Source organism: Flavobacterium sp. I3-2, assembly GCF_013389595.1.
Lineage (GTDB): Bacteria > Bacteroidota > Bacteroidia > Flavobacteriales > Flavobacteriaceae > Flavobacterium.
This window is the reverse complement of record NZ_CP058306.1, coordinates 3,402,015-3,459,685: the sequence shown is the minus strand read 5'-3', so window position 1 is coordinate 3,459,685 and position 57,671 is coordinate 3,402,015. Positions and strand designations below refer to the sequence as shown.

General features: G+C 30.5%; 48 protein-coding genes, 1 tRNA gene and 3 pseudogenes (1 of these 52 only partly in view). 33 read left to right on the top strand and 19 right to left on the bottom strand.

Features of this window, described 5'->3' with window-relative positions:
• Window positions 1–623, top strand: a pseudogene (locus HW119_RS16200) (Nramp family divalent metal transporter) (its annotated part extends 481 nt beyond the left edge of the window); the annotation flags it as partial.
• Here the strand turns inward: HW119_RS16200 and HW119_RS16805 are convergent.
• Both HW119_RS16805 and HW119_RS16195 read right to left on the bottom strand, forming a co-directional pair.
• A pseudogene (locus HW119_RS16805) lies at window positions 578–763 on the bottom strand (MFS transporter); the annotation flags it as partial. The pseudogenes HW119_RS16200 and HW119_RS16805 overlap by 46 nt on opposite strands.
• Window positions 764–800: 37 nt before the next feature.
• Window positions 801–2,033: a hypothetical protein gene (locus tag HW119_RS16195; protein ID WP_177766385.1), complete on the bottom strand. Its 1,233-nt coding sequence runs from the start codon at window positions 2,031–2,033 to the stop codon at window positions 801–803.
• Window positions 2,034–2,088: 55 nt separating this feature from the next.
• Between HW119_RS16195 and HW119_RS16190 the strand changes: the two are divergent.
• Window positions 2,089–2,310 (top strand): annotated as a pseudogene (locus HW119_RS16190) (dihydrolipoyl dehydrogenase); the annotation flags it as partial.
• A 249-nt stretch (window positions 2,311–2,559) separates the two neighbouring features.
• On the opposite strand, the gene HW119_RS16185 reads toward HW119_RS16190, so the two are convergent.
• The 3 genes from HW119_RS16185 to hppD form a co-directional block, all read right to left on the bottom strand.
• Complete coding sequence (locus HW119_RS16185; protein WP_038330952.1) at window positions 2,560–2,970, bottom strand: OsmC family peroxiredoxin; 411 nt, start codon at window positions 2,968–2,970, stop codon at window positions 2,560–2,562.
• A 104-nt stretch (window positions 2,971–3,074) separates the two neighbouring features.
• The gene (locus HW119_RS16180) at window positions 3,075–3,902 is read right to left on the bottom strand and encodes an AraC family transcriptional regulator (protein WP_177766383.1); all 828 of its coding nucleotides are present in this window, start codon (window positions 3,900–3,902) and stop codon (window positions 3,075–3,077) included.
• Window positions 3,903–4,007: 105 nt separating this feature from the next.
• Window positions 4,008–5,168 (bottom strand): 4-hydroxyphenylpyruvate dioxygenase, encoded by a 1,161-nt coding sequence (hppD, locus tag HW119_RS16175; protein ID WP_065720929.1) that lies wholly within the window; start codon window positions 5,166–5,168, stop codon window positions 4,008–4,010.
• A gap of 356 nt (window positions 5,169–5,524) precedes the next feature.
• Here hppD and HW119_RS16170 point away from each other — a divergent pair, with 356 nt between their 5' ends.
• From HW119_RS16170 to HW119_RS16135, 8 genes are all read left to right on the top strand, one after another.
• Complete coding sequence (locus tag HW119_RS16170) at window positions 5,525–5,746, top strand: heavy-metal-associated domain-containing protein (protein ID WP_038330956.1); 222 nt, start codon at window positions 5,525–5,527, stop codon at window positions 5,744–5,746.
• Window positions 5,747–5,786: 40 nt separating this feature from the next.
• Window positions 5,787–6,230, top strand: coding sequence for a DUF3347 domain-containing protein (locus tag HW119_RS16165; RefSeq protein WP_038330958.1), 444 nt, complete (start codon window positions 5,787–5,789; stop codon window positions 6,228–6,230).
• Window positions 6,231–6,300: 70 nt separating this feature from the next.
• Window positions 6,301–8,661: a multicopper oxidase domain-containing protein gene (locus tag HW119_RS16160; RefSeq protein WP_038330961.1), complete on the top strand. Its 2,361-nt coding sequence runs from the start codon at window positions 6,301–6,303 to the stop codon at window positions 8,659–8,661.
• A 166-nt stretch (window positions 8,662–8,827) separates the two neighbouring features.
• Complete coding sequence (locus HW119_RS16155) at window positions 8,828–10,024, top strand: MFS transporter (RefSeq protein WP_038330962.1); 1,197 nt, start codon at window positions 8,828–8,830, stop codon at window positions 10,022–10,024.
• A 119-nt stretch (window positions 10,025–10,143) separates the two neighbouring features.
• The gene (locus tag HW119_RS16150; RefSeq protein ID WP_255497937.1) at window positions 10,144–11,001 is read left to right on the top strand and encodes a heavy metal-binding domain-containing protein; all 858 of its coding nucleotides are present in this window, start codon (window positions 10,144–10,146) and stop codon (window positions 10,999–11,001) included.
• Window positions 11,002–11,107: 106 nt separating this feature from the next.
• On the top strand, window positions 11,108–11,329 hold the full coding sequence (locus HW119_RS16145) for a heavy-metal-associated domain-containing protein (protein ID WP_177766381.1): 222 nt from the start codon (window positions 11,108–11,110) through the stop codon (window positions 11,327–11,329).
• Between the two features lie 161 nt (window positions 11,330–11,490).
• Window positions 11,491–12,321 carry an RteC domain-containing protein gene (locus HW119_RS16140; protein ID WP_038330969.1) on the top strand — a complete coding sequence of 277 codons (831 nt, stop codon included), beginning with the start codon at window positions 11,491–11,493 and terminating at the stop codon, window positions 12,319–12,321.
• 431 nt (window positions 12,322–12,752) lie between these two features.
• Window positions 12,753–12,826: transfer RNA gene (locus tag HW119_RS16135), tRNA-Arg, on the top strand.
• Between the two features lie 50 nt (window positions 12,827–12,876).
• Here HW119_RS16135 and HW119_RS16130 read toward each other — a convergent pair.
• Window positions 12,877–13,575, bottom strand: coding sequence for a DUF1826 domain-containing protein (locus HW119_RS16130; protein ID WP_177766378.1), 699 nt, complete (start codon window positions 13,573–13,575; stop codon window positions 12,877–12,879).
• Between the two features lie 151 nt (window positions 13,576–13,726).
• Here HW119_RS16130 and HW119_RS16125 point away from each other — a divergent pair, with 151 nt between their 5' ends.
• Window positions 13,727–15,115 (top strand): FAD-dependent monooxygenase, encoded by a 1,389-nt coding sequence (locus tag HW119_RS16125; RefSeq protein WP_177766376.1) that lies wholly within the window; start codon window positions 13,727–13,729, stop codon window positions 15,113–15,115.
• A 19-nt stretch (window positions 15,116–15,134) separates the two neighbouring features.
• On the opposite strand, the gene HW119_RS16120 is transcribed toward HW119_RS16125, so the two are convergent.
• A complete protein-coding gene (locus tag HW119_RS16120; RefSeq protein WP_177766374.1) occupies window positions 15,135–16,154 on the bottom strand; it encodes a helix-turn-helix transcriptional regulator in 1,020 nt (339 codons plus the stop codon).
• 695 nt (window positions 16,155–16,849) lie between these two features.
• Between HW119_RS16120 and HW119_RS16115 the strand changes: the two genes are divergently transcribed.
• The 4 genes from HW119_RS16115 to HW119_RS16100 are packed head-to-tail and all read left to right on the top strand — an operon-like array spanning window position 16,850 to window position 21,214.
• Window positions 16,850–17,929, top strand: a complete 1,080-nt coding sequence (locus tag HW119_RS16115; RefSeq protein WP_177766372.1) for a slipin family protein — start codon at window positions 16,850–16,852, stop codon at window positions 17,927–17,929.
• 55 nt (window positions 17,930–17,984) lie between these two features.
• Window positions 17,985–18,764, top strand: coding sequence for a DNA polymerase beta superfamily protein (locus tag HW119_RS16110; RefSeq protein ID WP_177766370.1), 780 nt, complete (start codon window positions 17,985–17,987; stop codon window positions 18,762–18,764).
• Window positions 18,733–19,791: a DNA polymerase beta superfamily protein gene (locus HW119_RS16105; protein WP_177766367.1), complete on the top strand. Its 1,059-nt coding sequence runs from the start codon at window positions 18,733–18,735 to the stop codon at window positions 19,789–19,791. Before HW119_RS16110 ends, HW119_RS16105 begins: the two co-directional genes overlap by 32 nt.
• Entirely contained in the window at window positions 19,784–21,214 is a 1,431-nt protein-coding gene (locus tag HW119_RS16100; protein ID WP_410503996.1) for an RtcB family protein, read from the top strand. The genes HW119_RS16105 and HW119_RS16100 overlap by 8 nt, the downstream gene beginning before the upstream one ends.
• A 34-nt stretch (window positions 21,215–21,248) precedes the next feature.
• Here the strand turns inward: HW119_RS16100 and HW119_RS16095 are convergent, their stop codons facing one another.
• On the bottom strand, window positions 21,249–21,860 hold the full coding sequence (locus HW119_RS16095) for a hypothetical protein (RefSeq protein WP_177766361.1): 612 nt from the start codon (window positions 21,858–21,860) through the stop codon (window positions 21,249–21,251).
• A 193-nt stretch (window positions 21,861–22,053) separates the two neighbouring features.
• Between HW119_RS16095 and HW119_RS16090 the strand changes: the two genes are divergently transcribed.
• The 4 genes from HW119_RS16090 to HW119_RS16075 all read left to right on the top strand — a co-directional run bounded on the left by HW119_RS16090 (window position 22,054) and on the right by HW119_RS16075 (window position 28,906).
• Window positions 22,054–23,841 carry a gliding motility-associated C-terminal domain-containing protein gene (locus tag HW119_RS16090; RefSeq protein WP_177766358.1) on the top strand — a complete coding sequence of 596 codons (1,788 nt, stop codon included), beginning with the start codon at window positions 22,054–22,056 and terminating at the stop codon, window positions 23,839–23,841.
• A gap of 5 nt (window positions 23,842–23,846) precedes the next feature.
• Window positions 23,847–25,622 (top strand): gliding motility-associated C-terminal domain-containing protein, encoded by a 1,776-nt coding sequence (locus HW119_RS16085; RefSeq protein WP_177766355.1) that lies wholly within the window; start codon window positions 23,847–23,849, stop codon window positions 25,620–25,622.
• A gap of 5 nt (window positions 25,623–25,627) precedes the next feature.
• Complete coding sequence (locus HW119_RS16080) at window positions 25,628–27,409, top strand: gliding motility-associated C-terminal domain-containing protein (RefSeq protein ID WP_177766352.1); 1,782 nt, start codon at window positions 25,628–25,630, stop codon at window positions 27,407–27,409.
• Window positions 27,410–27,517: 108 nt separating this feature from the next.
• Complete coding sequence (locus HW119_RS16075) at window positions 27,518–28,906, top strand: gliding motility-associated C-terminal domain-containing protein (protein ID WP_177766350.1); 1,389 nt, start codon at window positions 27,518–27,520, stop codon at window positions 28,904–28,906.
• Between the two features lie 93 nt (window positions 28,907–28,999).
• Here the strand turns inward: HW119_RS16075 and HW119_RS16070 are convergent, their stop codons facing one another.
• The 3 genes from HW119_RS16070 to HW119_RS16060 form a co-directional block, all read right to left on the bottom strand.
• Entirely contained in the window at window positions 29,000–29,488 is a 489-nt protein-coding gene (locus HW119_RS16070) for a hypothetical protein (RefSeq protein ID WP_177766347.1), read from the bottom strand.
• Window positions 29,489–29,751: 263 nt separating this feature from the next.
• Window positions 29,752–31,077 carry a sensor histidine kinase gene (locus HW119_RS16065; RefSeq protein WP_177766344.1) on the bottom strand — a complete coding sequence of 442 codons (1,326 nt, stop codon included), beginning with the start codon at window positions 31,075–31,077 and terminating at the stop codon, window positions 29,752–29,754.
• A gap of 1 nt (window position 31,078) precedes the next feature.
• Window positions 31,079–32,416, bottom strand: a complete 1,338-nt coding sequence (locus HW119_RS16060; protein WP_177766341.1) for a sigma-54-dependent transcriptional regulator — start codon at window positions 32,414–32,416, stop codon at window positions 31,079–31,081.
• Window positions 32,417–32,604: 188 nt separating this feature from the next.
• On the opposite strand from HW119_RS16060, the gene HW119_RS16055 reads away from it, so the two are divergent.
• The 5 genes from HW119_RS16055 to HW119_RS16035 are packed head-to-tail and all read left to right on the top strand — an operon-like array spanning window position 32,605 to window position 39,709.
• Complete coding sequence (locus HW119_RS16055) at window positions 32,605–33,846, top strand: efflux RND transporter periplasmic adaptor subunit (RefSeq protein ID WP_177766338.1); 1,242 nt, start codon at window positions 32,605–32,607, stop codon at window positions 33,844–33,846.
• 1 nt (window position 33,847) lies between these two features.
• Complete coding sequence (locus HW119_RS16050; RefSeq protein ID WP_177766335.1) at window positions 33,848–35,287, top strand: S41 family peptidase; 1,440 nt, start codon at window positions 33,848–33,850, stop codon at window positions 35,285–35,287.
• Window positions 35,288–35,298: 11 nt separating this feature from the next.
• Window positions 35,299–36,006 (top strand): ABC transporter ATP-binding protein, encoded by a 708-nt coding sequence (locus HW119_RS16045; RefSeq protein ID WP_177766332.1) that lies wholly within the window; start codon window positions 35,299–35,301, stop codon window positions 36,004–36,006.
• A gap of 6 nt (window positions 36,007–36,012) precedes the next feature.
• Window positions 36,013–38,421, top strand: coding sequence for an ABC transporter permease (locus HW119_RS16040; RefSeq protein ID WP_177766329.1), 2,409 nt, complete (start codon window positions 36,013–36,015; stop codon window positions 38,419–38,421).
• Complete coding sequence (locus HW119_RS16035; protein WP_177766326.1) at window positions 38,414–39,709, top strand: TolC family protein; 1,296 nt, start codon at window positions 38,414–38,416, stop codon at window positions 39,707–39,709. The genes HW119_RS16040 and HW119_RS16035 overlap by 8 nt, the downstream gene beginning before the upstream one ends.
• A gap of 111 nt (window positions 39,710–39,820) precedes the next feature.
• On the opposite strand, the gene HW119_RS16030 is transcribed toward HW119_RS16035, so the two are convergent.
• The gene (locus HW119_RS16030) at window positions 39,821–40,261 is read right to left on the bottom strand and encodes an SRPBCC domain-containing protein (protein ID WP_177766323.1); all 441 of its coding nucleotides are present in this window, start codon (window positions 40,259–40,261) and stop codon (window positions 39,821–39,823) included.
• A 462-nt stretch (window positions 40,262–40,723) separates the two neighbouring features.
• Here HW119_RS16030 and HW119_RS16025 point away from each other — a divergent pair, with 462 nt between their 5' ends.
• Together HW119_RS16025 and yfdV are read left to right on the top strand one after the other, a co-directional pair.
• Complete coding sequence (locus HW119_RS16025) at window positions 40,724–41,854, top strand: cupin domain-containing protein (protein ID WP_177766320.1); 1,131 nt, start codon at window positions 40,724–40,726, stop codon at window positions 41,852–41,854.
• Window positions 41,855–41,949: 95 nt separating this feature from the next.
• Window positions 41,950–42,915 (top strand): transporter YfdV, encoded by a 966-nt coding sequence (gene yfdV / locus HW119_RS16020; protein WP_177766316.1) that lies wholly within the window; start codon window positions 41,950–41,952, stop codon window positions 42,913–42,915.
• A gap of 221 nt (window positions 42,916–43,136) precedes the next feature.
• Here yfdV and clcA read toward each other — a convergent pair whose 3' ends face one another.
• Entirely contained in the window at window positions 43,137–44,465 is a 1,329-nt protein-coding gene (clcA, locus tag HW119_RS16015) for a H(+)/Cl(-) exchange transporter ClcA (protein ID WP_218620382.1), read from the bottom strand.
• A gap of 475 nt (window positions 44,466–44,940) precedes the next feature.
• On the opposite strand from clcA, the gene HW119_RS16010 reads away from it, so the two are divergent.
• From HW119_RS16010 to HW119_RS15995, 4 genes are all read left to right on the top strand, one after another.
• Window positions 44,941–45,363: a Fur family transcriptional regulator gene (locus HW119_RS16010; RefSeq protein ID WP_177766309.1), complete on the top strand. Its 423-nt coding sequence runs from the start codon at window positions 44,941–44,943 to the stop codon at window positions 45,361–45,363.
• 72 nt (window positions 45,364–45,435) lie between these two features.
• Window positions 45,436–47,484, top strand: coding sequence for a heavy metal translocating P-type ATPase (locus HW119_RS16005; protein ID WP_177766306.1), 2,049 nt, complete (start codon window positions 45,436–45,438; stop codon window positions 47,482–47,484).
• 165 nt (window positions 47,485–47,649) lie between these two features.
• Window positions 47,650–48,459 carry a helix-turn-helix domain-containing protein gene (locus tag HW119_RS16000; protein ID WP_177766303.1) on the top strand — a complete coding sequence of 270 codons (810 nt, stop codon included), beginning with the start codon at window positions 47,650–47,652 and terminating at the stop codon, window positions 48,457–48,459.
• A gap of 73 nt (window positions 48,460–48,532) precedes the next feature.
• A complete protein-coding gene (locus tag HW119_RS15995) occupies window positions 48,533–49,150 on the top strand; it encodes a DUF417 family protein (protein WP_177766732.1) in 618 nt (205 codons plus the stop codon).
• Window positions 49,151–49,280: 130 nt separating this feature from the next.
• Here HW119_RS15995 and HW119_RS15990 read toward each other — a convergent pair whose 3' ends face one another.
• From HW119_RS15990 to HW119_RS15970, 5 genes are all read right to left on the bottom strand, one after another.
• Window positions 49,281–49,562, bottom strand: coding sequence for a hypothetical protein (locus tag HW119_RS15990; protein ID WP_177766300.1), 282 nt, complete (start codon window positions 49,560–49,562; stop codon window positions 49,281–49,283).
• A gap of 135 nt (window positions 49,563–49,697) precedes the next feature.
• The gene (locus HW119_RS15985) at window positions 49,698–50,078 is read right to left on the bottom strand and encodes a hypothetical protein (RefSeq protein WP_177766297.1); all 381 of its coding nucleotides are present in this window, start codon (window positions 50,076–50,078) and stop codon (window positions 49,698–49,700) included.
• 457 nt (window positions 50,079–50,535) lie between these two features.
• Window positions 50,536–50,679, bottom strand: a complete 144-nt coding sequence (locus HW119_RS15980) for a hypothetical protein (protein WP_177766294.1) — start codon at window positions 50,677–50,679, stop codon at window positions 50,536–50,538.
• Window positions 50,680–50,855: 176 nt separating this feature from the next.
• Entirely contained in the window at window positions 50,856–51,485 is a 630-nt protein-coding gene (locus HW119_RS15975) for a hypothetical protein (protein WP_177766291.1), read from the bottom strand.
• A 179-nt stretch (window positions 51,486–51,664) separates the two neighbouring features.
• Entirely contained in the window at window positions 51,665–52,219 is a 555-nt protein-coding gene (locus tag HW119_RS15970; RefSeq protein ID WP_177766288.1) for a hypothetical protein, read from the bottom strand.
• A gap of 601 nt (window positions 52,220–52,820) precedes the next feature.
• Here HW119_RS15970 and HW119_RS16665 point away from each other — a divergent pair.
• Complete coding sequence (locus HW119_RS16665; RefSeq protein ID WP_218620380.1) at window positions 52,821–53,648, top strand: thiamine pyrophosphate-binding protein; 828 nt, start codon at window positions 52,821–52,823, stop codon at window positions 53,646–53,648.
• Window positions 53,649–53,912: 264 nt separating this feature from the next.
• A complete protein-coding gene (locus tag HW119_RS16660; protein WP_218620377.1) occupies window positions 53,913–54,425 on the top strand; it encodes a thiamine pyrophosphate-dependent enzyme in 513 nt (170 codons plus the stop codon).
• A 149-nt stretch (window positions 54,426–54,574) separates the two neighbouring features.
• Here the strand turns inward: HW119_RS16660 and HW119_RS15960 are convergent, their stop codons facing one another.
• Window positions 54,575–55,027 (bottom strand): DUF1493 family protein, encoded by a 453-nt coding sequence (locus HW119_RS15960; RefSeq protein WP_177766285.1) that lies wholly within the window; start codon window positions 55,025–55,027, stop codon window positions 54,575–54,577.
• Window positions 55,028–55,245: 218 nt separating this feature from the next.
• On the opposite strand from HW119_RS15960, the gene HW119_RS15955 reads away from it, so the two are divergent.
• Window positions 55,246–55,533, top strand: a complete 288-nt coding sequence (locus tag HW119_RS15955) for a hypothetical protein (protein WP_177766281.1) — start codon at window positions 55,246–55,248, stop codon at window positions 55,531–55,533.
• The last annotated feature ends 2,138 nt before the right edge of the window (window positions 55,534–57,671 follow it).

The following is a 57,671-nucleotide window of genomic DNA, read 5'->3' as shown; positions in this document are numbered from 1 at the left end:
GAATGCGCAAGCTCGAAGCCTTTATCATCGGTTTGATATTCGTTATAGGAATGTCGTTTCTTGTACAAATATGGGTAGCTGACCCTAATGTAGATGAAATTGCAACAGGACTGATACCACATATACAGAATGATACTGCATTGTACATTGCTATCGGTATTATCGGTGCAACGGTAATGCCACATAATTTATACCTACACTCTGCACTGGTGCAGACACGTAAATTTAATCGTGATGATGCCAGTATCAAAAAAGCAATTAAGCTCAATTTTTGGGATAGTGCCATTGCTCTAAATATGGCATTGCTTGTAAATGCAGCTATATTAATTCTTGCCGCTACAGTTTTTTATAAAACCGGACGTTCCGACGTGGCAGAGCTAAAGCAGGCTTATGAATTATTGCCACAGCACCTCGGAAGCGATTTTACAGCAAAACTATTTGCTGTAGCTTTGATTGCTGCCGGACAAAGCAGTACCATTACGGGTACGCTTGCCGGACAAATAGTAATGGAAGGTTATCTACGCTTTCGAATGAACCCTTTGTTGCGAAGACTTATCACAAGGTTACTTGCCATAGTTCCAGCAGCAAATGTTGCTAATGTTGATAAAAAGGCAGCTGTAGGATTGTCAGCAGGGAAAAATTTAGTAGAAATTACAACAGCTAAACTTCCAAAAATAAAGAAGTCATACCATTCAATTAGCGTTCCCATCGAGGAAGCACCAATCACTTTCCAGATTGTTTTTTTGTTAGCAGTTTCGCTCATAAATAATGTGTTTTTGTGTTAATTCTTGTGTGTTTTTTTATAATAATATCATTGCTTGTATTGTTATCATGTCGTCCATGTGTTTTGGTTGATCGAAAGATTTTTGATATTCTACAGAAATTTTAGCATTCTGACCATCAATGTACCAGTTTCCACCTAATTTTAATTCGTTTGCAGGCTTTACTAGACCTTTGAAATCTCTGTAAGAATATCCTACATACGGCTGAATTCTATTACGGAATTTTCCTTCTCCTTCTTTGATGTTTTTAGGCAATAAATACCCGACATGTCCAGAAAACTGATTTCCATCTCCTACAACATTTCCTTGTACATAATTTTCGCCCATGTCCGAATTTTGATATTTCGCATAAGCTGTTATCGAAGAAGATTTTCCGATTGGCGCATCATAAAAAGCATCAACAGCAAGATGAGTTACATTTTCTCCAACCAAATTATCATTTTCTTTTTTGACAATTGCATTACTTTGATTGAAAAATCCTGCTCCGATGTTAAATACTTTTTTAGTTCCTAAATAGGTTCCAACGCGATAAGGTAAAGCATTTGATTCTTGATCTAAAAATTGATAATCAAAATATCCTGAAACCGCATATTTTCCTTCTCCAAGTATCGCTTTTCCTAAATACTTTTCTTGTCCGTTTTCTAAAACTGTCGAAGAGTTTCCATCTAAAGTATTAGTAATAGCATCACTTAATGCTAAACGATAATTCAGTTTTCCAATTCGCCCTTTTGCAAACATTCCCAAATGATTTGAAAATTGATCAGACAAACCAAGTGTTGACCAGTCAGCTCTGTTATTATCTAAGGTCAACATATTGATAGAACCTTGACCATTTCCACGAGAAATTCCACCAAAATTGTGAACTCCAGCACCAATTGCTAAATTGTTTGTTACCTTATATTGTAAAAACATTTCATGCAAGAAAAACGATACATCTGTACTTTTTCCCATCGGAGAAAGATTATTATCATAGATTCCATTTGCACCAAAATGTGTTAAAATCATAAATCGATCATTGATTTGTGAATAAGCAAGAACGTGCGCTCGTTTGATAGAAAATCCATCATTGGCGTGTTTTCCTTCGTAATCCTGAAACCAAGTTTGTCCCAAAAGAATAAATCGGACATATTTACTTCCTTCTGGATTTAATTTAACGACCAAACCGCCGTCATATTCAGAAGCATATTGAGCCTTCAATTCCGTGGCTCCAAAAATGGATAGTAGAGCAATTGCGACAAAAATTTTTTTCATTTTTTAATAAATGGTGTTAGTTGTACATTATTTGTGATTTTGTATTGACTTAATTAATAGTTTTGTAAAAGTGATTTTTGATGCCAAGTATGGAGAATGGATTGGAACGCATATGATTGGCTATAATGTAACGGAGTTGATAGCTCAAACCACAACTGCGCGTAAATTGGAAACAACATGGCACGAGCAATTGGATACTATCTTTCCACATCCAACTATGAGTGAAGCCATAAAAGATGCTATTGAAGATGCCTTAGGTGAGGCAATACATCTATAAATAAATACAAAATACTTTTAAATTTATCTTTAAATTGATTGATTATGAAAAACAGACTAAACTGTTGGAAGTGTGTACTGTTACTGTCTTCACTTCTCGGATTGTTGATACAGATCTAAAATCCAGATTTGGTAATTTTTAAGAAGGCAGATATTTTCATCTGCCTTTCCTCTATCTATTAATTCAATTATTAAAAAAGTCACGGAATATAAAACGTGACTTTTTTAATAAGAATAAACGAAATTAGTCTTAATTTAGAGTAGCTACTAGTGAAACTTCTAATTTATAAGCTTTTCCTACCGGACACATAGCTTTTGCTTGTTCTGCATAGTTTAAAAATTCTTCTTCATTTAAACCTGATATTTTTGCATTTAGCACCAAATCAGAGTTCGTAATATCGAAGCTGGTTGCTGTTATTGTACAAGATGTTTCTAAAGATTCTGCCTCAATCCCTTTGCTTGTAAGTATATAGTTTAACGTCATTGTATAACATGCAGCGTGTGCTGCGGCCATCAATTCTTCTGGATTTGTAGCGGTATTTTCTCCTTCAGATTTATTGTGTTTAAAAACACTGCTTCCAATGGCTGAATGTGCTGCATCGAAATTACCGCTTCCATTTTTAAAATTACCTTGCCACTTAGCTGTTACTTTTGCTTTCATTTTTAAATTTGTTTTAAATTACTTGACAAAATTACTATCTAAAAAACGTGTCATCAATGCATATACTTCATTCTTAATAGGACTTTTTTCCTTTAACGAACACTTTAAAGAGCGTTTCGGAAAGAAAGAGGTGGCAGACCCGTTTGTGATTTGAAAAATCGCACAAAATAGGAGTAGTCTTCATACCCGAGATAATCAGCAATTTCTTTAATGCTTAAGGTTGTATTGGCAAGTAACCTTTTAGCCTGAAGAATAATTCTTTGCTTAATAATGATGCTTGGTGCTACCTGTTTTTCAGATACAATTTTTTTATTGAGGTTTTTAGGTGTGATATTCAGCATATTTGCATAGTCAGAGACATTATGGTGCTTTCGATAATGAAGCTCGACCAATTGACTGAATTTTCTAGCTAACTCCTTATCATATGAAATGATTTGACTATCATTATTTGATTTTATCAAAGTTCTGGTTGCTGAAATGATTATTTGTTTGATGTATGTTTTTATCATTTCTTCAGCCCAAAAATCTTTTTGATTAATTTCTCTTTTTATAGACGAGATTAGTTTTAAGAAAAGTATGTCCAGATTCGTCGACAAATTTAGATAAGGCATCTCGAATACATTATCAAAAAGGAGCCCGTCACAGGCAAGCTCTTTATCATGGAAAGCTATGCAATAAAAATCAGGATTGAAATAAATAATACTTCCTCTAGATTCCTTGGATATTTGAAAATGCTGACCAATACTGAAGAAAAGCAAGACGTTTTCTGTAAAGCTGTACTCTACCAAATCCACAATAATGCTACCGTTTTTCTCCATATAAATGATTTTATAGTAATCTTCCAGCAGCGTATTGCTATTTATCCTATTTCCAGATTTATCATCAAAATCCAGATATCCTATCGATTGTCTTTTATTTAATCCGGCATCCATTTTTTATCAATTTATGAGTATTAGTCCGAAGGTTTGTCATTAATAACAAAGCCCTTAAAAGATTTAGGGCTTTGTATATATTAAACTAAAATTACACATTATACATTACAAGGTACCTCTGCGTTCCTGTTCTCTTTCAATTGATTCAAAAAGAGCCTTGAAGTTTCCTGCACCAAAACCTCTAGCTCCCATTCTTTGAATAATTTCGAAAAAGAATGTAGGTCTATCCTGAATCGGTTTGGTAAATATCTGTAACAAATAACCTTCTTCGTCAGCATCAATCAGAATTCCCAGTTTTTGCAATTCATTTAAATCTTCCTTGAAATTGTCGGCATGAGCTTTGATGCGATCCGGTATAGCATCATAATATGCCTGTGGCGGAACGGATAGGAACTCTACACCTCTTTTTTTCATTTCTTCTACCGTTTTAATAATATCATCGGTAGCCAAAGCTAAATGCTGTACACCGGCGTCTTCATAAAAATCCAAGTACTCTTCTATTTGAGAACGCTTTTTACCTTCAGCAGGCTCGTTAATCGGGAACTTAATTCTTCCATTACCATTTGCCATAACTTTTGACATTAGGGCAGAATATTCAGTAGAAACCTGTTTATCGTCAAAAGATAAGAAATTAACAAATCCCATTACATCTTCAAACCATTTTACCCATGTATCCATTTCGTTCCATCCTACATTTCCAACCATATGATCAATAAATTTCAGACCAACAGGTTCCGGATTATAGTCTGATTCCCATTTCGTAAATCCAGGTAAAAAGATTCCTTTATAATTTTTACGTTCTGTAAACATAAAAACTGTTTCACCATATACAAAAACACCAGCTTGGATTGCTTCTCCGTGTTCATCTGTAGTAACGGTAGGTTCCATAAATGGCTTTGCTCCACGTTTGGTAGTTTCTTCAAATGCACTTTTGGCATCCTCCACCCACAAAGCAACTACTTTTATTCCGTCTCCATGTTTTTTCACATGTTCCCCGATTGGAGAAGAAGAGTTAAGTGCAGTGGTCAGTATAATACGGATCTTGTCTTGTTTTACCACATAAGATACTTTGTCTTTTACTCCGGTCTCTAACCCTGCATAAGCTTCAGATTGGAATCCATAAGCCGTTTTGTAATAATGCGCTGCCTGAAGGGCATTCCCTACATAAAATTCTACATAATCAGTTCCTAATAGTGGAAGAAAGTCTTGTGCTCCTTCAAATATTTTTTCTAAACCGTATTCAACGCTTTTTAATTTATTTGTCATTGTTTTTTATTTTTATAATATGATTTTGATACATGATTTGTGTACACTTGATGAAGTGTAGTTGCATTTAGAACTTGTATACCAGCTATAACATAGCACGATGCAAAACCGATAGAAAGGTTTTGATAGACATTTTATAATTAGTTAGTTATTCCTCTGTAAATGTATTTCACTTATTTATAACAAACACTATAATCAGTAAAAGTCACAAAACAAACCCGAAATATTACAAGTGGAACTATTTTATGGTAAATAATCAGTAAATGTCATAAATCAAACAAGGAATATCACAACCAATATTACCTGTTATCTTATGAACTTTGTACTCAAGAAATACAATTAAAAAGTTCAAAACAATGGAAAGCAAAAACCTTCAATTCAAGACAAACCTTAACTGTGGTAACTGTGTTGCTAAAGTACAGGGTGATTTAGATAGCGCTAATGGTATCAGCGAATGGAATGTAGATACTGCAAATAGTGATAAAATCCTTACGGTAAAATCAGAAGGAATTAGCGAAGACGAAATCGTTACAATTATTAAGAAAAAAGGGTTTAAAGCCGAACCTATTTCACAATAATATAATAAGCAATTCATTAATCATAAAAAAGAGATAAAAAATGAAAAAGTTAATAATAGCAATAACCGTAATGTTGTTTGGATTTTCTGCTTTTGCACAAAACACAAGCAATCTGTTAAACAGTTACATCAGTGTAAAAAACGCTTTAGTAAGTAGTGATAGCAAAGCAGCGAGCACCGCAATTTCGGTTTTCAACGATGCAGTAAAAGGTGAAGATAATTTTTCACAGAAAACCGATCTATTAAAAGCTACAGAAAAATTAAACAAGGCTGGAAACAATATTGAAAAGCAAAGAGCAGCTTTTAACGATGTTTCTACTATAATGTGGAAACTGGTAAAGTCGTCCGATAAAGTAAATCAACCTGTTTATTATCAGTATTGTCCTATGAAAAAAGCATATTGGTTGAGCAAAGAGAAAGATATTAAAAATCCTTATTATGGTTCATCAATGCTTACTTGTGGTAAAGTTGCAGAAACTAAATAATAAAAACCTTTAAGGCATTGCTCAGGGAACAATGCCTTTTAATATTTGTATAACCAATGCGATTTTTAAAATGAATAATAAAAAATTTCTTCACAAAAAGTTGTTGCTGCTAACTCTGTTAGCGCTCTTCATATCACAGGTCGGTATAGCCCAAAAAGTAGTACGTTACGATTTGTATGTAAAAGATACCATCGTAAACTATGCAGGCAAAGAAAAAAGAGCAATCGCTGTAAATGGGCAAATACCAATGCCAACACTTGAATTTACTGAAGGCGATACGGCAGAAATAGTGTTACATAATCAACTTAAAGAAAGTACCTCATTGCATTGGCACGGATTATTTCTGCCCAATAAAGAAGATGGCGTTCCTTTTTTAACGCAAATGCCCATTGAACCTGGTGAAACCTTTACGTATCGTTTCCCTATTATTCAAACGGGAACGCATTGGTATCATTCTCATTCAGGATTGCAAGAGCAGATTGGTATGTATGGGAGCTTTATCATGCATAAGAAAGCTGATGATAAAACATTTAGAAAAGGGATTGACGATTTGCCAGAAATACCCATTATGTTAAGTGAATGGACAAATCTTAAGCCGGAAAATGTTCATCGCATGCTACATAACGCAAGCGACTGGTTCGCTATACAAAAGGGAGCAACTCAAAGTTATGCGGAAGCTATTCGTACAGGAAATTTCAAAACAAAACTGAAAAATGAATGGAAACGTATGATGGCGATGGACGTAAGTGATGTTTACTACGACAAAGTATTGATGAATGGAAATCATTTGACAGATTTGAAATCGATAGATGGTAAATCTCTGAAAGCAGGTGATAAAGTACGTTTGCGCATTTCTAATGGAGGTGCATCGTCCTACTTCTGGTTAAGATATGCTGGTGGTAAAATGACAGTGGTGGCTAGTGATGGAAATGACGTAGAACCTGTAGATGTTGATCGTCTAATAATTGCGGTTTCAGAGACGTATGATGTGGTGGTTACCATTCCTGAAAACGGTAAAGCTTATGAGTTCATGGCTACAACAGAAGATCGTACCCAATCTACCAGTTATTTTATCGGGAATGGAGAGAAAACAATGGTTGGTGCCATGCCTCGTCTTAAATATTTTGAAGGTATGAAGATGATGAACGATATGATGAAAATGAATGGAGACCTTGATGATATGGGAATGAATATGAGTTGGAATCAAATGGATATGAATGTCGTTATGTATCCAGAGATTACGGGCGAGGAAAAGAAAAAAGGAAAGAAAATAGACGAAGCAATGGATCATAGCAAAATGGATCATGGAGATATGAACATGAAGCAAAGTGCTGAAAAAACCGATCATAGTCAAATGAACCATGGTGAGATGAATATGAATGAAGATCCAAATCGCTATAATGCGAATGCATTAAGCGAGATTGTAACGCTTAATTATGCCATGCTGAAATCTCCAAATAATACTGAACTACCTAAAAATGCACCCGTAAAAGAATTGAAGTTTACATTGACCGGAAATATGAACCGTTATGTATGGAGTATGGATGATAAAGTACTATCTGAAAGCGATAAAATACCTGTAAAGAAAGGCGAAGTATTGCGCATTACACTCTATAATAATTCGATGATGCGACATCCTATTCACTTACACGGATTCGATTTTAGATTACTAAACGATAAAGGAGAAAACGCTCCGATGAAAAACATCATTGACATTATGCCGATGGAAACCGATACCATTGAATTCCTCGCAAATGAAGAAGGTGATTGGTTTTTTCATTGTCATATATTGTATCACATGATGGCAGGTATGAACAAAGTTTTTGCTGTGGGTGATTATAAAAACCCTTATTTGCCCAATAAGGATAAAGCCTATAAAATGTTACAGCGTGAAAGTAATATGATCCATTTTATGGCTCAGAATGATTTTGCGACCAATGGTAATGACGGTGAAATGATGTTTATGAATGCTCGATATAGTTTGGGTACAGAATGGAGATTAGGTTACAATGATATGCACGGTTACGAAGTGGAAACTCATTTTGGTCGTTATATAGGAAAAATGCAATGGTTGATGCCTTTTATTGGTTTCGACTGGCGTTATCGTAAAATGGGAATGGATGAGCATGAAAAAAATCTTTTTGGACAAGTAAATAAAAAAGATAAACGAGGAGCATTTAGTCTTGGTGTTATGTATACCTTACCTATGTTGGTTAATGTACAAGCGGAGGTATATCACGATGGTATTTTTCGTGTTTCGCTAATGCGAGAGGATATACCTCTTTCCAAAAGATTGCGAGCAGGGTTTATGGTAAATACGGATATGGAATATATGGCAGATTTGCGATATATCCTTACAAGACATATCGGTGTGAGAACACATTATGATAGCGATATGGGCTTTGGAGTAGGTTTATCAGTTAATTATTAATATTAACAACAAAGGGAAATAAAAAACGGTTATTACATTACGTCATAACCGTTTTTTATTTTACACAAGTACGGAATAATCAGTAAACCTCATAAATCAAACAAGAAATATCACAACAAGAAGATTAAACTAATTTGACAATTTTGTATTGTAAATTTTTAAGATTATGACAGCTAAAATAAAATGGAATAATGTATACCTCTTGTTTTTATCACAAGCATTATTTCAGACCGCATCGATATTAGTCATTACACTTTCAGGAATTGTAGGAATGGTTATGGCTTCTGATAAAAACATGTCAACCATTCCAGTTGCGATGATTACAGTTGGCGCAGCAGCTATGATGATTCCAGCGTCAATAATTATTAAAAATTTAGGTCAAAGGAAAGCCTTTATGATTGGAACATTGATAGGCGTTCTTGCTGGCTTAGTTTCTTGGTATGGAATTGTTCAGAATTCGTTCTGGATTTTTGCTATTGGAAATATGTTGATTGGCGCTTATCAAGGGTTTTCACAGTATTATCGTTTTGCGGCTGCAGATTCTGTGCCGGATAATGCAAAGAGTAAAGCCATTTCTTTTGTGATTGCCGGAGGTGTCGTTGCAGCATTTGCGGGACCTAATTTGGCAAGATTTACACAGCATTTGGGAAGCATGCCTTATGCATATTCTTTTTTTTCTATTGTACTTTTAAGTGTCTTGGCATTTGGAGTAGTTTCGTTACTTAAATTTCAAGCAAAGCCGGTAGCTCGAAATAATGAATCTTTAAAAAAAGGTCGTTCATTAAAAGAAATTTTCAAAAGTAAAGATGCCGTTTTAGCTGTGCTTTCATCAGCTACAGCTTTTGCGGTGATGGGAATGTCTATGACGGTTACGCCTATTGCAATGCATGGTTTCGGTCATAGTTCTGATGATTCGGCAACTGTAATTCAATGGCATGTGTTAGGTATGTTTTTGCCCTCATTTTTTACAGGCATCCTCATTCAGAAATTTGGAGTTTATAGAATCATTACAACTGGATTGTCGATTTTGTTTCTCTATATTTTCATTGCTCTTTCTGGTACCGATTTTACACATTTCGTATCGGCATTATTTATTGTTGGTTTAGGTTGGAACTTCTTGTTTATTGGTGGATCCGCATTATTAACACAAGTATATAGACCTGAAGAGAAAGAAAAAACACAAGCATTTCATGACTTCACGGTTTTTGCAGTAATCAGTATTGCCAGTTTTTTTGCAGGAAGTTTATTTAATAATTGGGGCTGGAATGGCATTAATATTGTTTTAATTCCAATGCTTCTTATTACATTAATTGCGGTAATTAAAATTACAATGACAAATAAGAGCGCGCACGAGAATCAGTAAAAATCACAATTATCTTCCAAAAAATCGTAACTAATAAAAACGAAATAATAAGGAACTTTGTAATTAGAAAAGAATCAAGTTATAATATCAAAATAATTAACGTTTTAAAAAAAAATATTATGAATACACAACATCAATCCAGCAGCGAAAATATATTTATTTGCCCTATGCACCCAGAAGTCAAAGGGAATAAAGGTGATAAATGTTCAAAATGTGGAATGAATTTAGTTCCAGAAAATAAAGGAACAGCAAAGCATTTTGATGTGATTATATCTTCTGAACCTGAAGTTATTGAAGCAGGGAAATCGACGCAGTTTAAAATCATTGTAAAGAACGAAGATAAAGTTGTGTCATTAGAAGAAGTACATGAAATGAAAATGCATCTTCTAGTTGTGAATGAAGAACTAACTTGGTTTGACCATATCCATCCCATTGAACAAGAAGACGGTTCTTATCTTATTGATGAAATATTTCCAACTGCTGGGGACTACTTATTTTTTGTAGATTATAAGCCTGAGAACGAGGAAGGGAATGTTTACAAACATTCGTTAAATGTAGTAGGAAATACTACAGAAATAGCACAGTTAGATACAAATGCAAAATTTGAATCGGAATCAGATGGTTATACTGCCAAATTATTGAATGGTGCAGATTTGAAAACAAATACAAGCCAGCCATTGCAATTTGAGATTCTAAAAGATGGTAACAAGATTAATGACGCTGAATTGCAAAACTATTTAGGAGCAAAAGCTCATATTGTAATGATAAGCAAAGCTGAAAAAGAATTTTTGCATATTCACCCAATGTCTAATGAAAGTTATCAGATTTATGCAGAAACACTAATCAAGAAACCAGGTTTATATAGAATGTGGATGCAATTTAAGATTAGTAATAAAGTGCACACTGTAGATTTTACGGTACATGTTGCTGAGGGTAACAAAACGAGCGAAGGTCATAATCATCATCACAAACACTAAAAAAAAATCAGTAAAAATCGTAAATCAAACAAGGAATATCATAATAAAAAAAATAAGAAAATACAGAATTTTGTAGTATAAATATACATTATAAATAAATTAAAAAATGGAAAATAAAGAATTTCAATTCAAGACAAACCTTAATTGTGGAGGATGTGTATCAAAAGTAAAAGCAGATTTTGACAGTGCGGAAGGTATCTGTGAATGGAATGTAGATACAGCTAATAATGATAAAATCTTAACTGTAAAATCAGAAGGAATTACAGAAGATGAGATCATCGCTATCGTTAACAGAAAAGGATTTAAAGCAGAACCTTTAGCAGAGTAATTTACCACTCTATATTTTATCCTGAGAGTGATAATGGATAGTATTCTTTTAAATAATTATACTATCGCAATTTAAAATGAGGTAATTTATTGTAGGATGCCTGCAATTATTACCTCATTTTATTTTTTATGCCAGTTTTTAAATTTAAAATCCTTGTTTTAATGATAGATTATTGCCATTCTTTGATGAATGAATTGGATGATAGAATAACTGAACTGACTTACGAGCATAGCAATAACTCGTTAGAGTTGTATGAAAATGCTATTGTATTAGTTTTACAAAGGCTTGATTCGGCAAAGGAATATGTCAAGAAAAAAGGATTCAAAGATGAAGATGAAGAAATATTCTTTTTCAAACAACTTAAACCTCAGTTAGTTTCAAAATTGATATATTTAAATTCTATATATAAAATTGAAACAAAACGGCCCAGAGGAGGTGATAAAATTATTAAACAATATCTCAATCTTGAGCTTAGTAAGATCAAGCGTTTTTTTGATGCTAATTTGGAATTTTATAAATACTACAGAACTAATAGCACCCATTTAGATAAAAAATACTTTATCAGAGGAAATCATGATATAAAATTAAGCTTAGATACTTATTATTTTGAAGCAGATCATAAATTTGCAACCTCACACGATTATAAAGTAGCTAAAATTATTGCCAACGATTTAATACAGGTATATCTTGAAGACCAATTGAATAACAATAATAAAAAACATATATCAAAAAATTTAAGTTTAAATTGGACTGGTAGTAAAACAGCTTTGGTTGAGTTAATCTATTCTCTACATTCCAATGGTTCAATTGAAAATGGTAATATTGATATTAAGGTTATAGCAAAAACATTTGAGAATATGTTTAATATTGATTTAGGAGACTTCTATCATTCTTATTTAGAATTAAAAGGAAGGAAGATAAATCGAACCAAATTTCTCGATAGTCTTCGCGATGCACTTATCAAAAGAATGGATGAGCAGGACGAAAAATGAAAACAGAGTTTAAATGTGTGACATTTCATACACTAAATGAAGTTATGTATGTATAGTTATATAAAAATTAAATGCTGTAAATACAATTTACTAAATTATTACCAATAACATTTTTAGCGTTTATAGAACTCATATTATTTGCAAATACTGATTAAATTAATCTTTTATGCTTTAAAATTGTCTTAAATTTTAATTAAAGCATTGGCATAGAGTTTTTTATAAATTATTTCGAAATTTTCGCAACGAAATTGTTGCTTTGTATTACTATAAATGCATATTTTTGCACCGTTAATAAAAAAAGATAAAGTTCATCTACTTGAATTTTCTATGATATTAAAAGTCAATATCGGACAACAACAGTTTTAAATCATTAATAAAATGGTTCGAAAATTGTCCCGACAGGACGACAAAATAACTTAAGTGTTAGGTTAGGTCCAATAGCTCAGCTGGATAGAGCAACTGCCTTCTAAGCAGTAGGTCTCAGGTTCGAATCCTGATTGGATCACAAAAGCAACTCAATCGAGTTGCTTTTTTTGTTTGAAAAAATTTTATATACTAACAAATGAGTAATAAGCGTAATTCATTTTTGTTTTCTTTTGGGGCACGATGAACGCAAGGAGGAACAATCTGTTGAGGGTTTTTAACGGCTAATCTCCAAAGATTTCCTAAGCCTAGGTTTATTGGTTTTGCATCTGGATTCGCTTGGTAATGTAAATTAAAATAAAATTCTTCTAAAAAAGATTCGAATTCATTTTCATTAACTTCGTATAACTCTTTTAATTTTGTTCTTATTTCTGGGATTAAAATTTTTTGAGTAACAGCATCATTAGGGAGAATGTCGCTTGAGGCACCATAATATGTACATAAAAAAGTATCTGTTGCAATTTGCGATGAATCAACATGAAAGGAATATACATCTAAAGGAAAAAAATCTAAATGAGTATCTCGTTCGTAATGTTTTAATAAATTAATTGTGGGTGAAGCTCCTAAATTAGCTAATAGGATGTAATCATTTATTATGATTTCTCTGGCTTTATTGCCATTATCAGAAAGTTCTAATTGCTCTAATTCTTCAATTGTGATTGTTGTAATGTCTTCTTTCAGAATTAGTTTGTTTACAACTTCTTCAAAATTGCCTACTAAATTTCTGTTCAAACAATGTGCATTAACAATACCTTCAAAAGGTGTTTCAACTAATTCATTAAAAGTAGAAAAAAACTTGACTTGTTTATTTTTTGTACTGCTTACGCTCATGATTAATTAAAGTTATTTATCGAAATTCATACAAAAATAAGGTTTATTTTTATTCTCAAAATTTATATTATTAGTTTGTTTTATCATTTAAAAGAAATCGATTTGTCAAAAGAATACTTTATTTTTGTTATGCTCAAAAAAAATAGATTTAATGTGTTGGTGTGTTTGTGATTCGTGTTTAGGAACAGGTAGAAAGAAACAGAAAAATCGTAAGCCGAACTCGGTTCAAAATGATGTAATTTCTGAACAAACTGAAATTTATAAATCTATATTTAAGATTTGTAAAAAATGTGATGGAAAAGGAATTGTTCAAAGTACCGAATTTCCCAAAACAGATGTGCAAAAATTTCCACATATTGCAATAATCGGTCTTGGAATCGCAGGTATTACTTTAGCGGTTGCATGTTTACATCGTGGAATTCCATTTTCAATTTTTGAACGTGATGCTTCGTTTGATGTTCGTTCACAAGGTTATGGACTTACATTACAACAAGCGAGTAAAATTCTTAAAGCACTTGGGATTACTACTATTTCTAATGGTATTGTTTCTTCTCGCCATTTGGTTCATGATGTTTCTGGAAATGTTTTGGCTTCTTGGGGTAAGCGTAAATGGATTCCAAATGAAAATTTTAAAAATTCAAAAAAAACAAATATTCATATTGCGAGGCAAGAACTTAGATTGATGTTATTGAATCAATTGATTACTGAAAAAAATGTATTTTGGAATCATCAATTGATTGACTTTAAGTCTGATAAAATAAATGGTAATACATTGCATTTTTTGGTAAATGGAGTAAAAAAAGAGTTTAAAGCTGATGTAATTGTTGGAGCAGATGGAATTCGAAGTGTTGTTCGTAATCAACTTTTCGGACTTCAATATAAACCATTACAATATTTAGGATGTTTGGTTATTTTGGGAATTTGTCCTTTGGATAAATTAGAACATATTAATTCTGATTTATTGGATTCGGCTACTGTTTTTCAGACTGCTAATGGAATGGAGCGAATCTATATCATGCCGTATGCTAATGATTCAGTGATGTGGCAATTGAGTTTCCCGATAAAAGAATCAGAAGCAATTGTGTTGAGTAAAAAAGGAAAGTTTGTTTTGAAAAAAGAAGCAATTAAACGTACAGATTGGCATAGTCCGATTCCTGAAATTGTATCTGCAACTGATGAAAATTTAATTACCGGTTATCCTGTTTATGACCGAGAAATTCTAGAAAATGAACTTTCAGAAATCGATAAACCTATTACACTTATTGGAGATGCAGCACATCCGATGAGTCCGTTTAAAGGGCAAGGCGCTAATCAAGCAATGTTGGATGGTTTGGCTTTAGCTCAATCAATTTATGCAAAATTTAGGTTTAATCAGTTTAACAAAAGTTCAATTCGTGAATTTGTATTAAATAATTTCGAGACCGAAATGATTTCAAGAAGTTCAATTAAAGTTAAAGATTCAGCTGAGGCTGCGGATTTTTTACATTCAAAAGATGTTTTAAGTGAAAATAACCAACCTCGACGAAAATTAAATGATTAATTTTTATTTTGATGTAACTTTAATTTTCGCTTTTCTCTTTTTGAACCATCTTGGCAACCCTTCGTTGAATTTGTTGTTTCAAACGTTTTGGACCTAAAATTTCAATGCTTTCTCCAAATCCAAGAATCTCACGTTCTAATTCAAAATTCGGAATTACATCAATTCGAATGATCAAGCCATTTTCTGTGTTTTCTATGATTTGTTGTGATGAATGTAGTGGTTTGGTAATTACGTAAGGTGCATTTCTTGGGTTGAATTTCAGAATGATTTTCAGCGGACGATTTTTTTCCGATCTAGTTACGCCAATACATTCGCTGTAATATGTATCAAAATCTACACCTTCGTAAGGTTTGTAAAGTTTAGAATCCAATTCATAAAAAGCTTCGATACGATCTAAAGCTAAAGTGATGAGCATTTTTCCTTTATTGCTTCGCGTGATTAAAAACCAACGATTTCTGTATTCTTTTAATAAATACGGATGATACATATCTTTTCTAACTTCTTCAGATTTAAACGATTTATATTCTATGAAAAGCGGTCGTTTGTTTAAAATTGCCTGATATAATCCGCTTAAATGTTCAATTCCTTTTAGTTGTTTATTGTCTTCAAACTGAATGTAATTTGGCGTTTGTTTTGCCGATTTGTAAATGTTATTTTCCAATTTGGCAATCAATTCGGTCATTTCATCAAAATACTGAAAACCATTAAACTGTTTCAATAACGAAACTATTTCTTTCATCTTATCTACATCTTCATCTTTAATCGGCGATTGCGTAATCGAATAATTTTCATCTTCATACGTATAAAATTTTCGGTCAACTACAACGATTGGTGCATTATAACCCAATTTGTCACTTCGCATAAATTGAATATCTGCTTGTATGGTTCTTTTGCCAACGCCGGTGGTAATACCTTCGAATTCATAAAGTGCATCCGAAACTTTTTCAATGATGTCATCTAAAGACCATTTTCGATATCTGTTTTTTAAACATTGGTCAATGGTTTTGTAACGAATTAATGCAGATTTATTGGTTGACATACTTTTTTTAGATTAAAGATGTGATAAATATACAAAATGTTACGCAATATATCTGCGTAGTTGTTTCTTTATTATTTCTTTTTAAAATTATTTTTAAATATAATTAGTTGATTTTTAGTACTTTGATTTAAATAATAAAAAATTTTTTTAACTGCGTATTTATGTTGCGTAGTTGTGTGTGCATCTTTGTAATGTTCAGAACAAGAAGATTATTTCTATTCTAATGTTTCACAAAGGCATTGTAGTGCAGAAAAGCTGTATACTGAAATAATTGTATTGCTGAATAACTCCTCGGTCGTGGGTTCGAATCCCACTTTTCAGAAATGAAAATAGTTCAGTTGGTTAGAACAAGGTTAAAAAAGTGGGTTCGAATCCCACACTTGATTAGGTTTCAAGTTGCGCCCGGTTGCACCGAAACGTAAGTTTCTCCAAAAGTTAATCACTTGTAAAACAGATTACCAAAAAGTTCTTTTAAGAAGTTTCGGTTTTTATAAAAATTGATTTGTAAAAACAATCGGCTCAAAGCCTGAAATGATTTGTCGTTGCTTACAAAACTTTCTACGAACTAAAATGTAAGAAGTAGATTTTAAAGATTAGAAAACAGCGTAAAATACAAAAATGAGTTCCGCATTTGAAATGATGAAACTTCTTATAAGGATTTTAATAAACGAATAAAAAATATAAAAAAATAAGTTATGAAAACAGTTGTAATTAATGAAAATGAAATGGGTGTTGTATTTAAAAACAACAAAATTATAAAAGTAATCGAGCAAGGAAAATATTGGTTTTTTGCTGGAGAACAAATTTTGATTTATAATGCATTTAAAGAATTTAGAGAAATCGATTGGATTGATAATCAAATTTTGAATGCTTACTTAGAAATCGTTCATATCACAGACGAAGCCTTGGTTTTGGTTTCAGAACGTGGGAATTTTAGTCACGTATTAACCGCAGGAACTTTCGCGTTTTGGAAAGGGAAACATAAATTTTCTTTTCAGGAAGTTTCCATTGCAAATTTTCAAATCGAAAACGTTTCTAAAGCCATTTTAGAAAAGCAACAATTGAATTTGTATGTTCGTTCTTTTCGAGTTGAATCTTACGAAAAAGGTTTGTTGTTTGTAGATGGTAATTTTGTTCAAATGTTAGAAGCTGGAAATTACTTTTGGTGGAAAAACGCTCAAACCATTAACGTTGCCAAAGGTGATACACGTTTACAAGCTTTAGAAATTTTAGGTCAAGAAATTTTGACTAAAGACAAAGTACAATTGCGTTTGAATTTTGTAATTCAGTATCAATTGACAGATTTCATCAAAGCTTTTGTCGAAACCAAAGAGCACGAAAAACAATTGTATGTTTTGGTTCAAATGGCATTGCGCACTTTAATCGGTACTTTAACTTTTGATGAGTTGATGGACCAAAAGAACGAAATCGCTACATTGGTTTTTAACGAAATCAACGAAAAAGCACAACGTTTGGGAGTTTCGGTTTTAGATGCTGGTTTAAAAGATGTGATTTTACCAGGTGAAATTCGTGAAATTATGAATCAAGTTTTGATAGCCGAAAAGAAAGCGCAAGCCAACAGCATCATGCGTCGAGAAGAAACTGCTTCGACTCGTTCGTTGTTGAATACGGCTAAATTGATGGACGAAAATCAGATGTTGTACAAATTGAAAGAGATGGAATACATCGAGAAAATCGCTGATAAAATCAATACAATTTCGGTTTCAGGAAGCAATAATATTGTTTCTGAATTGAAACAGATTTTTACAAAATAAACAAAGCTGCAGCTGAATCGGAAGTTTTAGCTGTAGCTTAAAAAAATAAATACTTATGAAAACAATCATACAAAATAAAATAAAAGAATTAGAATCAGAGCACCATATAAAAATACTTTTTGCGCTCGAATCTGGAAGTCGAGCTTGGGGATTTTCATCAACGGATAGCGATTATGATGTCCGATTTATCTACGTTCGTCCGCTAAATGAATATCTGAAAATTGATAGTGCAGAAGATTTTTTTGACTTTCCAATTAATAACGAATTGGATTTGAACGGTTGGGATTTAAAGAAGTTTTTCAAACTGTTGTATGCTTCAAATGCAACAACTTTTGAATGGATGCAATCGCCCATTTTTTATCAAAAAGAAACATTTTTTTATTATGTGATTTCAGATTTACTTCCGAAATTTTATTGCCAACAAACGCTTATGCATCATTATTTAGGATTAGTAAAAAAACGTTTAGATACTTTAAACGCTGAAGAAATAAAGCTGAAAAATTTATTTTATATCTTAAGGTCATTGCTTTCGGCAAAATATTGTTCGGTAAAAAATGTGTATCCGCCAATGGAATTTAAAGATTTGATTTTTTTGATTGATGATGAAAAAATCAGTATGGAAATCGAAAAATTAAGATTAATAAAAGCTGAAGTAACGGAATCTTATATTACATCGATATCGAACGAATTGTTTTTGTACATAACTTCTTTATTCGAAGATTTATCCAAAATAGATAAAACAAAAACAAAAGGTTTATTTGATGTAGCGTTGTTAAACACCACTTATTTAAAATTATTACAAGATGCTAACGATAGATTTTTTAAAGGAAAATAACTTAATCCTTTTCGAATGTATTTCGGGAAGTAGAGCTTATGGTCTGGCTACGGAAAATTCAGATACCGACATTCGTGGTGTTTTTTATCTGCCTAAAAATATGTTTTATGGTTTGGAATATGTTCCTCAAGTAAGTAACGAAACCAACGATATTGTTTATTATGAGCTGGGTCGTTTTGTAGAATTACTCGCTAAAAACAATCCGAATATTTTGGAGATGTTGGCAACACCAGAAAAACATATTTTACACAAGCATGCTTTGATGGATGAAATAAAAATGGAAGATTTTTTGTCTAAATTGATAAAAGATACGTTTGTTGGATATGCTTATTCACAGATAAAAAAAGCTACTGGTTTAAATAAAAAAATGTTTGAACCGATGGCAAAAGAACGAAAAACGGTTTTAGATTTCTGCTATGTTTTGGATGATGCTCGTTCATTTAACTTAAGAGATTGGTTAGAAATGAAATCCAAACAATTTACAGATTTTGGTTTGACAAAGATTCCGCATTTTAAAGATGTTTATCATTTGTTTCTATCGTCAGATGAAGTTAAATATAAAGGAATTGTAACTCATTTAGAAGTAAACGATGTGGTTTTAAGTTCGGTTGAAAAAGATGCTGAACCAATAGCGACTATGATTTTTCAGAAAGATGCCTATTCTGCTTATTGTAAAAAACACAAAGAATATTGGGATTGGATGGAGAAAAGAAACGAGGAACGTTATCAAAATAATGCCAATCATAAAAAAGGTTATGATGCCAAAAATATGATGCATACCATTCGATTGTTGCAATTGGCTTTAGGAATTTTGAAAGAAAATAGATTGTCAATTGAAGTGGATAATCGAGAAGAATTATTAAAAATAAAATCGGGATTTTATACGTACGATGAATTACTTGCTCAAGGAGATGAATTAATGTCCGAAATCTCAATTTATAACGAGTTGTCAGATTTACCAGAAAAGCCAAATCCAGATTGGGTTGCTGATTTGATAGTAAATCTAAGATTAAAATTATATCAATAAAATGAAAAAAATATCAGGAAAAGACTTATTGCGTATAGGTTTTGAAGAAAATATAATATTAGGTACTGTTTTGCAATTTTGTGAAAATTACCAAGGGAATTTAAATAAAGGCGAAGTTTTAGCACAATTAAAACGCATGGTTGAAACTGCCGAATTAACTCCAGAAGATTCTGAATTTTACGAATTAGCACAAATGATAATCGAGCTTCAGAAAACTTTAGAAACCGATATCATTCCATTAAATGAACATCCAAAAGCATTTGCTATTTTCGGAGAAGCAAACATTGAAGAAGGCGCGAAGAAGCAAATGCAAACTGCTATGAAATTGCCTGTTTCGGTTGCTGGCGCTTTAATGCCCGATGCGCATCAAGGTTACGGATTGCCAATTGGTGGAGTTTTAGCTACAAAGAATGCGATAATTCCGTACGGAGTTGGTGTGGATATTGGTTGTCGAATGGCGCTTTCGGTTTATGATATCGATGAATTGTTTTTCTTGGAAAATCAAGCGAAGTTTAAACGCGAATTGATTGCACAATCTAATTTTGGCGCAGGAAATGGTTTTCGAGGTCAATACAAATCGGACCATGAAGTTTTAGAAAACACCTTGTTTCACGAAAATGAATTGTTGCGAAATTTAAAAGATAAAGCTTGGACGCAGTTGGGAAGTTCGGGTGGTGGAAATCATTTTGTAGAATTCGGAATCATTGAATTTGCTGCACGCGATGAGGTTTTGAATATCGATAAAGGAACTTATGTGGCTTTATTAACGCATTCGGGTTCTCGTGGATTTGGTGCAACCATTGCTGGGCATTACACACAATTGGCGAAGAAAATATGTAAACTTCCGCAAGAAGCTAAGAATTTAGCCTATTTCGATTTGAATTCAACCGAAGGTCAAGAATATTGGTTGGCTATGAATTTAGCTGGCGATTATGCATCGGCTTGTCACGAAATCATTCATCAGAAAATGGCAAAAGCTTTGGGCGCGCAGGTTTTAGCAACTGTCGAAAATCATCATAATTTTGCTTGGAAAGAAATCTGGAACGATGAAGAAGTTATTGTGCATCGAAAAGGAGCAACTCCAGCAAGTAAAGATGTGATGGGAATTATTCCAGGTTCGATGACTGCTCCCGGTTTTTTAGTTCGCGGAAAAGGAGAACCTGCTGCAATTCAATCAGCATCGCACGGTGCAGGTAGACAAATGAGCAGAACTCAAGCGAAAAAAGAAATTTCAACATCAGATTTTAAATCCATTTTAAAAGACCATAATGTAACTTTAATCGGCGCAGGTCTAGACGAAGCTCCGATGGCTTATAAAAATATTGAAGAGGTAATGTTAGCGCAACAAGATTTGGTAGATGTTGTGGCAAAGTTTACTCCAAAAATGGTCCGAATGGCTGATGATGGAAGTAGAGAAGATTAATAATTTTAAGTTTAAAACAGTTGTGGATTTTATTTTACAACTGTTTTTTTATGCCGTATTCAATACCTGATTTTTCAAAAAGTTCTTTTAGTAAAGACAGTTTTTGACCACAATTGTTGTTTAAATCTACATTGTAATTACTTGTTTTGTATTGATAGCATTCAAAGCAAATTTCAATAAATTCAAATAATTTATTGTTCTCGTCAAAAAATAAAATAGCGTTTCTAGGTATAAAACATTTTGCACCCCAAATTACTGCATCTTCATGATTATTTCCGTAGTTATAAATCAAATCGGTGAGTTCGTTTTTTTGAATTTCTGAAAGTTCAATTTTTTCTTCAAACAAATCCGGATTATATTTTGACATATTATTTTTTAGTGAGTCAAAATATATTTGCATTATTTCTCCTTGAAAATAACTTGCATATCCGTCCTTATTCATTTTATTATTTTCAAATAATTTAAGTTTGGTTGACTTGTCTTCAAATGAAGCAAATATAATTTTAGTTGCTTTATCAAATGGATAGTTTTGATTACGATCTTCAACTGATAAATCATCAACTCTAAAACAGTTTTCTAAATTTTCTTGACAAGTTCCTATTTGAGAAATGAAAAATAGGAAAAACATATAAAATGAATTATTCATGAAGTGTTTATTAAATAAAATGTAAAAGTAATGTTTTTTGTGTTTTATAATTTATTTGTAAATTTTGATTTTTATCTACTTTTTGTTACTTTTTGGTTTTTATTTTTAATTAAAAAATGTTAATTTTTGTGTTTTTGTTTTGTATATTGAGTAATATGTTATATTTATAAAAAATACATTTTTATTAATATTTATGAAGAAACTATTACTATTGATTTTATTTTTTTGTTTATACCAAACAAATGCTCAACAGAATTTAGTTTTAAACCCGAGTTTTGAGGATTTGAATTCAAATATGAATTGCGGAACAAGTCTTGGCATAAATTATACTGTTACTGATTGGATTTCTGGTTCTCAAGGTACACCAGATGTAGTTAGTTCTTTTTTTGATATTTCCTGTCCATTAGGAGTTTTTAATGTTTTTGATTTTAATCAAACACCTAGAACAGGTAATAATTGTGTTGGTGCAATGAGTGTTTTTTCAAATATTGAAGGTAATAAATATCGAGAATATTTAAAAGGAAGGTTATCTCAAAATCTATTACCAGGAATTATTTATCAAATAGAACTTTATGTTTGTGTTGCATCAGAAAACAAAGGAAGTGTTGGAACAAATAATATTGGATTAAAGTTTATAAATGATAATCAACCAAATTATGCAACATTTCAAATAATTCAAGAAATTCCCGATGTAAATTATTCTGGTTCAGCAATTATCGATAGAGAAAATTGGACTTTGTTGTCTTTTTCTTATACTCCGACAACTACTGGTTTAAATGCATTTTTAATTGGAAATTTTTTTGAAGATCAAAATACAAATATTCAATTTATTGATCAAGTAAATTATAAAGTGAACTATTTACTTTATGATGATATTAATATTTATGTTTTGATTCCGATTTTTAATTTTTCTGAAACTATATGTCAAGGTGATGAAATTATTTTATCTAATATTTCAGATAACGGTGTTACTGGTACTTGGTCACCAGCTCTAAATAATCAACAAACTACAACATATACATTTACACCAGATAATCCATTATTGGAACAGATACAAAAAACAATTATTGTAAAACCAAGATTGATTCCAGAATTTCTAACCTATGGACCATATTGTGATGTCTTGCCTGATTTTACAAATTTACCAACAACTTCCATTAACGGAATAGATGGAACATGGAGTCCGACTTTTGATCCAACACAAACCACAACCTATACTTTTATTGCCAATGATTCTCAGTGTATTGAGCCAATTCAAATAACTGTAATAGTTGATAAAACGCCAATCTTTGACGCTGTTTCGCCATTTTGTGATATTGATTTAAATTTTAAATTACCTATTGTTTCTTCAAATGGAATCTCAGGTACTTGGACACCTAAATTTGATCCTTATAATTCACAAACTTATACATTTACTAGAGATTCTGGTAATTGTACACAACAAGTCACACTGGATGTTATCGTTCATCCTCAACTGATTTTTGAAATTCATCATTTTTGTGATAATCAGAAATACATTGTAGAAATTGTTTCTAATAATTTTTTATTCTCAGATATTTCGAACATTCAATGGAAAATAAATAACAGTATAATTCAAAAATTTGATTCAAAAATTAATCTTATTGATTATCTAAATTTAATTAATGATTCGAATATTATTGAATTTAGTTTTACCGATGCAAATGGGTGCGAGTATATAAAACAAATTGAAATTAATGGAAATAATCTATGTAAAATTCAAAAAGGAATTTCACCAAACGGTGATGGTCTAAACGAATATTTAGATTTAGCATTTTTTGGAAGTGTTGATATAAAAATTTTCAATCGATATGGAAATGTGGTTTATGAAAATTCGAATTATAAAAACGAATGGTATGGTCAATCTAAAAACGGTGAAAATTTACCAAGCGGAACGTATTTTTATCAAATTCAAACCAATATCGGTGAGCAATTTACAGGTTATATTCAGTTAACATATTAAAACTTATGAAAAAACTATTACTTTTATTATCAGTATTTTACTTTTATCAAGTAAACGCACAGCAAAATTTGGTTCTAAATCCGAGTTTTGAGGATGTCAATGGAAATCTAAATTGTTCGTTCTATGGTGGACAAACTATTCCAATTACAAATTGGTCTTCAGGAAGCCATGGAACCACAGATGCGTATAGTACATCTGTTGCTATTAGTTGTCAAATGCACCCATTAAATCCGCAAACAGCAAATCAAGCTCCAAGAACAGGAAATAATTACTTGGCTTTTACAAATGGACTTGCATTAACGAGTAATTACCGAGAGTATATTAGAGGTAAATTATCTCAACCATTAGTGGTTGGTAAAATGTATAACATTGAGTTTTATGTTTGTTTGACAAGTTATGCGAATGCTGGAATGAATAACATTGGACTTGTTTTTATAAACAATTCAGTGCCCATTTATCCGATTATAACACCAATTCCATTACAACCTCATGTAAATTACACTGGCTCCCCGATTATGGATAGAGATAATTGGACATTATTATCTTTTCAATATACTGCAACAACTCCAAATTTGGATGCTTTTATGATTGGTAATTTTTTTGATTCTCCTGATACAGATTTTCAGATTATTGGCTCAGGTTCTTATGCCGAAGCATATTATCTTGTAGATGATGTATCTATTACAGAGGCTGTACTTGTTTTTGAAATAGATGAGTTAATATGTCAAGGTGATGATTTAGTTTTACCTCAAACTTCAATCGATGGAATTAGCGGAACTTGGTCACCAGCACCAAACAATCAAGAAACTACAACATACACGTTTACTCCAAATAATCCAATTCATCCAACATACGAAATTACCATTGAAGTAAAACCTATCATAATTCCTGAATTTGATGAAATTGGTCCTTTCTGTGATAAAATTCCTAATATTTTAGCCATACCAACCATTTCTAACAATGGAGTAGAAGGGATATGGAGTCCGATTTTTAATCCAAACCAAACCGAAACTTATACATTTACTCCAAATGATACTAAATGTGTAGAGACGATTACTAAGACGATAATTATAGATCGGACTCCAACTTTCGATGCTGTTGAACCGTTTTGTGAAATCGATTTAAACTTTAGTTTACCAACCATTTCAACCAATGGAATTTCAGGAACTTGGTCTCCTGAGTTTGATCCATATAATTCTCAAACATATACATTTACTAGAGATTCAGGAGATTGTACACAGCAAGTAACTTTAGATGTTGTCGTTTATCCGCAATTAAAATTTGATTTATTTCCGTATTGTAAAGACGATGAATATTTTGTAGAAGTAACGGCTAGTAATTTTTCAGGATCTGATATTTCTAGCTTTCAGTGGATGATTAACAACACATCAATTTCAGAAACAGGAAGTAAAATTAAACTTTCTGATTATTCAAATTTATTACAAGAAATAAATTCCATCGAAATCATTTTTACAGATGCAAACAATTGTTTACATACAAAGGAAATTCAAGTTTTAGGAAAGAATTTCTGTAATATTCAAAAAGGAATTTCGCCAAACGGAGATGGTTTAAATGAATATTTAGATTTGGTTTCTTTTGGAGGTGTTGACTTAAAAATATTCAATCGTTATGGTTCGGTAGTTTACGAAAAATCAAACTATAAAAACGAATGGCATGGACAATCTAAAAACGGAAAGGAGTTACCAAACGGAACGTATTTTTATCAAATTCAAACTAATGTCGGTGAACAATTTACAGGTTACATTCAATTAACATACTAGAAATTATGAAAAAACTATTACTATTAATTTCAATGTTTGTATTAAACCAAACAAATGCACAACAAAACTTAGTTCTGAATCCGAGTTTTGAAATAACCTCTGGACCTCTTAGTTGCACACTTTATGGTTTAGGGCAGGCTAGTCCAATTCAAAACTGGAAAGCTGGTTCTTATGCTAGTCCAGATTTTTTTAGCTCTACTTTATTACCAACTTGTACGCTTCATCCTTTAAATCCTAATTTCGCCAACCAGTCTCCATTAACTGGTAATAACTACGTTGCTATTGCTAATCAAGATTCAGATTATCAACCTCAATATCGTGAATATATAAGAGGTAAATTATCAGAACCATTGCAAATAGGTCTTACCTATAGAGTTCAATTTTATATTTGCTTGGGAAGTTTAAGTACAGTTGGAAGTAATAATATTGGGGTGAAATTTATAAATGATGCAAGTACACTTAGTTTTAATCCTACAATAATTCCGTTGGTACCAGAGTTAAATTATTCTGGAAATCCTTTTATTGATTATAATAATTGGACTTTACTTTCTTTTACTTTTAGTCCAACAACGTCAAATTTAGATGGATTTATAATTGGAAATTTTTTTCACGATGACGAAACTAGTTTTCAAATGTTAAGTTCTAATCCATTTAAACTATTTTATCTTTTAATTGATGATGTATCTATTTATAATATACAAATCAATTTTAATATTCCAAATGAAATATGTCAAGGAGATGAATTAATCTTACCAAATGTATCTGAAAATGGAGTTGAAGGATCTTGGTCACCTGCAGTTAATAATCAACAAACAACAACTTATACTTTTACTCCAAATGATACTAATTTTGAAACCTTTGATAAAACAATTGTTGTTAATCCTAAAACCATTCCTGATTTTAATGAAATAGGTCCATTTTGTGATGAAGTTCCAAATATTAATGCTTTATCAACAATTTCAAATAATGGAATTGAAGGAACTTGGTCCCCAGCTTTTAATCCAAATCAAACGGGAATTTATACTTTTATTCCTAATGAGGAATTCTGTTCAGAATCAGTTTCAATGAAAATAATAATTGATAAAACGCCTATATTCGATATTTTAGAGCCGTTTTGTGAGATTGATGAGAACTTTAGTTTACCAAACATTTCAACCAATGGAATTTCAGGAACTTGGTCTCCTGAGTTTGATCCATATAATTCTCAAACATATACATTTACTCGAGATTCAGGAGATTGTACACAGCAAGTTTCTTTAGATGTTGTCGTTTATCCGCAATTGAAATTTGATTTATTTCCATATTGTAAAGACGATGAATATTTTGTCGAAATTCAAGCAAGTAATTTTTCAGTATCTGAAATTTCTAGCTTTCAATGGCTAATCAACAACACATCAATTTCAGAAACAGAAAGTAAGATTAAACTTTCTGATTATTCTAATTTATTACAAGAAATAAATTCCATCGAAATCATTTTTACAGATTCAAATGATTGTTTATATACAAAGGAAATTCAAGTTTTAGGAAAAAATTTCTGTAATATTCAAAAAGGAATTTCGCCAAACGGAGATGGGTTCAATGAATATTTAGATTTGGTTTCTTTTGGAGGTGTTGACTTAAAAATTTACAATCGTTATGGTATGGAAGTTTATTCTAAAAATAATTATCACAAAGAATGGAAAGGTCAAAATAAAAAAGGCGAAATGCTACCAAGCGGAACCTATTTTTATCAAATTCAAACCAATGTCGGTGAACAATTTACAGGTTGGATTCAATTAACGTATTAACAAAACAAGTAAATTATTGATTAAAAAGAAGGAATTTCTAAATATTGAGATTTCTTCTTTTTGTGTCTATAAATTGTTAATTTTGTTCATATAAACCAAAAACACTGTATGTTAAATAAGATATTTTTTTTCCTATTTTTGATTTTATCTAATACCGTTTATTCGCAAAAAAATCTGGTATTAAATCCAAGTTTCGAAGAAGATAATGGAAAATTTCGATGTTATTTTTATCCGAATGGAAACTTTCCAATTACAAATTGGACTTCAGGAAGTGAAGGTTCAATAGATGCTTTTACGACAAAATTATCGACAAAATGTATTATGAATCCATTGAATGATAGTTTTGCTGGACAAAAGCCAAGAACCGGAAAAAACTTTGTTGGGTTTTCGAATGTTTATACAGAAAAAATCGATTATCGCGAATATGTTCGTGGAACTTTATCCGAACCTTTAATTGTTGGTTCGCGTTATAAAATTGAATTTTATGTTTGTTTGTCCGATTTTTCAAATACCGCTTCAAACAATATTGGATTAGTTTTTATTAATAATAAAGACAAAATCTTTGCAAACGTGGACCCAATTCCGCTAAAACCAGATGTAAATTATTCTGGAAAACCAATCACAGAAAAAGATAAATGGACTTTAATGAGTTTTGAATTCATAGCTACAAAACCAAATTTAGATGCTTTTTTGATTGGTAATTTTTTCAGCACAAACGAAACCAATTATCAAATTTTATCTGAAAGTAAACCAGTAGAAACTTATTTATTGTTAGACGATGTTTCGATTTATCAAGACGAATTAGCTTTTGATTTGCCAACCCAAGTTTGTAAAGGAGAAACGCTAGAATTACCCAAAATTTCTAAAACTGGATTTAACGGAACTTGGAATGCTGAATTTGATTCACAAAATTCAAAAACATATGTTTTTACGCAAGATTCTGGAAATCCTAAACGACAATTTTCTTTTGATATTGAAATTACAAAAGGTTTAGAATTTGAACTGGTTACCTATTGTCAAAACTATGAATTTTTTATCGAAGCAAGATTTAAAGAAAATTCAAATAGTCCAATTGTAAATTTTGAATGGTCAATAAATAATACCAAAATAACCAACAAGAATTTAGTTTTAAAATTAGCCGATTTTAAAAATTTAGTATCCGCTGATAATAATATTAGTGTTACTTTGACGAATCAAGCGGGTTGTAAATGGACTGAAAAAATGATTTTCTCAGGAAAAAATTTATGTAAGATTCAAAAAGAAGTTACTCCAAACGCTGATGGTTCAAACGATTTTTTAGATTTAAGTTCGTTCGGAGGTGTGGATTTAAAAATTTACAATCGCTTTGGAAATGTTGTTTATGAAAACAATAATTATAGAACCGAATGGAGTGGAAAAATAGAAAATGATGTTTTGTTACCTGTTGGAAATTATATGTATCAAATTCAAACCAAAATAGGAGAAGAAATTTCGGGTTGGATTCAACTGTCTTATTAAATTCTTCAAATTAGAACATTCGATTTCAAAATGAAATAGATAAAATCCAAAAGGCAAAGTCGATTGACTTTGCCTTTTGGATTTATTAAAAAATTATTTTTTAAGTTTTTTATATTCTCGAATTAATTCTTTTAGATGACGATTTGAACTAACATCAACATCTTTGTCAGATAAATAATGTTTAAACGTAAAATTAAATCTGTAGTTTTTAGAAACAATTTCTTGGTCAACAATTAAAAGTTCGTTTCTAAGTTGTTGTTTTTCAATTTCAATTTGCTCTAATAATTCAAATTTAGAACCAAAATCTCTTCGAAAAGTATTTGTATTAAAAGGAATTGAATTTAAAATTTGCATTTGTTTTTTAGACTTCAAATCTAGATTTGATATGATTTTTATTGCAACTTGTTCAATATCAGATTTTGAAAGCGTTGTTATATTTTCTGGAAGAAAAGATTCAATTTGATTTTTTTTATTTTGCTTTTCTGTCGATTTTTTTAAAGTTGCTGTACGAACATAGCCGCTACCAAAGCATTTTTGACAATTTGCATTTAAACCTTTGCAAGAACAAATTTGGGTTATCATATGTATTAGATTACGTTTTTAGAATAACTTCATGTGGTTTCTGTAAACTAATTATGAAGTTTTTATTTGGATGTAAATTTTGTCAAAGGTAAGCAACTTTTTAATTTTTAAATAAAGTTGCATCAACTTTTAAAAGGTGTTTGAGTTGCAAAAAGGAAGGAAGCTTTGTTTGAGCTCTTTTGCAAATTTTAATTTGTAAAAAGCGAGTGCGAACAGCCTGGCCAGAAACGGAGTGAATGGTTTGCCCCAAAAAATAAAATAAATTATTTGGTCAATACAATCACAAATTGTTTTTTGTTTTCGTTTTGCTGAAAGTACAAATAACCTTGATGTGCTTCGATGATGTTTTTTGAAAGTGTTAAACCAATTCCTGCGCCATTTTTACGTGTGGTATAAAACGGTAAAAAGATTTTTGAAATGATTTCGTTATCGATTAAAGCGCCCGAATCTTGAATGATAATTTGCAGTCGATTTTCGGTTTGTTTGGTGGTAATCCGAATCCATTTTTCAGTAGATTCTGTTACAGAATGAATGGCATTTTTTATCAAATTTATCAGCACTTGCTCAAACTGACTTCGGTCTAAATCAACCATTAATTGATTTGAAATTTCAGATGAAAAAGTAATATTTTCGGATTGAAACGTATTTTTAAAAATAGATTCAATATCATTTACAATTTCACTTAAATTTTGTTTGCTTTTATTTGGAGTTGGTAAACTAGTTAATTCACGATATTGTTCAACAAAAGTTTGTAAATGCTTGCTGCGATTCATAATCGTGTCTAAACTTAATCGAATATCTTCAATGTCATCTGGCTCAATTTCATCGTTTTCAAAATACAATTTTGTCGAATGTGCCAACGAATGAATTGGCGTTAACGAATTGATTATTTCATGTGAAATTACTTGCATAATATTTATCCAAGCTTCTTTTTCGGTAACTTCGATTACACGTTGAATCGAATCTAGGAAAATAACATCGTAGGTTTCATTTGCAATTGTTGTTTTTGAAAGCTGAAAAACATAGGTTTGTTTTTCTTGGTCTTGTATTTGAATTTCGATTGTTTTTTTCTGTTCTGTAAACTGACTATTTTCTAAAGTTTGACAAAATTCTGGAATAAATTTCTTTAAATAATTCCAAGAGCTTGATTGCGGCACATGAAACAATTCTTGAAAGAACAGATTCATAAAAACAATTTTCCTATCGCTTTCTTCTTCTTTTAGAATCAAAAAACCAGAAGGTACAGCGTTTATCAATTGGTGATATAAAATTTCTTTTGAAGTATTTAGTAAATGTAAATTTTTAGTTTTGTTATATAATTTTACAATATTTTTGTTCTTTTTAATTGGATTATCGTCCATATTTAAACTAAAATCATCATAAAGTAAAGCGCTAACAATTTTTTGATTGTACGAAAAATGATTTTGTATGTAATAGATAAATTCTACCAAAACAATTAAAGTAACAACGGCAAAGAAAGTAAACGAATACCAATAATTTTTAAAGGCAAAAAAGGCACACAAAATACAAGAAGTTGCTATTAAAACAACTCGTAAAAAGATGAAAAAAGTGATGTAATTGGTTTTCATTTTATGATTGTTCAATATTATATTTTTCAAGCTTTCGATATAAAGCTGCTCTAGAAATTCCTAAATCTTCAGCTGTTTTAGAAATATTTCCATTATAAAAATGTAGTCGTTCTACAATTTTATTCTTTTCGATTTCAGCTAAATTTTGATTTTTAACTTCTGATTGTAATGGAATAACTGCATCAAAACCTAAATGTTCTAATGTAATCTGATTGTCTTCAGCTAAAATTATAGCGCGTTCAATTCTATTTTGCAATTCTCGAATATTTCCATTCCAAGGATAATTTTCAAGTTGCGACAAAATTGCCGCATCAATGTGTGGAATTTCTAAATCATATTTGTTTGCAGCTTCATTCAAAAAATGATGAATCATTGGAATAATATCTTCTTTTCTTTCCGATAAATTTGGCATTGTCACAGAAATGGTGTTGATACGATAAAACAAATCTTCTCGAAAACTTCCTGTTTTTACAGCTTCTTCTAAATTAGAATTCGTTGCAGTTATAATTCGGACATCAACTTTTCGAGGTTTGCTTTCACCTAATCGGACAATTTCTTTATTCTGAATGGCTTGTAAAAGCTTTGTTTGTAAATGCAACGGAATATTTCCGATTTCGTCTAAAAATAAAGTGCCGCCATTTGCATTTTCAAAACGCCCCATCGTGTCATTTTTTGCGTCTGTAAATGCACCTTTAGCATAGCCAAATAATTCACTTTCGAATAAATTTTCGCTCAACGAACCCAAATCAACTTGAACAAACGGTTGGTCTTTTCTGTTTGATTGTAAATGTATTTTTTTTGCTAAAACTGATTTTCCTGTTCCATTTTCACCAAGAATTAAAAGTGTTGCATCTGTTAAAGCAACACGTTGTACAAGTTTATAAACCTTTTCTATACTTGGTGAACTTCCTAAAAATAGCTTGTTTTCGTTTTGTTTTAATGGTGTTTTTCTTTTTTGTTTAACAGCATCTTTAATTTGTGCAACTAATTTTTCATTATCCCAAGGTTTCAATAAATAATCAATTGCTCCAAGTTTTAAACCATCAATTGCATTTTGAATGTTTCCGTACGAAGTCATTAAAATAACCTTTGTTTCAGGTTGATTTTGTTTGATTTCTTTTAACCAAAAAATGCCTTCTTTACCATCTTCGTAACCGGTTCTAAAATTCATATCCATCAAAATCACATCGATTTCATTTTGAGACAAAATTTGTAGAATTTCTTTCGGATTTGAACATGTTAAAACGCTTTCAAAACTACGTTTAAGCAACAATTTACTTGCAATTAAAATCTCGTCTTGGTCGTCGATTACTAAAAGTGTGGCTTGTGTTTTTTTCATATCGATTTTTAGCTGTTCAAAAACGGACAGTTTAGTGTTCGTTTTCGGACAGTTTGATTTTTAGGTTGTTTTTTAAATGATTGATTTTTATTGATTTAGTAAGTTATAAATACATGGCATATTATTTATAATTTATTAAATATCAAACGTTAAAAAATCACTTATCTCAAAAGTAAATTTATAAAATAATGGATATTAAAATTAATTCTAAGAAAAATAAATATAAAAGATTCGGTTTTATCGGTTTTGCTATTTTAATTGTTGTTGTCTTGTTTGTTTACGTTTCTAATCAACCTAGAACATTAGCTGTAAACGAATCTGAAATTATGATTAAAGAAGTAACAGAAGATTTCTTTGAAGATTTTGTAAGTTTTCAAGCACAAATAGAACCCATAAATTCAACTTTAATTAATGTTGTAGAAAGCGGTTCGGTTCAAGAAATTTTTACCGAAAATGGAGCGATGGTTACTAAAGGAATGCCAATTGCGCAATTGTACAATCCGAATTCAGAATTAAGTTATTTAACGCAAGAAACCGCAATTATTGAACAAATGAATCAATTAAATGTTTCAAAATTAAATATCAGAAATCAAGAATTAAATCTTTCGAAAGATTTGGTTAGTATGGAACACGATTATAATCAAACGCAACTTGAATATGATTTAAATAAAAAGCTTTTTGAACGTGATGTTTTATCTAAAAATGAATGGGAAACTACAAAAGAAAAATTCAGATACCAACAAGAACGTAAAGCTATCATTCAGAAAACATTAATTAAAGAAAAAGAATCGAACGTTTTGCAAATCAAACAAATTGATGAAGCTTTATCGATTATGCAAAAAAGTTTAAATACGTTGCGAAATAACAAACAAAACTTCTTGATTTTAGCGCCAGAATCGGGTAGGTTGAGTTCTTTTGATTTGGCTTTGGGACAATCAATTGAATCCGGAAAAAGTATTGGAAAGATTGATGTTTTAAGTGGTTATAAATTGGTTGCAATGGTTGATGAATATTATTTAGACCGTATTCAGGAAGGTCAATATGGACAAATAGAAATCAAAAGTCAAAAAGTTAAGGTAAAAGTTACTAAAATTTCGCCCGAAGTTAAAAACGCAAAATTTAAAGTTGAGCTTGAATTTATCGATAAATTACCAGCTAACATTCAAGATGGAACTTCGGTTGGTGTAAAACTAACCTTGTCAGAAAAAGAGAAAAAAATTATTTTACCCAAAGGAAGTTATTTTGCAACCACTCAAGGAAAATGGATTTTTGTGGTAAACGACCAAAAAGCAATTCGTAGAAAAATTGAATTAGGTAAAGAAAATCCGAATGTTTACGAAGTGATTTCTGGATTAAAGATTGGCGATAAAGTCATAACATCAAATTACGAAGATTATACAACGATTGAAGAATTAGAAATAAAAAAATAAAATGAAAAAATATATTATTATCGCCATGTTGCTTGGTACATTCTCTATCTCAAATGCTCAAAATTGTAATTGCGAAAGTAACTTTGAATGGGTTAAGAAAACTTTTGAAGAAAACGACGCCGGTTTTGAATATTATATCGAAAAAAAAGGTGAACAAGCTTATAAAGAACACAACCAACGTATTTTATCAAAAATCAAATCAGCAAAAAACATCAATGAATGTGCGCCAATTTTATATGAATGGTTAGAATTTTTTCGTTCCGGTCATATTGCTATTTCTCTAAAAGAAACGAGTCAGAATCAGCAAATTGAAAAAGTAATTCCAAACGATTTTTCTGAATGGGAAAAACTGGTTGTTGATGTTCCGAAATTTGAAAAGTATTTAAAGAATAAAAAAGTTCAAGATGCTGAAGGAATTTGGTTTTCTGAACCTTATAAAATCGGAATTAAAAAAGAAGGAAATCAATATGTTGGCTTTATCATTGAATCTGGTGCTGAAACTTGGAAGAAAAATCAAATAAAATTAAAGATAGATTCAAATTTTGATTCATCCGTTTTTTATATGCGTGACCATTCTGCGGTTGAATCAAATGATATCAAATTCTTAGGTGAAAACTATTTAAAAATTGGACGTATGATGCTTAAACGTATTGCTCCTGTTTTACCAAAAGACGAAGCTATCGAATCATATATAACCATGTTAAATGCAAAAGAACCGTATTTAGAACAGTTGAATTCAAAAACGTTGATGCTTCGAATTCCTTCTTTTAGCAATGAAAGTAAAGCAGCAATTGATAGTGTTTTAGCTGTTAATAAAGATTTGATTTTAAGAACCGAAAATTTAATTCTTGATATTAGAAGCGGAACAGGTGGAAGTGATTCAAGTTTTAATGATTTAATTCCGTATTTGTACACCAATCCAATCCGAACTGTTGGCGTTCAATTTCGTTCAACTAAACTAAATAATCAACGCATGTTAGATTTTATTAATAATCCGAAATATGGTTTTGACGAAGATGAAAAAAAATGGGCACAAGCAGGTTTTGATAAATTAGAAATGAACTTGGGAAAATATGTTGGTTTAAATCAATACGATGTTAATTCGCGTTCTTTAGACACGGTTTATGAATTTCCAAAACATGTTGCAATCATCATTAACGGAGGAAACGGAAGTACAGACGAACAATTTTTGCTAGCTGCCAAACAAAGTAAAAAAGTAAAATTGTATGGTAAAACTACTTTTGGAGTTTTAGATATATCTAATATGTATTTTATTGATTCTCCTTGTAATGAATTCGAATTCGGTTATGCACTTTCAAGAAGTAAACGAATCCCGAACTTTCCGATTGATGAAATTGGTATTCAACCCGATTATTATTTAGATGAAGATATTCCAGAAGAAGAATGGATTTCTTATGTAAATGAATTACTTAATAATTAAAAAAACACAAAATGATAAAAATAGAAAATCTATCTAAAGTTTTTAAAACTGCAGATATTCAGACCAATGCATTAAATAAAATCAATATTCAAATTAAATCGGGTGAATTTGTTTCCATAATGGGACCTTCCGGATGTGGTAAATCTACCTTATTGAACATTATTGGTTTACTTGATGATTTTAATGACGGAAGTTATCGTATTTCGGATATCGATATGTCAAAAAGTAGTGAATCTAAACGTGCCAAAATCCGTAAAGAAAATATTGGATTCATCTTTCAGAATTTTAATTTAATTGATGAATTATCGGTTTATGATAACATCGAATTACCATTAATTTATGCAAAAATTCCAAGTACTGAACGTAAAAAACGCGTGAATGAAATCGCTGAAAAATTGAATATTGTACATCGTTTACAACATTTTCCGCAACAACTTTCGGGTGGTCAACAACAACGTGTTGCAGTTGGTAGAGCTTTGGTTTTGAATCCGAAAATTATTTTAGCCGATGAGCCAACAGGAAATTTAGATAGTATAAACGGGAATGAAGTAATGGAACTTCTTACAGATTTACACAAACAAGGCGCAACTATTTTAATGGTTACGCATTCGGCTCACGATGCTGCATATTCAGATAAGATTATAACAATGAAAGATGGCGAAATTTTATCCGAAAAAATCAATCAAAATACGGTAAATGTTTTTACTAACTCTAAATAAAAGGTTATGATAAAAAGTTGGTTTAAAATTTTCGTTACGCATTCCATCAAAAATAAAGCATTTACTTTTTTGACTATTCTAGGATTAGGAATCGGAATTTCGAGTTTGATTTTTGCTTTATTATATTGGAATAACGAAACAAGTTATAATAAATGGAATCCCGAAAAAGATTCGGTTTATGAAGTATTAAGTACAATTTCAACTGGCGAAACTTGGGGATATTCACAAGCAGGATTAGCAAAAAACATCAAATTAAAAACAGATAAACTTCAAGATTACTGTTATTATTTACCTTATTATACCGAAGATATTTTATTAGCAAATGGCAAGAATAATTATGCGACTAATATTGTTATTAGTCAATCTAACTTTTTTGATTTTTTTCCTTTTGAATTTGTAAAAGGTAGTAAAGAATCGTTTCGTAAAAACAAAAATGAAGTTGCCATTGAAGAAGGTGAAGCTCAGAAGATTTTTGGAAATCAAAATCCAATTAATCAAACCATTTCAATTAATAACGAACATTTAGTTGTAACTGCGGTTTTTAAATTAAACGAGCTTTCATCAATCAAACCTAAATATGTTTTTTCGACCATTGATTCTGACTTACAAACTTATGAGTCTGAATGGGGAAATTACAATTATTCATTAATGTTTAAATGTAATAAAGAAGACATTCACGAAATTGAACGAATTGGCGAAGAGGTTTTGACAAATTTTAAAGTTTCTGAAGATGCAAAATATAAAGGAATTTCTATTGAAGAATATCTAAAAGAATATGGTAAATTTTCCATTGAATTACAATCTTTAGCAGATGCTAGATTAAGCAATAAAGTAACCGGTTTTTCTGAAGGAAAAGGCAATCGCGTACTTTTACAAATTTTAGTTGGTTTATCTATTTTGATTCTTGTTTTATCAATTATCAATTACATTAATTTGTCAACCGCACAAGCAATGAAACGTGCAAAGGAAGTTGGTGTTCGTAAAGTTTTTGGAGCTTCAAAGAAAAATATTGTTTATCAATTTGTTTTTGAAACTATCTTAATTACATTTTTTGCACTATTATTTGCACTTTGTTTAACCGAATTATGTTTGCCGTATTACAATAATTTAATCGGAAAATCGCTTGTATTGAATATTTTAGATTTCGGTTATTATTTAGCGCTTATCTTTTTAATTGTTGTGCTTTTCGCTGGATTTTTCCCTGCTGTCTATATTGCAAATTTCGAAGAATTAAAAGTACTTAAAGGTAATTTCTCTCGAAGTAAAAACGGAATATGGGTACGTAATTCTATGTTGATTTTACAGTTTACTATTGCAACTTTTTTCATTGTAAGCGGATTGATTGTTTCGCAGCAAGTAGATTATTTATCTAAAAAAGATTTGGGTTTTAATGGCAATCAAATATTGTCTATAAATTATACGATTTCTAATGTTGATAAATATAAATCATACGAAGCTTTTAAAAGTGATTTATCCAAAATAAAAGGTGTTGAAGATGTTAATATTAGTACTTTAAGCTTAGGAAGCGGAACAGGTTCATCTTCTAGTTTTTCGTTACCAAACAGTAAATTTTCTACTCAAGCACAAAACGTAGCATTTGATTTTGGTTATTTAGATTTGTTTAAAATGCAAATTATCGAAGGACGTGATTTAGATTCAAATATCGCTTCAGATTCTACAGAAAACGTACTTATCAATCAACGTGCAATTCGCGATTTAGGTGGAAATGTTCCGTTAGGAACCGAATTTGAATGGAATGGAAGAAAATTCAAATTAGTTGGTGTAGTTAAAGATTTTAATTTGCGTTCGCCTCAAGAAGAAGTTCCTCCAATGCTATTTATGCACATGAAAACTGTAAATTGGATGTCTTCAAATATTATGAATTTTGTTGTAAAAATCAATTCAGAAAATACAGAAGAAACAATTGCCAATTTAGAAAAATTCTGGAAAGAAAAGATTGATGCAAATATGCCATTTACTTATGACTTTGTCGATAAAAAATTTGCACGTTCTTACGAAGGTTACATCAAACAAAAAAAGATGTTTAGCATTTTAAATGTCATTGTTATCGGAATCGCTTTATTTGGTTTGTTTGCTTTATCGTCTTTTACCATCGAACGCAAATACAAAGAAATTGCAATTCGAAAAGTTTTAGGAGCAGAAACTAGTTCGTTACTTAAACTTTTAACGCAGCAGTATATTGTTATGGTTTTAGTCGGATTTGTTCTTGCTTTGGTTCCAAGTTATTATTTGATGCAAAAATGGTTAGCTAATTTCCATTATCGTATTGATATCGAATGGATAGTTTATGTTTTTGCATTCTTCATATTGTTGCTTTTAACCTTAATTGTTGTGATTTCAAAAGCCTTTTTTGCAACTCGATTAAATTTATTGACTTATTTAAAATATGAATAATTTACTCAATTTTTTATTTATCATACTGTTGATGCTTTTTCCTTTATCGGGAAAAGCACAGCAGTTGAGTTTACAAGATTGTTTTGAAATTGGCACAAAAAACTATTCTGACTTTAAGATTCAAGCTTTAAAAATAGAACAAAGTCAAAAAGCTAAACGTTCAATTGCTTCAAGTTTTTTACCTCAAATTGGAATTTCAGCTTCGCATAGCTATAATTTTGGGTCGTCAATTAATCCATCAAGCAACAATCGTGAACCTTCAAATATTCAATCAGATAATATTTCAATTGATTTTAGAGCAAGTTTGATTGATTTTTCTAAATGGTCTGAAAACAATATTCAAAATTATGATATCGAAATCGAAAAATGGAATTATGAAATAATCGAAATGCAATTTCAGATGTTGATTTTAGAAAAATATATGAAAGCTTTGACTTTACAAGAATGGCAAAAATCAATGCAAAATCAAGTTGATAATAGCAATCAAACACTAAAACGAATTCTTGATAAGGTAGAGCAGGGGAAAAGACCTAAAAGTGATGCTTATGATATGCAGGTGATTTTTCTTCAAGAAACAAATGATTTTGAGAAAGTTAAAGCAGATGAACATGTAGCTAAATTGGAACTATTACAATTAATCAACTCTCAATCATTTCAAGCGAATCAAATGGTGATGTCATTTCCAGAAGTGCTTTTTTATCGAGACGAAAATTACACGGTAAATCAAAATCCATCGCTTCAGAAAACTAATGCTTCGCTTTTAAAAAATCAAGCAGAACAAAAACAATTGCAAAAAGTTTATCTACCAACGCTTGATTTCGTTTATTCTTACGGAACATTTTATGCGCAAAAAATCAACAATCTATCGGATACTAATTTTCAATTTCAAAATCAATTAAAAGATAATAAAAGCCAATTTGTAGGTTTATCACTTTATATTCCGGTGTTTAGTAAAGGTAACAATTCGCAAAAAAGTAAGCTAAAAGAACTAGATTATAGGATTTTAAAAGAAGAAGAAATAAAAGAAACCAAGCGTTTATCAGACAATTTGCAAATTGCTAAAACCAAGATTTCTTTTTTATCTGAAGAACAAAATAGGTTGATTGCTATTGAAGAAATTTCCGAAAAAGCTTTAGAAACCACGGCAAGTAAATATATTTTTGATAAAGTTGATGCATCCAATTACAAACTTGCTAAAAATCAATTGTTACAATCTCAGTATAATTTGCTTTCTAATAAAATTCAGTTTTTTTCTGAAATCTATCAATTAGAATTACAATTTAAATGAGATATATTGAATTAGTTATAAAAGAGAAAACCTCAGTTTGTTGAGGTTTTCTTGTTTTGATATTTATTTATATAATTTTGAAATAATTTTGTTTTCAAAAGTTTTAAAAAACTACGAACGCATAAACTCAAAGGCACCTTTACGCAGATTAATACCATATTCCAAATACGCTTTTAAACAAGCTAGAAAATTTGCCCAGCCAAACGTATTTCCGCTAAACCATTCTAAATTTTGGTCGTTCAATTCTTTTTCACCTTCCGAAACTCTTACAACAACAGATTTATCTGCTTGTTCTTCTAAACAAATTTTAACGGTTGTGTTATTGTCCCATACAAAAGAAACGCTAACGTTTTCGACAATTTTTATATTGTTGACGATAGATTCGTGTTCCGGAAATTCGGGCCATTTCCATTTAACTTCTTTATTTTCTTCTAATTTTCCAGTACTTTCAGAAATGAAATATTGTGTCATTTTCTCCGGATTAACAAGAGCTTCAAAGATTTCGTTTATTGGTTTTTGGATCTGTATGGATGCATTTATAACTAGTTTCATAAATTATACTATTTATAATTAGTACTTGTTTTCTATCCGAACTAGGTAATTCTAAAGTAGAACGAATAAGTTATTAAATATAAAGATAATCAAAATGAGAAAGATTCTTCGTTATGATTTTTTAGAGTACAATTTAATGATTCAATAAAGTTTTAATTCTAAAAGAAATTCATTTTTAATAAACGAATAGAATATAAATTAATGTATTAAACTATAAAAACTTCTATATAGATAGATTAAATAATATTCAAATTGATTTAAGTATTCAATTTTAAACAAAATATTTCTCATTTTTTACATTATAATTAATTTAGAATAATTTTAATTTCATATCAATATTTAAGTTAATTTATATTTTAAATATCTTAAAAAGTGTAATGTTTTAGATTATTATTTTGATTTTAGCATAAATTGTCTAAATTAGTAATTCACTTTTTTTATAAAAAACAAATTTTAATTATTATGAAAACAGAACAACCTATTCGAGGAACTCAAGGGGCAGATATTGTTGGGCCACGTAATCCAGAAGTCGAAAAACAAAACCCAGATATTTTGTTACCTCCAGAAACAGATCATGGTGGTATTCCAAATTTAAAATTTCCATTTGCTATGGCGCATAACCGTTTAGAAGATGGTGGTTGGGCTCGCGAAGTTACCCAAAGAGAAATGGGAAGTATGGAAGAAATGGCTATTGTGAATATGCGTCTTCCTGCAGGTGTTACTCGTGAACTTCATTGGCATAAAGAAGGTGAGTGGGCTTATGTCCTTCAAGGTAAAGTAAGATTTTATTTAATAGATGATCAAAGAAATGTTTTAATTGAAGATTTAGAAGAAGGTGATCTTTGGTACGCACCTCCAGGATTTCCACATGCTATTCAAGGCTTAGAGGAAGGAACTGAGTTTGTACTTGTATTTAATGATGGTAATTTTTCTGAAAACCAAACACTATTACTAACAGAGCTTTTTGCTCATACACCAAAAGAAGTATTAGCGAAAAACTTTGGAGTTGCTGAAAGTGCATTTGATGGAATTCCAGTAAGTGAAAAATATATTTTCCGTCTTCCTGTTCCGGGACCTCTTGAAGAAGTACGTAAAGAATTAGGAGCTGTAAATTTCACTAATAAATACGTTTTTAAAGCATCAAAAGAACCTAAAAAAATGTTTGAAGGTGGCGCAACTCAATTGGTAGATAATCAAACTTTTGAAGTTACTGATCTTGCAACGCTTATCATTGATTTAGAACCAGGAGGAATGAGAGAAATCCATTGGCATCCAGATGCAGATGAACTTCAATATTATATTAGCGGCCAAGCACGTATGACTGTTTTTGATGCTGTAAATAATGCAAGAACGTTTGATTTTGTCGCTGGTGATGTTGGGTATGTTCCAAGAACATTAACTCATTATATCGAAAATACAGGAACAGAACCAGTACGTGTTTTAAATGTTTTCCATAAAGGTCGTTATAGCGATGTTTCATTAAATAACTGGTTGGCTTTAACACCTAAAGATCTTGTAACAGGTCATTTAGATATTGAAGAACCATTTATTTCTTCTTTACGTCAAAAATATCAAACCATCGTTAAAGGTTAATCGAATTTATATGTATTAAAAAGATAACTGATCTAGTAATATAGTACGTAAGTTACTACTAGATCAGTTTTTTTATAAACTTAAATAAAAAATATATGGAAGATTTTATGTCTAAGATGCTTTTTTCTGATCTGATTCCCATTTTAGTTATTATGGCTATTGGTTATATCAGTGGTAAAAAAAATGTTTTTCAAGAAGGTCAATCGCAAGTATTTAACAAGCTTGTGTTAGATTATGCTTTACCAGCAGCCTTATTTATCTCAATTGTTAAAGCAGATAGAAAAATGTTATTTGAAAATGCAACTTTAACAATTATATCTGTAGTAGGACTTGTTATTTTATTTATGGTGTCTTATTACAGCATGCAATGGTTTTTTAAACGTTCAAAAGCAGAATCTGCCGTATGTGCGCTTGTAGCAGGTTCTCCAACTATTGGATTCTTAGGTTATGCGATTCTTGATCCACTTTACGGAACCGGTATTGAAACCGGATTAGTTGTTGCAATTGTTGCAATTGTTGTTAATGCGATAACACTTCCAATAGGTTTGTATTTATTGAATTCAGGTAGTAGTGCAACGACGGCTAAAGATAGCAAAGGACAAGGAAGTGCAATTTTAGATTCTTTAAAACAACCTGTGGTTTGGGCCCCATTATTAGCTGTTCTTTTGGTATTAGTTGGTATTAAATTACCATCTCAAATCGACCCTACATTTAGTTTATTAGCACAAGCTAATTCAAGTGTAGCTGTTTTTGCAGCTGGACTTACGCTTGCTGCCTATAAATTCGAGCTTGATTGGGAAATTGCTTACAATACATTCTTTAAGCTAGTTTTAATGCCAGCTATTTTCTTAGGTGTCGGATTACTTTGTGGCTTAAGCAGTTTAGTACTTCAAATGCTTGTATTAGCTGTTGCTTTACCTCCTGCATTTTCAGGTGTAATTATTTCCGGAAAATACAATGTGTATACGCGTCAAGCGACATCGAGTCTAGCAGTAAGTGTTATTGGGTTTATAATTGCGGCACCAACATGGGTTTATCTTGCTAAAGTATTAAGTAGTTAAATTTTAGTTGTTAGATATTTATTTAAAAAACTCGCTTAAATCATTTTAAGCGAGTTTTTTGTGATTATTACTTTTATGTATTTAAAATAATATGTCGGAATATCAATAATTTTTGTTTCATAAGGTTGTTCTAAACTAAAATAAAAACAAAACCTAATAGTCTTAATAAGTTGTTGTTATTGTTCTGAATTTAAAAAAATGTATTGTCTACAGTAAAATAATTATTTCTTATTATTATTTTTTAAAGTAGTTTGAAGTATGGCTGAATACAAAGGTGATGCTCCTAGTGTTTGCGCCATAAAAGTTGCAGCGGCACACGTTAAAATTAAAGGTAGAATAAGCATATAACTATTGGTCATTTCCATAACAATTACAATTCCAGTAAGTGGAGCTCGAATGGTTGCTGCAAATAATCCTGCCATTGCTAATATGGTAAATGAACTTAGATGAATATTATAATGTGGAAAAATGGGTTGAATTAAAAACCCAAATAAAACACCAATTACTGCTCCTAATGCCATCGTAGGTGAAAAAATTCCTCCTGGAGCGCCAGAACCAAAACAAAAAACAGTTGCAAAAAAACGAAATATAAAAATCAATAGCAAAGGATAAAATGCATAGAATCCTTCTGCTACTTTAGGAATGATATTAAAACCATCTCCAGCTAATTCTGAAATAAGTGAAAATAATAAGCCAAAACTTCCAGCTAAAAGTGCTCCTGTAATTATAAAATTATATTTATTCTTGTTATAGAAAGTAGCTAAAAAACTTCGGGTACGTAAAATTAAAAAATTTGAAAATGAACCAATACTACCTAAAATCAATCCAAGTAAAATAAAAAGCCACAAGCTGTTTAAAGGTACAGAATCAGGTATTTGGATAGCTAAGATAGGTGCAGAATTTATCATAAGTTGATAAGTAAAGCATGCACTAATGCAACCTACAAAAACAGCTTTAATTGAAGTTTTTGTGTAGGTAAACTCATCGTGCATTTCTTCAATAATAAATAGAATTCCTCCAAGCGGAGCATTAAAAGCTGTCGTAATCCCTGCACCTGCGCCTGTAGCAATAAGTGTGTGTTGCGAATCTTTATTTTTAAGTTTACATGTATCAGATATCATTTTACCTAAATTAGCACCAATTTGAACGGTAGGACCTTCTCGTCCTAAAATCATCCCACTTCCAAGAGCAGCTAAACCGCCAAAAAATTTGACAGGTAAAACTCGGCACCAGCGTATAGGTCTTAAGTCAATTAAAGCACCTTCAACTTCAGGAATACCAGAACCGCTTGATTCAGGAGCATATCTTTTAACCAAATAATAAGCGATACCTCCCATAAAAGCTGCAATTAAAAAGATTAAAAAATAGTTGATAAAAGCCGATGTGATCAATGAATTTGATAAAAAATTTTTATGCCAATTGATAATAAAGTTTAGTGAAAGTTGAAATAATGAACCTATTAAACCTGTTAAAGCCCCAACGATAGCAGCCAAAAAAAGAATAATAAAAGGAGAACGTTCTTGCAAACGCTGCAATTTTTTTGTTATCAATATTTTTTTTTGGTCATTAATATACATATCACGATATCAACCTTATTATTAGGTGTTTAATTTTAATTAGCGTTAAGATTTTTTGAACTAGTAAACCTATTTTTACGGAGAATCTAAACATTTAAAAATAAATTTTGATATTATGATAATTATAAAAATATTTTTATTAATTCGATTAAATTTATGAAAAACTGCTAGAATATACAATTAACCTTAGATTTTTTTTAAGTGTATCAACTTGTGTCTCGCGTTTGTTTAATATAAAACAAAATAATTATTGCTATTGAATGGAATAAACTTTTAAGATTTGATTAAATAGAAGTGCTCAGATTAATTACTGTAATGTAAAATAAATGAATCAATATGCAATTTGTTTCGAGTACGAGTATATTATTAAATTAAAGAATTATTCATAACTTTAAATCTATACTCAAATTAGGTAATTAAGTAAACAAGAGAATCAAAGCCGATTACAATGAAAAAAGATATAGAGCAAAAGTTATTGCATAAAAATACCAATCCTACAAGTATGCGCATATTGGTTTATGATTTTCTTGACAAACAACAAGAAGCCTTGTCTTTGTCACAAATAGAAAATCATTTTTACAATGCAGATAGAATTACAATTTACCGAACGTTAAAAACTTTTGAAGAAAAAGGCATTGCACATAGCATACAAGAAAATACAACTACAAAATATATTTTATGTGACGATGGTTGTGACGAGAAGACACATAAAGACTGGCATTTGCATTTTTATTGCAAAATTTGCAAAAGAACCACCTGTAAAGAAGATTTTTTGATGCCTCAAAATCAAATGATGGATTACAGAATTGACGAAATAAAATTATTTGCCAAAGGCATTTGTGAGAGTTGTTTAAATGAAGGTTTGCAATAGCATTGCATAGTTTCACTGTTTAATTTTGTAATGATTAAAACTACGATAGCAAACAACTTAAAACAACAAAAAATGAAACATAAGCATAAAGATAATGTACAACACAAACAGCTATGTTGTACACAAGAAGAAAAAATACACATACAAACAGGTACTAAACATTTGTCTCAGGATGAAGATTGTTGTAGTTCTCAAAAAAATAAACATCATAAAGATAGTGATAATGATGAGCACGACCATTCGCATTCAGTAAGTACCGATAACGTTTTCAAAATGTTCCTACCTGCCATTATTTCCTTAGTACTTTTATTAACTGGTATTGTAATGGATTACTGGTTACCGCAAACATGGTTTACTAATTGGGTAAGAGTCGTTTGGTATGTAGTTGTTTATTTACCTGTTGGATTACCTGTAATCAAAGAAGCAATTCAAAGTATTAGAAAAGGAGATGTTTTTTCAGAGTTCTTTTTAATGAGTATAGCCACCATAGGTGCATTTGCTATTGGAGAGTACCCTGAAGCTGTAGCAGTTATGTTGTTCTATGCCATAGGCGAAGTATTTCAGACTTTAGCAGTTTCTAGAGCCAAAGCAAACATCAAGAGTTTACTTGACCAAAGACCTGACCAAGTTACAGTTTTAAGAAATAACGAAACTGAAATTGTAAAAGCCGAATCTGTAAGTATTGGAGAAATCATACAACTAAAACCAGGAGAAAAATTAGGATTAGACGGCGAATTAGTATCCAATATGGCATCATTCAATACCTCAGCGTTAACAGGAGAAAGTAAACCTGACACAAAAAATAAAGGTGAAACTGTTTGGGCTGGAATGATAAATCTGAATTCGGTAGCGCTTATAAAAGTTACCACAGCATATACCGATAGTAAGTTGAGTAAGATTTTAGAATTGGTTCAAAATGCTACTTCTCAAAAAGCACCAACAGAACTCTTTATACGTAAGTTTGCTAAGATTTATACACCAATTGTTGTCTTTTTAGCATTAGCTATTTGTTTGATTCCCTATTTTTTTGTTGCTGATTATCAGTTTAAAGAATGGTTATATAGAGCTTTAATTTTCTTGGTTATTTCTTGTCCTTGCGCATTGGTTATCAGTATTCCGTTGGGATATTTTGGCGGAATAGGTGCGGCTTCTCGCAACGGTATTTTATTTAAAGGAAGTAATTTTTTAGATACACTTGCTAGCATTCAAAATGTAGTTATGGACAAGACAGGAACAATGACCGAAGGTGTTTTTAAAGTTCAAGAGGTGGTATTTGATACAACTTTTGATAAGTACGAAATATTGAAAATAGTCAATGTATTGGAAAGTCACAGCACGCATCCTGTTGCAACTGCTATACATGAATATGTTGGTAAACCAGATAATCAAATCCGTTTAGATGGCGTAGAAGAAATCGTAGGGCATGGACTTAAAGCAACTGTAAACGGAAAAAAATTATTGGTCGGTAATTTCAAGTTGATGGATAAATTTGAAATTCAATATAATATTGACCCTAACAGTATTGTATATACGACTATTGCTGTTGCTTATGATAATATCTTTGTTGGCTATATTACAATTGCCGACAGTATCAAAGAAGACGCAAAACAAACAATCAATCTGTTACATAAGCTCAACATCAAAGTGACTATGTTGAGCGGTGATAAAAGTACAGTAGTAAAATATGTAGCGAATCAGTTAGGAATAGACCAAGCTTTTGGTGATTTATTACCCGAAGATAAAGTAAATCGAGTAAAAGATATCAAAGCACAAGGTAAAAGTGTTGCTTTTGTTGGCGACGGAGTAAATGATGCACCTGTAGTTGCAATAAGTGATGTTGGAATTGCTATGGGCGGTTTGGGAAGTGATGCTACTATAGAAACTGCAGATGTGGTTATCCAAGATGACATGCCTAGCAAAATACCAATGGCAATAACAATTGGTAAACAAACCAAAAAAATTGTTTGGCAAAATATAAGTTTAGCATTTGGTGTAAAAGCTATCGTGCTTGTACTTGGAGCTGGTGGATTGGCTACCATGTGGGAAGCTGTTTTTGCTGATGTTGGTGTGGCTTTGTTAGCTATTTTTAATGCTGTACGAATACAACGAATGAAATTTTAAAATATAATGGAACAAGTTTAATCATTAATTTAAAAGTAAATTAAAAGAATGATACTAAGTCGAGTTTTTTCATTCAAGTAATCAATATTTGTATATATTTTTTACATCAATTGTTTAGAGATATTTGAATAAGTTATAAATTGCTCAATTTGGTTAAATATTATTATGAAAACAGAACAGATTATTTATATTAAAAGAAATAGTACATCTTTTGACTTGCGCTCAAATCTATATCAAATTCTTTTGTTTAAAAGCGAGGCAAAATTTAGCATTGATTTAGTTGATTATTCTGTATCTTCAAATCATATAGTTTTCCTAAGTCCTTATCAGAATTTTCGTCTATTTGAAGGTTTAAACGTATGTGCTCTTTCATTTCATGCCGATTTTTATTGTATAGAATATCATAAAAAAGAAGTTGCTTGTAATGGTATTTTATTTAATAATATTTATGAAACTCCATACGTTTATTTATCAGAAAATGAGTTTTTAGAGATTGAACATATTTTCTCAAAAATTGATTCATTACAAGATTTGACTCAATCGTATGACATATCTTTAAAAAAAACGTATTTACAATTAATTTTGGCATTATGTAGTAAACAAAAACTTCTTTCTAAAGCAGCGCGTTCAAATTTTAAAAATGATGAATTGTTTGATTTTAAGCTTTTAATTGAACAGCATTTTACAGAAAACAGAAACATTTCATTTTATGCCGAACAATTCCATCTCACTAACGATGCTTTTAGCAAAAAAGTAAAATCAATTTATGGAAAACCACCAAGTATTTTGATTAAAGAACGTTTAATTTTAGAAGCAAAGAAATTACTTCATCTTACATACAAAAACATAAATGAAATAGCATTTGAATTAGGCTTTTCGGATGAATTTCATTTTAGTAAGTATTTTAAAAATGAAGTAGGTATCTCACCCAAACATTACCGTGATGAGGTAGGTATATCTATTGTAGCGAAATAATACATTTTTATAACGTAAATAGACATTTATTTCCCCAATAGAATATAAGACTTTTGCATCTAAATATATCATGATGCAAACCTTATTACAAATTTTAGCAAATACCCAATCAATTTTTTTTAATACCTTACGAGTTGCAATTTTTATTGTAATGGCTTGGATTGGTGGTTTAAAAGCCTTTCCTTATGAAGCTGATGGTATTGTACCTTTTGTAAGCAATAGTCCAGTAATGAGTTTTTTTTACAAAAAGTCAAATGTTTATGTAAACAATGAAAGTCAAAAAAATATGAAGGAATATACACTTTATAAAAATCCAGAAGGTAAGGTCGTTCAACAAAATATTGATTGGCATAAACAAAATGGTACTTATGCATTTTCTTATATTTTAGGAACTGTAATTTTAAGTATTGGTTTACTTGTTTTGTTAGGTATTTGGTTTCCTAAAATCGGTTTATGGGGAGGTTTACTAACTTTTTGTATGTCTTTAGTTACTTTATCTTTTCTGATAACAACACCAGAGGTTTATGTTCCTAATTTAGGTGGCGATTTTTCAACTCCACATTTCGGTTTTCCTTATTTATCGGGTGCAGGTCGTTTGGTTTTAAAGGACGTAATTATGTTAGCAGGTGGATTATTAATAGCTTCAGATTCAGCTACAAAATTAGTACGAGTTAAAAAAGATATTTTATAAATCAAAATTATAACTACTTCTCTTATTTAAAAAAAGATATTTTCATCAATACCTAAAATTTGCAAAACTTTTACAATGATTAAAAAGGTTGTTTATAAATTGTGACTTGTTTAGTTTATTAAATCAATGATTATTTATTTTTCTTTGGTTTTATAAATACTGACAAAATTAAAAATGTCAAAAGAAACATTGCAAATTGAATAATAAAAACGGGATAAATAATTTTAGATTCAGCAAATCGATATCCAAAACTTACCGCAGATACAGGTAAAGATATAAGTAAACCATACAAAGACCAATTGCCATAAAGCGGATCTGCTGGATAAATGGAACAAACAGATAAAGTACCCAAACCAACATATAAAAACGCAATAAAGCCAGCTAATTTTCGATTTCGTAGATATTCCATCATAAACAGGTTGTCTTTTTTTCAATTACTTTCTAACTTGTAAATTTATGCACATTTATTAAAAAATATTTATAAAAATAACTTGCAATAAAAACTACAAACTATAAGTGTTTTAATTTGAAAGAGTATTAAATTTTGTTAACGAGAATCATTTACGTTTTTAGCGAAATGTATTTTAGCTTGAAACGTAATTTCCCACAGAGCAATAGAAATAATAGCATTTGTTAAAATAGCAGTTTGTATTCCGTAAGCATCCGAATTCGGTGCCAAATTTAATTTTAAAATTAAATTGACTAATAATAAAGAAATTAAGGAAATTAAAAATGAAATAATGATATTAAATATAAAATTCCATTTTAAAAAAATAAAGGCCAAAAAACAATTTAAAATTCCAAAACCTAAAATTAGAACATTTTCAAAGTCGATAAATTCAATTAGGTTGTCAATTGAAGCAATTGGAAAAGCAAGAATGATATACAAAATTAGAAAAACAATATAATATAAAATTCTTTTTTTCATCTCACGTTTTTATTACAATTCTAGTTTATTAAACAAAGCACTATTTTGAATAAATCAAAAAGCAAGCAACTTTTTTTAATTTATAAAACTAACAAATAAAATGGAATAGGCAATTGTGACAAAAAAGTAAATTAGTAATTTGTACTTACTAAGCTTTGAATTTTTTTTATATGTTTTAAATTTATTGACATGTCACCTACTTCGTAATTACCAAAATAAATTATTCCGGATCTTCAAATCTAATTAATTCAGTAATTCGTTTTGGTTGATTTACTTTTTCTTTTAATTCTAATGGTCCAAATGGTGTTAATAAAGATTTATTCACATCAAGGAAATAAATAAAGAATGTTAATCTTGTAGTTTCATTAGTTTCTTTGGGTAAATTATATTCATCACCAATTATTTTAGTTCCTTCAAGATTAAGATATTTTTCAAAAAAAGGAGCTTGCCAATTCCTTTATGGTTGATTTTCTATTTGTTGTGTGAATTCACCTATTTCAATTTCAGACGCTTTTTTATTAATTAATAATTCAACCAAAGTTACATCGGGATTTTTATCGACCGAATACAAACCAATTAAATTCACTAAATTTTGATCCATTTTTTTAAGTATTTTGATTATAAATTGTAGTTTTATGATAAAATTAAGAACAATAAAATATGCCATTTTCTTTTATAAACCTATTTAAAATAAAAGAGGTGAGTAGTACCAAAGAAAAATGTATTTAATAGTTTATTTATCAACTAAAAAGGCTTAATATTAACAATGTAACGTTGTTATTTCCAAAATTTCCACCAAGATTTATTATTTGTTTTTTTATTTAAATTATTATTATCTCTAACTTCATAAAACGAATTGTTTTGATGTAATTCATTCCATGTACCACCAACAACTTCTCTCGTTTTAAGGTTAATTGAAAAAACGTGCCATTCTTCATTGAAATTTGCAGGAAAGTATGATTCGCCATAAAGCATATCATCAGTAACCTTTAAATTTCTTATGCCATCCCAAGAAATTCGACTAGTTTCCCAAAATTCACCATTTAAATTATCAAAAACAATAATATTAATGTCATTTGCAAATATCAAACTTCTATCAGCTGTTTCAACTATTTCATTAATTGTAATTCCAAATATTTTTTGTGGCACTTCATAGTTTGGATTCATAATATAAACTCGACCACCAGCAATTACAATTATTATATCGTGTTCAGGAAAATCAAATACTTTTGAATAATTTGTCCAACCAAGCGCAAAATTAGCTACCCATTGTGACTTATCGGATTTGTAAAAACGAACTACAAAACCTTCTGAAAAAAAAGGTTCTTCTGAATCTGAAATAGAAATGTACATTGGTCCGTATGCAGGTAATGAATTTAATATTTCATATTTTTTTTCTATTTCCATTTGTGTCTTTTTACAAAAATATCATATATCTGTGTGAATTTATTATTAAAACAAAATCTAAACAAGCAACGCTTTTTTTAATTTTTTAATAAAATTGAAATGACGATTACAACAAAAAAAGAAAAACAAAATCGATATTTGTCTTTACTTACCATTACTCTGTTTTAATGATGTGAGCACTACGAAGTAAAATTTGTGTTATGTACAGTGTTTTTGTTTTTTATTAGTTGGTAACTTTCAATAACTTTCGTTCCGAATATAGAATTTTTATAATTTAGTTTAATCATATAATTTTTAATAATATCTTCTCTTGTGAGATGCTTTTCATTTTTAAAGCGTATTGACTGCTTTTTTCCATCAAATATGAAATATATTTTTTCCATTCTGCCAGAAAAATAATTGTTTATTTGACAAATTCTTTCAATTTGATTTCCATTTGTTAATTTAATAATGGCAAAGTTCAATGGTATTTTTAACATAGTTGTAAATAAAATGGCAAAAACTATTAATGCCAAAATATTAAAAAATTGATGAAGAAAACTTTTTCGCTTAATTTCTTTACTGTGTTTATTGTTTATAAAGAAAAGTACAAAAAACAATATTAAAAAAAATGTATAATTTAAAAAAATTGGAAAATCTAAAATTCTGTTTTCTTGACGTATATAAAGAATAATAGAAATTAAAATAATAAAGTAATTTATTTTGTTTTTTAAAATTTTATTTATTAAATCCATTTATTTTTACTGTATGCTTTACATTGTCCTTAACATGACGAAGCTTAACCCATGTGGCTAAAATTAAAGCCAAAACTTTAAAATTTACCAAAACCAAGTCACGCCCTTTTGATTTTTTAAATGTAATAAATAAAAATGAAATTGACGATTGCGACAAAAAAGAAAACCAACTTCATTTTTTATCATTACTAAAAATTGTAATACCCAAGCATTCAAATGATACAAAGTAAAACTTGTGTAAATGGTTGTAAATATTTAGTTGTAATAGGTTAATTGTAAGATTGTTAATTATTTAGCAACTTAATGCAACAATAAAAAATCCGCTTATATAACTGTTCATTATATTTAAGGAATAACATAATACTTATCAAACTTAAATAGATTTTAGAATCTTTGTCGAGCTTTGTTTTTATAATATCAAAATAAAAAACTTTATTAGCATTGAATTATTTTTAATACAAAAGTATTTAATGTAAAAAACAGTGTTGAATCGAGTTTCAAAAGTTTTTTAGTATATTATTACATAAATAAGCCAGTAAAAAAATGTTTTAAATTATTTTAATTACGTATTTTGGATAAAACTTTTAATTTATTATAAAACATGGCTACGGTACGCGAAAAAACGTTTGAATTATTAAGAAAACTTAATATCGATACCATTTTTGGTAATCCAGGTTCAACAGAAGAAACCTTTCTTCAAAATTTCCCTTCAGATTTTAATTATATTCAAGTTCTTCAAGAAGCTTCTGCAGTTGCAGCAGCAGATGCTTATGCCCAAGCAACCCAAACCGTTGGGCTTGTAAATGTTCATACCTCAGCAGGCTTATGTAATGCAATGAGTAATATATTAACTGCCAGTATGAATAAAACACCTTTAATAATTACAGCCGGAAACCAAACTAGAGAAATGCTTTTAATGGAACCTTGGCTATCAAATCCACAAGCCGAAGAAGTCCCTAAACCATTTGTAAAATGGAGTTACGAGCCAAAAAGGGCAGAAGATGTACCAGATGCTTTTATGAGAGCATACGCAATGGCAATACAAGAGCCTGCAGGTCCGGTTTTTCTATCCATTCCATTAGACGATTGGCAAAAAGAAGTCAATAAAGAAATTGTAGTTCGTAGTATTGCACATAGAATAGCCGCAGATCCAAATAGACTACAAGAATTTGCAACATTAATTGTACAGGCAAAAAATCCAGTATTGATTTACGGAGCAGATATAGCAAAACATAACGGTTGGAAACAAGCAATTAAATTAGCAGAAGCCTTACAAGCACCCGTTTTTGCAGCACCTTCTTCAGAGCGTACACCTTTTCCAGAAAATCACCCACTTTATGCAGGTAATTTACCTTTTGCAATAAAACCACTAGCAGACAAGTTAGAAGGTTTCGATGTAGCTTTAATAATTGGAGCACCTGTTTTTTGATATTATCCATACGTTCCAGGAGATTATCTACCAAAAAACTTAAAACTTCTACACATAACAAACGACCCCACCGAGTCTGCAAAAGCACCTGTAGGCGATAGCTTAGTAAGTAATCCGGTATTAGCTTTAGACGCGTTAGCAAATTTAATTGATTTAAAAGAAAAAAGAACAGCTAAAGTATTTAATACCCCATCAACCAAAACCAAAGAATCCAATGATAATCAATTAACAGCCTTTGAGGTTTTTAGTGCAGTAAGAGAGGTTATGCCACAAGATGCCATTTTACTAGAAGAGTCTCCTTCCAATCTAGCCGATCTGCATGCTGCTTGGCCTGTTACATTTCACGACGGATTTTATACTGCCGCAAGCGGTTCTCTTGGTTGGAATGTTCCTGCTGCTATTGGTATAGCACTTGCAGAAAAAAGAAGTGGTAAAAACAGACAAGTAGTAGCATTCATTGGCGACGGTTCATTTCAATACGCTATTCAAGGTATTTGGACAGCAAAACAACAAAGCCTACCAATCATTTATATTGTTCCAGTTAACGAAGAGTATGGTATATTAAAATCATTTGCTATCTGTCAAGACACACCAAATGTTCCAGGCCTAAATATTCCAGATTTAGACTTTGTTTCTCTAGCCAAAGGTTATGGATGTAATGGTAAATCTGCAAACTCATTAGCAGAACTTAAAGAGCTTTGCATCCAAGCCATGAAATCAACCATACCAACAATCATACAAATACCCATAACTAAAGATATTCCAAACCTTTATTAATCCAAAAAAAGCAAACGCCTCATACCATACGTAGAGGCGTTTATAATAAATAGAAATTACAACTTAGAACTTTAAATCATTCCCAATTTCCCAATTTCCCAATTTCCCCATTTCCCCATTCCCATTTATAAACTTGTAACTTATAAAGCTTAATATATATATTTAATCTCGTTTGAAGTTTTGAATTCTTTCTCTAAAAACCAAGTAATTAAATCTTTAACGTTTAAATCTTTCACATAACGATCTTCACCAGTAAATTCAGGATATTTCAAATTCAATTGTTTAAATGTTATTAAGTTTAATAAAAACATTGGAATTCTTATAATCAAGATAAAAATATTTTTAAATAAAAACACCGGATTACAAATTTCACCCTCATCTAAAAAATATTCATTATATGTAAAGCTGTCATGATTTAGATTATTTTTCAAAATAAAATCTTCTAAAAGAAAGTAATTATCATCTCCATCAAAACCTAAATCGCCAGAAATAGTTGTCTGTATCGAAGTAATTTTTTTTCCTCTTTTTTCTTCAAGAAAAGAAGTTACATAATTATATGCATTTTTCAATTCAGAATAGCTAACATATTTTACTTCTCTCATTTATACATAAATTTTAGTCATAAATTACAAAATAAACCAACACAAACCTAATATTTTATTTGCCTAAGTTGTTAGGTATTTTTCAATCTTATTAGGTTTCATTTGTCAAAACAAATAAAACAGTAAAAACTACAAAATTATAGAGCAAAATCAAACTAAATAATCCAAATACAGCAGTTTTTTTTGTATATTGTAAAGTCTTTTAAAAAAAAATCACAATGACAGCGTATGATGAGAAAGACAAAATGTATTTGGGTTTAATCAATTTAAGAGAAGAAATCCAAAAATTAAAAAACGATTTACAACATTTAAATTGGCAAAACGTTGAAGTGTTGTTGCTCGAAGAACAAGACGTGTTAACTTTTTTTAAAATAAGTAAAACCACCTTTTACAAATACCGAGAAAAGTTTAAAATTATACCCATTGAAATTTTTGGTAGAAAATTATACAGCAAACTTCAAATTTATAACTGTTTAATAGAACATATTTTAAAGTTAAGAGCCTAGGCTCTTTTTTTTATACAAAGCTTCTTCATTTTACCCCGTTTTAATGTTAATGTCATTGTAATGTAACATGTGTATACTTGCATTCAACGAGGTATTAAAAGTATAATAAAAATACATTCATTGAAAACACAATAAAAATTAAGTAGAATCGTAACTCCGACATACAGTCAAAATACAAGTAGTCTAAAAGTTGAGAAAAGCGTAAAATTAAAAAGCTGATTATTCGAGCGTTAATATTTGTTTTGGTTCTCATGAATACTGCGCCTTAGTCGCACAGCTTAAATAGTGAAGTCATAAAGGCTTGTATTTGAAGCTTTGAAAAAGCAAGACCTTTTTGATTTAGCGTTCGAAACCATTTAGACCGTATTTAGACTGCGTCGAAAACCCCTTTTCGTTCTTTTGGGGGTAATCCAAACCGAAGATTAACTTCGTTCAGTCGCAAGCTCGAGTCACAGATTCCCTAATTTAAAAATAACAAAGAAGAGGTAAAAGGACAAATAGAATTATAAATCTAAAATAAACTCTTGAAAACTTGATGCGATGCTGTACTTCGACGAAGCTCAGTAACCAGTTCAACATGACATAATAGAATATTTAGGACAAACAAAACAAGTACATTGTGATAGGGAATCGGGAAAAGAGAATAGGGAATAGGGAATGATTTTTTGAAAATTTAAAGATTTGAAAATTTGAAAAAGAAATTAAATATTCCACAGAATAGATTATTATGTACAAGCAAAAACATTCATTGAAAACACAATAAAATATAAAGCAGAATCGAAACCCCGACATCAAAAAGAAATACGTTAAGAAAATGAAGCTTTTTGCGTAAAGAATCATTTGGCTGACTGAAGCTTTGAAAAAGCAAGATTCAAATGATTTAGCAAAATGCGCGCATTTTTAGAATTTCTTTTTGCAGTCTTGATCTTTTGGTTCGTTTTGCATCAAGGCAAAATGAACAGAATAAAATACCAAAACGAGTACGTACTATTAAAACCATAACAAACACTTGAAAACTATATACGATGCTGTACTTCGACGAAGCTCAGCAACCAGTTCAATATGACATAATAGAATATGAAGTACAGGCCAAAAACGTTCATTGAAAACACAATAAAATATTAAGTAGAATCGTAAACCCGACATACAGAATTTTGACGAGAATCTACAAGGTGCAATTTCGTAAAAAAGTAACCTCTGTCCGAAGCGAAGCAAGTTTATTCGAGTGTTAATATTTTTTCAAGTTTCTCATGAATACTACGCCTTACACGTGTATTTTAAAAAGCTAAGTCATTAAGGCTTGTATTTGGTTACTTTTAGAAATAAGCCGTAGTAGATCGTTAAAATACTGCGTCGAAAACCCCTTTTGTTTCTTTTGGGGGTAATCCAAACCGAAGGTTCACCGACTCCCTAATTTAAAAATAACAAAGAAGAGGTAAAAGAAAGAGTGAATTATAAATCTAAAATAAACTCTTGAAAACTATATACGATGCTGTACTTCGACGAAGCTCAGCAACCAGTTCAACATGACATAATAGAATATTTAGGACAAACAAAACTCGTTCATTAGAATAGGGAATAGGGAAAAAGAGAATCGGGAATCGAATTTCAAAATTTAAAGATTTGAAAATGAAATTAAATATTCAGTAGAATCGAAAACCCGACATCAAAAAGAAATACGTTAAGAAAATGAAGCTTTTTGCGTAAAGAATCATTTGGCTGAATATTCGAGTGCTAACATTTTTTTAAGTTTCTCATGAATACTGCGCCTTACACGCTCAGTGTAAATAGCCAAGTCATTAAGGCTTGTATTTGAAGCTTTGAAAAAGCAAGACCTTTTTGATTTAGCGTTCAAAACCATTTAGACCGTATTTAGACTGCGTCGAAAACCCCTTTTCGTTCTTTTGGGGGTAATCCAAACCTAAGGTTCACCGACTCCCTAATTTAAAAATAACAAAGAGGAGGTAAAAGAAAGAGTGAATTATAAATCTAAAATAAACTCTTGAAAACTTGATGCGATGCTGTACTTCGACGAAGCTCAGCAACCAATTCAACATGACATAATAAAATATTAAGTACAAGCAAAAACATTCATTGAAAACAAAACAAAATATTAAGCAGAATCGAAAACCCGACAT

Coding starts and splice junctions, on each gene's coding strand:
- HW119_RS16195 (WP_177766385.1), bottom strand. CDS start 2,033: ATGAAAAAAATTTTTGTCGCAATTGCTCTACTATCCATTTTTGGAGCC.
- HW119_RS16185 (WP_038330952.1), bottom strand. CDS start 2,970: ATGAAAGCAAAAGTAACAGCTAAGTGGCAAGGTAATTTTAAAAATGGA.
- HW119_RS16180 (WP_177766383.1), bottom strand. CDS start 3,902: ATGGATGCCGGATTAAATAAAAGACAATCGATAGGATATCTGGATTTT.
- hppD (WP_065720929.1), bottom strand. CDS start 5,168: ATGACAAATAAATTAAAAAGCGTTGAATACGGTTTAGAAAAAATATTT.
- HW119_RS16170 (WP_038330956.1), top strand. CDS start 5,525: ATGGAAAGCAAAAACCTTCAATTCAAGACAAACCTTAACTGTGGTAAC.
- HW119_RS16165 (WP_038330958.1), top strand. CDS start 5,787: ATGAAAAAGTTAATAATAGCAATAACCGTAATGTTGTTTGGATTTTCT.
- HW119_RS16160 (WP_038330961.1), top strand. CDS start 6,301: ATGAATAATAAAAAATTTCTTCACAAAAAGTTGTTGCTGCTAACTCTG.
- HW119_RS16155 (WP_038330962.1), top strand. CDS start 8,828: ATGACAGCTAAAATAAAATGGAATAATGTATACCTCTTGTTTTTATCA.
- HW119_RS16150 (WP_255497937.1), top strand. CDS start 10,144: ATGAATACACAACATCAATCCAGCAGCGAAAATATATTTATTTGCCCT.
- HW119_RS16145 (WP_177766381.1), top strand. CDS start 11,108: ATGGAAAATAAAGAATTTCAATTCAAGACAAACCTTAATTGTGGAGGA.
- HW119_RS16140 (WP_038330969.1), top strand. CDS start 11,491: ATGATAGATTATTGCCATTCTTTGATGAATGAATTGGATGATAGAATA.
- HW119_RS16130 (WP_177766378.1), bottom strand. CDS start 13,575: ATGAGCGTAAGCAGTACAAAAAATAAACAAGTCAAGTTTTTTTCTACT.
- HW119_RS16125 (WP_177766376.1), top strand. CDS start 13,727: ATGTGTTGGTGTGTTTGTGATTCGTGTTTAGGAACAGGTAGAAAGAAA.
- HW119_RS16120 (WP_177766374.1), bottom strand. CDS start 16,154: ATGTCAACCAATAAATCTGCATTAATTCGTTACAAAACCATTGACCAA.
- HW119_RS16115 (WP_177766372.1), top strand. CDS start 16,850: ATGAAAACAGTTGTAATTAATGAAAATGAAATGGGTGTTGTATTTAAA.
- HW119_RS16110 (WP_177766370.1), top strand. CDS start 17,985: ATGAAAACAATCATACAAAATAAAATAAAAGAATTAGAATCAGAGCAC.
- HW119_RS16105 (WP_177766367.1), top strand. CDS start 18,733: ATGCTAACGATAGATTTTTTAAAGGAAAATAACTTAATCCTTTTCGAA.
- HW119_RS16095 (WP_177766361.1), bottom strand. CDS start 21,860: ATGAATAATTCATTTTATATGTTTTTCCTATTTTTCATTTCTCAAATA.
- HW119_RS16090 (WP_177766358.1), top strand. CDS start 22,054: ATGAAGAAACTATTACTATTGATTTTATTTTTTTGTTTATACCAAACA.
- HW119_RS16085 (WP_177766355.1), top strand. CDS start 23,847: ATGAAAAAACTATTACTTTTATTATCAGTATTTTACTTTTATCAAGTA.
- HW119_RS16080 (WP_177766352.1), top strand. CDS start 25,628: ATGAAAAAACTATTACTATTAATTTCAATGTTTGTATTAAACCAAACA.
- HW119_RS16075 (WP_177766350.1), top strand. CDS start 27,518: ATGTTAAATAAGATATTTTTTTTCCTATTTTTGATTTTATCTAATACC.
- HW119_RS16070 (WP_177766347.1), bottom strand. CDS start 29,488: ATGATAACCCAAATTTGTTCTTGCAAAGGTTTAAATGCAAATTGTCAA.
- HW119_RS16065 (WP_177766344.1), bottom strand. CDS start 31,077: ATGAAAACCAATTACATCACTTTTTTCATCTTTTTACGAGTTGTTTTA.
- HW119_RS16060 (WP_177766341.1), bottom strand. CDS start 32,416: ATGAAAAAAACACAAGCCACACTTTTAGTAATCGACGACCAAGACGAG.
- HW119_RS16055 (WP_177766338.1), top strand. CDS start 32,605: ATGGATATTAAAATTAATTCTAAGAAAAATAAATATAAAAGATTCGGT.
- HW119_RS16050 (WP_177766335.1), top strand. CDS start 33,848: ATGAAAAAATATATTATTATCGCCATGTTGCTTGGTACATTCTCTATC.
- HW119_RS16045 (WP_177766332.1), top strand. CDS start 35,299: ATGATAAAAATAGAAAATCTATCTAAAGTTTTTAAAACTGCAGATATT.
- HW119_RS16040 (WP_177766329.1), top strand. CDS start 36,013: ATGATAAAAAGTTGGTTTAAAATTTTCGTTACGCATTCCATCAAAAAT.
- HW119_RS16035 (WP_177766326.1), top strand. CDS start 38,414: ATGAATAATTTACTCAATTTTTTATTTATCATACTGTTGATGCTTTTT.
- HW119_RS16030 (WP_177766323.1), bottom strand. CDS start 40,261: ATGAAACTAGTTATAAATGCATCCATACAGATCCAAAAACCAATAAAC.
- HW119_RS16025 (WP_177766320.1), top strand. CDS start 40,724: ATGAAAACAGAACAACCTATTCGAGGAACTCAAGGGGCAGATATTGTT.
- yfdV (WP_177766316.1), top strand. CDS start 41,950: ATGGAAGATTTTATGTCTAAGATGCTTTTTTCTGATCTGATTCCCATT.
- HW119_RS16010 (WP_177766309.1), top strand. CDS start 44,941: ATGAAAAAAGATATAGAGCAAAAGTTATTGCATAAAAATACCAATCCT.
- HW119_RS16005 (WP_177766306.1), top strand. CDS start 45,436: ATGAAACATAAGCATAAAGATAATGTACAACACAAACAGCTATGTTGT.
- HW119_RS16000 (WP_177766303.1), top strand. CDS start 47,650: ATGAAAACAGAACAGATTATTTATATTAAAAGAAATAGTACATCTTTT.
- HW119_RS15995 (WP_177766732.1), top strand. CDS start 48,533: ATGCAAACCTTATTACAAATTTTAGCAAATACCCAATCAATTTTTTTT.
- HW119_RS15990 (WP_177766300.1), bottom strand. CDS start 49,562: ATGATGGAATATCTACGAAATCGAAAATTAGCTGGCTTTATTGCGTTT.
- HW119_RS15985 (WP_177766297.1), bottom strand. CDS start 50,078: ATGAAAAAAAGAATTTTATATTATATTGTTTTTCTAATTTTGTATATC.
- HW119_RS15980 (WP_177766294.1), bottom strand. CDS start 50,679: ATGGATCAAAATTTAGTGAATTTAATTGGTTTGTATTCGGTCGATAAA.
- HW119_RS15975 (WP_177766291.1), bottom strand. CDS start 51,485: ATGGAAATAGAAAAAAAATATGAAATATTAAATTCATTACCTGCATAC.
- HW119_RS15970 (WP_177766288.1), bottom strand. CDS start 52,219: ATGGATTTAATAAATAAAATTTTAAAAAACAAAATAAATTACTTTATT.
- HW119_RS16665 (WP_218620380.1), top strand. CDS start 52,821: ATGGCTACGGTACGCGAAAAAACGTTTGAATTATTAAGAAAACTTAAT.
- HW119_RS16660 (WP_218620377.1), top strand. CDS start 53,913: ATGCCACAAGATGCCATTTTACTAGAAGAGTCTCCTTCCAATCTAGCC.
- HW119_RS15960 (WP_177766285.1), bottom strand. CDS start 55,027: ATGAGAGAAGTAAAATATGTTAGCTATTCTGAATTGAAAAATGCATAT.
- HW119_RS15955 (WP_177766281.1), top strand. CDS start 55,246: ATGACAGCGTATGATGAGAAAGACAAAATGTATTTGGGTTTAATCAAT.